Origin of the sequence: Leuconostoc sp. DB-1 (assembly GCF_013414845.1) — a bacterium.
Taxonomy (GTDB): Bacteria; Bacillota; Bacilli; order Lactobacillales; family Lactobacillaceae; genus Leuconostoc; species Leuconostoc mesenteroides.
This window is the reverse complement of the sequence record NZ_JABFNJ010000001.1, coordinates 1,937,501-1,993,729: the sequence shown is the minus strand read 5'-3', so window position 1 is coordinate 1,993,729 and position 56,229 is coordinate 1,937,501. Positions and strand designations below refer to the sequence as shown.

Genomic DNA, 56,229 nt, shown 5'->3' with positions numbered 1-56,229 from the left:
TAAGTTGCTAACTGTGTTGCTAAATCACTTGCATCTGTTTGCAAATCTTTAGCTGTATCTGTATCAATAGCATTCCCAACAGCTTGTAAATTGGCTTGCAAATCGGATGTTTTGTCCGCCAAACTATTGCTTTGCTTTGCTAAATTTTTCAAGGTAGAGTCGTTTGAGATACCCATGCTCAACTTTACATTGGCTTCATTAATCAAGTCTTCGAGTACACGACTCGTATATTGTGTAGCAAATTGATTATTACCAGTAGCTATGACTTGTTTAACATTCACGTTCTTGCCTGAACTTTTAAAGTTGGCCAACTGCTGCGTCATCTTATTTGGGAAAACAATAACACTACTAATCTGTCCCAACTTTAAGGCTTCTCGAGCTGACTTCTCTGAACTATACTTCTTGACCGCTAACTTTTTACTGGCCTTAAATTGATCAGTCAATTTAGCACCAACGCTTTGTTGTTCACCTTCAAACTGCGCTGGCTTATCTAAATTAACAACAGCGACCTTTAAACGGTTCGCATGCTGAGTTACATGACTAGTTGCTCCAAGGTACCCAGCAACTAAAATTACTGGAATCACCATTGCTAATAGCCACTTAACTAAACTGTGTTTATTTTTTAATATCGTTTGCCAACCAAACATAAAAGACCTCTTCAATTTAAACTCTGCTTAATATAGCATACGCAATTGAACTGGTCTTTTGGATAACTTTATAAACTTTTACGATTCTTAACTAAATTATGGAAAAATGTTCCCCACTTTGCAGTTGATAATACACAATGACGCATATCATTCAGCTGTTTCAAGCAAGCCATACTTTCCATCAGCCCGCTTATAGATTACTGAATCAGTATTTGACTCTGCATCTTTGAAGATAAAGAACACATGTCCTAGTAAATCCATTTGCAAGGCAGCTTCCTCAGGTGACATAGGTTTCAAATCAACCTGCTTAGTACGAACAATTTGTAGAGCAGAATCATCTACCTCTTCTTCAGGAATTTCACCCTTCGAATCAATACCTTTAAATCCAGTTTCTCTGGATTTACGATTGATCTTTGTCTTATACTTACGAATTTGTCGTTCTACTTTTTCAGAAACATTATCAACAGCTGCGTATAAATCTTGATTAGTATCTTCAGCTCGCAAAACTACGTAAGGCAACACAATAGTTACTTCAACCTTACCAGAATTGTCAGACTTGTATGTGCGCAAGTTAACGTTGGCCTTGGCATTTTCTTCGATATAACGATTTAATTTCGTCAAGCGTTTTTCCACATATTCACGAATTGCATCTGTGACTGTGATATTTTCACCACGTACATTGTAATCTAACATAAACTAATTCCTCCAAATTTCCTTCTTTAATGATAAAATTCTAAATATTATCATCAAGTCAGTTATTTTATATTGGTTCTATCATCATTATAACATAGCTGTAAGCGTTTACCGCGAAATTACAATTTCTTCATTTTCATCGTGCTAATGAAATGCTTTTCACAGAATCAGCCCCATGTGCTAATAATAAATCGGCAGCGTGGTGCAATGTACTACCAGTCGTATATACATCATCTACAAGTAAAATACTTTGTCCTTCAATAATTTTTTCGTCTATTATGGAAAATGGCTGTTCTCTTTTCATGCGAGCTCTGCGATTAGAATGTGATTGTTGCATTTTTTTCGTTACCTTAACTTGTAAGGCTTCTGTTAATTCAATGCCTTCTAGAAGGCTAGCTACTTGATTAAATCCACGTGTCATCATCGTATGCTGGCTAACAGGAACTGCTACTACCAAATCCATATCTGAAGTATGAACTAGGTTTATTAACTCACGATTAAAAATTTTACGTAGTTTGTAGTCACCATTAAATTTATATTGTTGCATAAATAATCGCATGGCATCATTGTATTGATACAATGCACGATGATGAAGGCTGGGCCTGTTATTCAATTGCCACCTTTGGCAATCGTAACATGCGTCATTATTTAGTTGCTGTCGCCCGCACGCTGGACAACTTTGATCATTGATTGCATCAAAATTGTGACGACAACTTTCACACAACACACTATTTTCATGTCTTATTAGGCCAAAAAACTGCAAAAATGAATTTACTTCAAATAATTGTGTTTGACACAATGCACAATGCATAGCTTCTCCTTTTTTAGTTGTCCATTCTACGCTTTAATTTTTCCCCACGACGATTCATCATGATAATCTGTTTTTGTGCTGCCCTAACCTTTAAATTGATATGTTGTACATATGCTTGTACTAAACCAGTGGGTCGATCGGCACTACGCCCTACACGACCTGCAATTTGGACTAGCGCATTTTCACTAAATGTTTTATCGTCTGCTCCTATAATTAATACGTCGATTCTTGGGAAAGTAACCCCTCTTTCTAATATTGTAGTCGTAATTAAATACTGTAACTTTTCGTCACGCATTTTTTTAACTTTTTCTTGTCGAAATGGATCAGCTGCATGTACGTAATCACTTTGTACACTTGGAAATAATTGATGTAATTTTTGATGTAGCGGTTTTAAATCAGAGACTTTTGGCACAAAAATTAAAAATCGTTGTTTAGATGTAATGAGCTGAATAATTTGTTTTTTGATGACGTTCGGTAGCCTTTTACGCCAGTTGCTAACTAATCTTACTTTTATTTCAGGTAAGACATGCTGGTGAAATCTTAATGGCAAATAAGAGGTCGGTAATTTTTTACCTGCTTTTTTTCGCATTGCTAGTGTTGGTGTCGCCGTTAAATAAATTAAAGCACTGTTCTCCTTTCGGGCTTTATTCACCGCATAAGCCAGCATGGCATCCCCTGCAAACGGAAAACTATCAACTTCATCGACAATAACAAGATCGAAAGCATGATAAAACCGCAACATCTGATGTGTGGTCGCTAAAACTAACTGTGTATATCGATAGTTTTCTTTTTGGTTGCCATGTAATATCATTAGCTCAGTTTCTTCAAATGCCGACTGAATTCGTGGTGCTAACTCCACAATGACATCTACGCGTGGTGAAACAATCGCTACACGTAGTCTTTGACACAATGCTTTGTGGATAACCGGGAATAACATTTCAGTTTTACCCGCACCAGTAACCGCCCACACTAAATGTTCCCCTTTTTGAAACAAAGTCACCAATAGTTCATTGCTAACTTTTTCCTGTTGTTGCGTCAATTCACCTTGCCATGTCATTTTAGCAGTACCAGAAAATTGATTTGGTTCCGGTAACGAAACTAAATTATCAAGAGAACTAACTCGCCCTAATATCAAACAAGCGTTACAGTAATAATGTTGGTTAGGCAATTCCTCGGTATTCTTCTGTCCGCACCGTTGGCACTTCTTCCCAATAAAAGGTTCAATAATATGTTTAGTCGTTGTTTCCACTTTTGGTTGGACAATTTGACGACCATAGAAATATTCATCATTCATGCTGTATAATACGTTATATGGTAAAATATTTCACAATTAAGCCCACAGCATTCACATGGGAAAAAGAAATTAAAAAATCACGTTTCATTTTAAACATGGCACGTATTACTTCCGAAAATGACGCTCGAGATTTTATAGAAAAAATAAATAAAATCCACTATAAAGCCAGCCATAATGTTTTTGCTTATGTCTTAGGTGACAATGATAGCATTAAGCGCTATAGTGATAATGGTGAACCGAGTGGTACGGCTGGCATACCAATGCTAGAGGTCTTACAAAAAAATGATCTACATGATGTTATTGCAGTAGTAACTCGCTATTTTGGTGGTATTAAATTAGGGGCAGGCGGACTGATCCGTGCTTACGCTGGCACGATTGCTGAAGGACTTGAGTCAATTGACTTTGTGGAACGACTAACACGTCTACAAGTTACTATCAGCATTGATTATAAGCATGGCGAAACATTAAATTATTGGCTAAACAGCCATAATTATCAAATAATAGACACACAGTATGATACAAATGTTCACGTCGTAGTCCCAGTATCTGAAGAAGACTTGACCAAGTTTCAATCAGATTTGATGAACCAGTTTTCTGGGCATATATTATTTGACATTGGTGACGAAACTTACTTTGAAATTCCAGTAAAATAGGCTATAATTGAATAGTTATGATCCGCTAGTGTAATGGATCGCACGCAAGATTCCGGTTCTTGAAATCCGGGTTCGACTCCCGGGTGGATCATTAAATAAATAAAAAACAGCCAATAATCATATTGGCTGTTTTTTATTAGTCTATCGTCATTGAAGCGGGTTCTGGCGCAATAACATGTTGCCCTGTCTCTTGCCTAATCGTTTCAAATAAAATACCTTCCCGCAGACCAGCTTGTGAGAATATGACCTGCTGTCCGCCTAGAAAAAGCAGCAGTTCTACCAACGGCAATAAGCCACCGACAATAATGTCACCACGATCCTTGGCTAAGCCAGCCATTTTCTGTCGTTCAACTAGATTTTTACTTAATATCTTTTGATATATATCTGTTGCATCTTGCTTACTCAGATGGTATCCATGAATTGGCATATCAGTGATTTTTCGCTGACGTCGAGAAATTTTAGCTAAAGTACGATTGCTACCACCCAATGCCACCAACGGCAAATGCATGGCATCACTGAGCCAAGAAACATCTCCAAACATTTGCCTTAAGGCTACAGTTGCTTGAAACAAAGAATCCGCATTAATAACATCCTTCTCAAGAAACATTTCGCTAATCGTCACTGCGCCAATAGGCAGACTTATTTCGTGAACTGATTCTTTGTTTCGAACTAAAATCAATTCTGCAGAGGCACCACCAGTATCCAAAATTAAGGCATCGTTTATGTTTAGTGTATTAACAATACCAACGTAATCATAGTGTGCCTCTTCTTCACCTGTTAGTACTTGCAGCGTGAAACCCATTGTTTCTTCAAATTCCGTCAAAAATGCCATTTGGTTTGTTGCTTGTCGGACAGCTGCAGTGGCCACTGCTCTTATTTTCGCTTTTGGATACTTGTCCAGCGTTTCCTTGAAATTCTTCAAGGCGTTCATCGTACGTTTAATAGCCTCAGGTTGTAAAACTTTATTTTCACCCATTCCTTCAGAGAGGCGTACCATCTCTTGTAATCTATTCAATACTTCATAATGACCATCTTGATGATATCTACTAATTGTCATCCGTACTGAGTTCGATCCTAAATCTATTACTGCTATAACAGTCATGATTCACCTCCTATAAACGGGTTGTTGATTGGCTCAAATTCTTTTTGCGTATTTTCTCGGTCCTGTTGTTGCTTTAACTCAATTTGTTTGACCATAGATTCAGCTATAAACATTTCTTGTGCGTTAACAGAGGATAAGCCTCTACGATCAATTTTATCAAACGATCCATCTGGTTGTAAGACACGTGTTTTAACATTATCTGCCCACATGATTTCAAAAATATTAATCACCTGTTGAGACAAACCAGCATTGCGAATTGGGAATAACAATTCAACACGTCGATCTAAGTTTCTTGTCATTAAATCTGCAGAAGATAAATAAACTTGTGGACTATCATCATTATGAAAGATGAACACCCGACTATGTTCCAAAAAACGGCCAACAATTGAATGCACAGCTATCGTTTCACTGACTTTTGGAATACCAACCTTGAGCATTGTAATTCCTCGAACTATCAATTCTACTGGTACACCAGCTTCACTTGCTTCGTACAAATGACGAATCATTCGTTCATCAGATAACGAATTGAATTTCATCTTAATACCGGATGGTTTTCCTGCCTTAGCATTCTTAATTTCGACGTTTATTTTTTCATAAATAAACTCACGAATGCCATTAGGTGACATATGCAGTTGATGAAAAAAACTCGGATCAGAGTAACCCGTTAGAATATTAAAAATCGAAGCCACATCTGCACCTAATTCGCTATCCACTGTTAGCAATCCAAGATCCGTATAAAAATTCGCTGTAACATCATTATAGTTTCCAGTAGCGAGATGGACATATCGACGAATAGTATCACTTTCCCGTCGCACTACCATGGCCATTTTAGCATGCACTTTTAGTCCACGAAGTCCATAGACCACATGGACGCCCTTTTGCTCTAATTCACGCCCCCAATGGACATTATTTTCCTCGTCAAAGCGTGCCTTGATTTCAAGCAATACCGTTACCTGCTTGCCACGTTGAGCAGCATCAGAGAGTGCCTTAATAATTGGTGAATTGCCGGATACACGGTATAGAGTCATTTTAATGGCTAGCACATCATCATCTATAGCAGCTGTTTGAATAAACTGAACTACTGGCTTAAATGAATCATAGGGGTGATGCAACAGATAATCGCGTTTTCGTATACTTTCAAATATTTTATCAGCGGTCAAGTCGGGATTTTCGTACCCATGAAATGATGTATATTCTAGTGTAGGTGCATCAATTACTTTCAACCATGAACTGATGAATGTTAAATCAATCGGACCACTCACTTCATAAATTCTATCATCAGGGACCTGTAAGGCTTTGATGAGTTGGGTCATCAACATTTTACCCGTGTTCGCACTTACAATCACACGGATAACTCGTCCACGCTCCCGTTCTTGCAATTTACTTTGTACTTCTTGCAAAATATTGGGCGTATCTTCATCATCAGCAACATCTAATTCCATATCACGTAAAATATGAAAAACATTTGATTCTTTAATGGTATAACCTGGAAAAAGCGCATCTAAAAATAGTTGCACAACATCTTCTACTAAAATCACTTGATTTTCTTCTGGTAGTGCGATTACTCGTCCAGAGGTTTCTGGAACCTGTAATACTGCAATATATTTTTCAGATTGTTCGTCGTTTTTTTTCAGACGGACACCAATATTTAACGTATCATTTGCCAAAAAAGGAAATGGTCGTGTACTATCAATCGCCATCGGCGTTAAGACTGGACGTAACTCCTTCTCAAAAAATTTCTTCAAAAAGTTAACTTGTGCATTCGTCAAATCATTTTTATGGACCAATGAAAAACCTAACTTTTTCATGGTCGGAATAATACTACGATTTAATACTTGGTACTGGTTTTTAATTTGTTCTCCTGCAGCGGCAGAAATTTTAATTAGCTGTTGTTTGGGCGATAAACCAGATGCATCCACCTTATCGTGACCTACAAACATTTGTTGTTGTAAGCTTGCCACACGAACCATGAACCATTCATCCATGTTTTTTTGTGTAATCGCCAAAAAATTAGCGCGCTCTAGGATAGGATTTTGTGTATCGCGCCCTTCTTCAAGCACACGTTTATTAAAAGCTAACCAACTCATTTCACGATTAACATAATATTTGTGTTGTTTCAGATCTGTCATAGTGCTTTTCAGCTCCTTTTCCCCTGACGTTTCAATACAATGGGCAATCCAAACACAGCCTCAAAAAAATGTGCTTTTTGTGCAAATATATACATTTCCAATTGCAAATCCGCGGCAGATTGTCCGATTACTGTAATTTTTTCTGTACCGATAGACACAGTTAATTTACTAATTTTTTGTAATCGGCTATCATCAAGGGCATCCGCCAAGCGTAATAATGCGGCCATTTTAGCAATGCGCATACGTTGTCTTGGGGAAAACTCTTGCGTTGATCGCAGTGCATTATCAGGAGTTTCAGCGCTATGATACCGTGCAATTGACGCAATCATTCGTTGCTCAGAGGTTGATAATCCATGAAAATCAATTCCTTCTAGAATTTCTTCAGAATATTGATAATGCTTCTGAGAATTAATAAAACTACCAACGTCGTGCGTCAAAGCAGCGACACCTAATAAGAGACGGTCACGCGCACTCAATCGATGAATTCTTTTTAAACGATCAAATAGTCGCCAAGCATATCTCAGAACCAACTCTCGATGCTTCTCTTCAACCATATATCTATCTGCAATACCACGTGCGGCAGTAATGATATCATTTTGTGCATTGTTGTCTTTAACGACCAGCCCATCTAAGACTGTCAAGCTACTCATATGTAAATTACTAGCACCAACAGCTGACATCACTTCGACAACCAACACAGCTTCCATGAAGACCATCCAAATATCATTCAAATCAATGCTATATTGCTCAGCAATAGCTTGTTTGTTCCTCTGATTAAAACTACGAATTAATGATTGCAGCTCTGATTTATGAATTGTAGTTTTGGGCTTTTTATTTAAAAACAGCTGATTTAATACATCGGCACCAAGCAAAATAATTGTATCAGTTGCTTGAAAAGGCGGTAACATATGCCAAAAATCTGCTAATTTACTATCAATAAATTCTGGTATTAAATCTGGTATTTCAGTAATTTCTGCAGCCATATCTCTGATGGACTGTGTTAATCGCACTGGTCCAATGGCTGAATGCTGCGAGAATTTAAACTGATTATTTTCAAAATAGGATAAGTCTATTCTTGTAGAGCTAACACCTAGTACAAATGCGTACCGTTCATTTAAAATTTTTTCATCATGAACGCGCAAGGCCAACTGCCGATAATAATTTTCTTGATTGGCATTTAGCCAAAGTAATTCAAGGCCCGTTACATTTTCTACTTGATCGACAAAATAAATAGCATTCAGCATCTTGGACAAGTTTTCACTACCGTACAAACGCACATCTTCTACACCATAATCACGAAGAAGTTGTTGGAATCGTTGTAGCTGTGATAATGCACGCTGCATCACTTCAGCAGAAAAACTAGCTAATGGTAAATTTTTTTCGCTATATTCGCGCTTAACATGCTCAATTTGACGCCCACGACTGTCAACAATTTGCAATGCAGCAGCATCAGTGTTTAAAAGAATAACACCCTGTAATTTTGCCATAGATTGAGCCCTCTAAGGGTAGTTTATCACATTTAATATTAGGATTGTATTAGAAAAAATATGACTACATTATTACTTATAATCTTGCATTGTCTGGATTAAAACTACAACACTGTTCATGATCATTGATGATGCCTATTGCTTGCAGGTAAGAATACACAATTACCGGTCCGATAAATTTAAACCCTTGTTTCTTCATGTCCTTCGTTATCTGTTGCGATAATTCATTTTGACTGGGAATTTCATCCCCACTGGTAATATGGTGATTGATAATCTGACCATCAGTGAACGACCACATATAGTCAAAAAAACTCCCCCTCTGCTGACGAATCTGTCTAATGACTCGTGCATTGTGAATAGTTGATGTAATTTTTAGTTTATTGCTAATAATATTAGGATTGTTTTTTAATCGTTCAATGTCCTCGTTTGTCATTTTAGACACTAAATCAATATCAAAGGAGAGGAATGCAGTGTTCATCCCTGAACGTCTTTTTAACGAGGTCTCCCAGCTTAACCCAGCTTGAAACACTTCTAAAGTCAACAGTTCAAATAACTTTTCGTCACTATATTGGTTAGGTTGTCCCCACTCTGCATCATGATAAGTTGTCATAATATTGGAATCTGGATAATTATCTACCCAGGAGCAACGTTTCAAATCATCCATTGTGCTTGCTCCTTTTTCACTTATATTTGCAAGACAAAATAGTTTTTAATCATTTCATATAAAAAAAAACGACCAAACGGCCGATTTAGTTTTTTTTACTTGTTTTCAATAACTTCGCGGGCAGCAGCTGACAAGTTATAGAATGAATGGATACCCTTATACTTAGCAGTTGTGTCCAACAATTCTTCGATACGGATCAATTGGTTGTACTTAGCGATACGGTCAGTACGTGACAATGAGCCTGTCTTGATTTGGCCAGCGTTTGTAGCAACAACCAAGTCAGAAATTGTTGTGTCTTCTGTTTCACCTGAACGGTGAGAAACGATAGCCGTGTAACCAGCTTCCTTAGCCATTTCAATAGCTTCGAAAGTTTCTGTCAAAGTACCAATTTGGTTAACTTTGATCAAGATTGAGTTAGCAGCACCCATGTTGATACCCTTTTCAAGGTATTGTGTGTTAGTAACGAAGAAGTCATCACCAACTAATTGAACCTTCTTGCCCAATTCGGCTGTAATTGCAGCCCAGTCTTCCCATTCGTTTTCGTCGATAGGATCTTCGATTGAAATGATTGGGTAACGATCTGCCAAATCTTCAAGATACTTGATAAATTCAGGTGTTGTGAATTCTTCTCCAGTTGACCAACGCAACTTGTATGTCTTTGTTTCTGCATCATACAATTCTGATGAAGCAACATCAACAGCGATTGCGATATCCTTACCAGGCTTATAACCAGCGGCTTCAATCGCACGGATCAAATATTTCAAAGGTTCCTCGTTATCAGCGAAGTCAGGAGCAAATCCACCTTCATCACCAACTGAAGTTGCCTTACCATCAGCTTCTAATAACTTCTTCAAAGCGTGGAAAGTTTCTGAACCATAACGAATTGCTTCCTTAACTGTTGGTGCGCCAACAGGCATAATCATGAATTCTTGGAAGTCAACCTTGTTTGCTGAGTGAGCGCCACCATTGATAACGTTCATCATAGGTGTTGGCAATACGTATGAATTTGCACCACCCAAGTATGAGAACAAAGGTACACCTAATTCGTCAGCAGCAGCACGGGCAGCAGCGATTGAAACAGCCAAAATAGCGTTTGCACCCAAGTTACCCTTGTTTTCTGTACCGTCGAGTTCGATCATAGCTTGATCGATTGCACGTTGGTCAGTTACGTCGAACTTACCAACCAAAGCCTTAGCGATAGCATCGTTAACATTGGCAACAGCCTTTGTTGTTCCCTTACCACCAAAACGTGACTTGTCTCCATCACGCAATTCAACAGCTTCGTGTTCACCTGTTGATGCACCTGAAGGGACCATTCCACGACCAAAGCCACCCAATTCTGTGATAACTTCAGCTTCAAGTGTAGGGTTTCCACGTGAGTCAAGGACTTCGCGTGCGATAATATCAGTGATTAAAGACATGTTTTAATTCTCCTTTGGTTTTCGGTTATATACCATGTATATTATATCACAGGGTAAGAGTCATAGCCAAAAATTTCCTCAATACATAAAGCAAAGTAATGTGCAACAACTATTGAGTTCACCCTTTTAGGGCACTGCTTTTTAAGTATTCTCAATATTAAATTCTGGGACTTCTGGATCTTGCGCAATGGCAACAAGTTGTAGAAACTTTTCTGGATCAAGAGCGGATGTGCCAACCAACACACCATCTATATCTTTTTGCAACATTATTTCGCGAGCGTTGTCTGGTGTCACCGATCCGCCATATAAAACGCGAACTTGTTCAGCAATAACAGGTGAATATAACTTGGCCAGCGTCTGACGTATCAGATGAGCTGCTTTTTGCGCTTGGACCGCACTTGCGGCCTCACCTGATCCAATTGCCCATGTGGGCTCATACGCAAGTGTAACGTTGCGGATTTGGTCAACAGAGACGCCTGCCAACGCGGCAGCCACTTGAGCCACTGAGGGTTCCGCGTCCATAAACTGGGCATAGGTACTCATATCCTCATCGACATCGATAATTGGGCGTAAGCCATTTCTAAGTGCAGCAGTGACTTTCAAATTAACTGTTGAATCAGTCTCATTAAAAAACTTTCGACGTTCAAAATGCCCAATTAAAACATATTTGGCGCCAATATCTTTCAATGCTTTTGGTGATGTTTCGCCTGTGTAAGCTCCACTGTCTTCCCAATGAACATTTTCTGCGACAATATGTATGGGTGACTGTGCTGTAGCTCGAACCATGTCTGACAAGAATAAATCTTGTGCCGCAATACCTGTTTCCACAACATTTTCAGCAGGCACCTTACCGTTCACCTTGTCCAAAAATTCTGCAACATCAGCGTGCAACTTATTAATTTTCCAATTTGCAACTACAAAAGGTATACGTGAAGCATTATGTTGACTCATTTTTCGTCTCCTCTAAGCATCATAAAAATAAAAACCGCCTCAATTAATAATAACCAAATCATATAACGAGAAGGTTCACCCAGCAAGGATAGCAACATGTAGCTAATAAACAAAACGGCCAGTCCGCCACCTGTTTTAGTTAACTTTTGCTGGTACTTACTACGTGAAAGGCGTTCGGTCAAATGTTGGTTTTCCGATTTCAGTTCTGAAACATCTAATTTCAAAGCTTCAATCTGATCTAATAAATCATCATTTTCATTTTGTAAAGCTTCATTATGGGCCTGTATTTCTGGTGTGATTACTTCTGTTTTTTTTCGATTAAAAAATCTCATGTGTTTTCTCCATTACTTCTATTCTATCAAAATTACACGCTCGCTGTCATTGAATATCTATTGACGAGATTAGATTTAATGGGTATAATTATATAGTTGTCAATTCATATTTGCAGCTGTGGCGGAATTGGCAGACGCGCAGGATTAAGGATCCTGTGCCCGTTTAGGGCGTGCGGGTTCGACTCCCGCTAGCTGCACTATAACAAAAGCTATACTTAATTGTATAGCTTTTTCTTTGTGTTGAAAATTTATTTTATACAAAAAAAGGAATCCCGAAGGATTCCTTTAATAGTTGCCCCTGCTGGATTCGAACCAGCGCATGTCGGTACCAAAAACCGATGCCTTACCACTTGGCGAAGGGGCAATAGCTAATTTATTTTGCCGTTAGCTTTTATCGGCAATGGGAGCGGTAGGATTCGAACCTACGAACCCGAAGGAACGGAGTTACAGTCCGTCGCGTTTAGCCAGACTTCGCTACACTCCCATATCTCAAACAACTATAATAGTATACCAAATACTGAGAGACATGGCAAGCATTTTTGTGATAATTACATGTTGTGATTACATTTAAAAGTGAAGTAGATTGCTCATCAATATTGCGAGGCCTCTAATGAAAATTAATAACAATGTTCAACCCGTTAGAAAATCGCTTCATTTGACGCAAGAATCTCTAGCAAAATAAATTGGTGTTTCAAGGCGAACTATTGTTTCTATAGAAAAGGAAACTATACACCTTCTTTGATATTGGCCTTCCAGTTAGCACAAGCACTGAAAACACCACTGACTGATCTATTCACTATTAATGAGGAAAATCAAACATGAAAAAAATTATTTTTGAGCAAACAGGCAATATTATTACTACCCCGCTGATAGCATTTGCAATGATACAATCCATATTCCTTTCACCGCAGTCTATCAATAAGTACAAACATCACAAGTATAAGCATTTTTATTATTGTAATGTTAACAAATATGCTGACTCTTGTGTTTTTAACATACTTAATCGCTTGGATTATTTATGAACGAATGACATAATCCATCGAATGAAGCATAATTATTTTAAAATTGAAAAAGCTTTATTTTCATATGGTGAAGCCATTTTTTTAATGTAGAATAATATAAAATGAATATATTATTAGGCATCACATCACGTTCAAATTCTGTTGTGTTCAATAAAAGTTGACGATCCATTCATTTTTCAGAAATTCCGAAAAGTTTGTGAAATGTTATACTTTGTTTATGAAACGGAGGCTCTTATAATGAAAAACTTAATAGACAAGGTAACTTTTCGGCATGGCGCAACAATAGATACTAGGACTGCTCAGTCACCTATGCTGACAAATAGTGGCTTAAATGAAAAAGTAACACAAGACACAATCAATTACTATAATGCCCGTTCACAATCAGCTGGTATGGTAATTGTTGAGTACACGAGCGTCAGTCCTAATGGCGGTCCATCACGTTCTTGGGCACCCGACCGTGAACAATTAGCAATTTATGACGATAGTTTTGTCCCAGGATTTAAAAAAATTACTGAGAAATTAAAAAAAGATGGTAATAAAGCTATCCTTCAACTAGTCCATTCTGGACGTGAGGCACAGTATCGCTATGCGCTCGGCGGACAAGTAGAGGTACCTTCAAACATTGATTTTCCATGGATTAGTTATCCTTTACACGAGTTGTCCGAAGATGAAGTCTGGCAAATTGTAAAAGATTTCGGTACCGCAACAAAACGTGCAATTGCTAGTGGCTTTGATGGCATCGAAATTCACGGAGCAAATCACTATTTGCATCAAGAATTTTTTTCTGCTTATTCTAATGTTCGCACTGACTTTTGGGGCGGTAGTCTTGAAAAACGGATGAATTTTGCCCTCGAAGTCGCACGAGAAGTATTCAAGGTAGCCAAGGAAAATGCCCCAAAAGACTTTATTATCGGTTATCGAATTAGCCCCGAAGAGGTTCACGAAGATAATATCGGCTATACATGGCACGAAGCTCAATTACTAGTTAACCAATTGACCGAAAATTTTGAATTTGACTATGTCCACCTTTCGACAAATGATTATACTGCGACGCCAACCGATTCTGATAAAAACTATGCACAACTACTCGGAGAACGAGTAAAAAAGCCAGCTCTTCTGATGATTGCTGGCGGTATCCACACAGTTGAGAAAATGAAGGATGCTCTGCAATATGTTGATATTGTAAGTTTAGGACGCCCCACTTTAATTGACAACCAAATTGGTTATAAAATCAAAAACGGTCAAGCTGACCATATTTTCTTAGAATTCAACGAAGAATCAGTGAAAGAATCACATCTAACACCAGGATTGATTGATCTACTTGCAAACACAGCATATTTCGATATGCCTGGCATAGACTATCTTAAAACGCTCACAGATGTTAAACTAGGCGACGCTGTAACTCACGACGGAACAAAATAAATTTAACTTAAAAAGATGCTCTTTATTGAGCATCTTTTTTTACTTCTGCAGTAATATCTCTCAGTAATTCTTGGGCTTTCTCGGATATCATATAATTTGGATTAGTTAACCAACCGAGCTTGAAATCATCATCAAAAACATGACCAATATCAATGATCTTAAGCTTCGAAAAATCTGTATTACTAGATAAATTCCCTTGAACAATTCTACCAAAACAGACGGTGTTTAAATTAATTATTGCTTGGTTCATTGCCCAAGCATCATCGACTCTTAACACAAGTGATAACGGTCCACATTGAAATTGTAATCTTTCGAAAATTTCATCGTGGAATTTATCATTGAAAAGACTAAATTTTTGTTTTTTTAAATCTGTTAAAGATATCGGCCGATTCAAAGCATTTAGCGGATTATTCGGTGCGCAAAATAAAACTAACTTACTGTCACAAACTGGTGTGAAATCTAAATTTTTAATGCTTTCATCATTGATATTATTTATTGCGATAAAGCCGGCATCAATTTCTTGACTACGTACACGACGAACAATTGATTCAAATTCGTGACAACTAATATTTACCTGAACATTTTCAAATTTAGCGACATAATTATCAATAAAGGTGCTGATAAAAGGTTTTAACATTGTGTTCATATAATGAATTGAAACTTTTTGATGCTTTTGAGGATTAGCAACAATCGTAGCAGTTTTCTCAAGATTATTTTTAAAACGTAAAATATCGGAAATTGAAGACAATAATTGTCTTCCTTCTGAGGTTAGCTTAGTTCCAGATGATGATTTATCAAAAAGAGTTACTTCTAATTCATTTTCAAGTTGATGTATGGCTATGCTTAGTCCAGACTTACTGATGTGTAGTACATCAGCAGCTTTCTGCATAGAATTATGCTGAGCCAAAACTTCCGCGTAAAGTAGTTGGTCAAAATTCATGGATGTACTCCTCAAATGATTTATCTGTATCTAAACAAAAACTAAAAAACAGAGTTTTAAGTGCTTCAAAATGAAGATTAAATTCATGAACAGTATATCACATTTAAATTACTAGCAACGTGATATCAAATCAAAAAAACACTTTTCAATAAAAGAAAAGTGTTTTTAAACGCCGATATAATAAAAATATTAACGCTTTGAGAATTGTGATGCTTTACGGGCTTTCTTCAAACCTGGCTTCTTACGTTCCTTCATACGTGAGTCACGAGTCAACAAACCTGCTGCCTTCAATGCTGCACGGAAATCAGGATCTACTGTCAACAAAGCACGGGCGATACCGTGACGTGTTGCACCAGCTTGACCAGAATAACCACCACCAATAACGTTAACTAATACGTCATAGTTACCTAATGTTTCAGTAACGTTAAATGGTTGCAAAACAACTTCACGCAAGTTAGCAAAAGGAATATATTCTTCGATTGACTTGCCGTTCATTGTGATTTGGCCATTACCTGGAACCAAACGTACACGAGCAACTGAGTTCTTACGACGACCTGTGCCGGCATATTGTACTGCTGTAGTCATAATTGAGATTCTCCTTTCTTAAACTAACTTGTTGATGTCAAGTGCTTCGGGCTTTTGTGCGGCGTGATCATGTTCTGATCCTGCATACACGTGCAAGTTCAAGCCTTGCTTACGTCCCAAAGTGTTCTTTGGCAACATACCGTGGATTGATAATTCAAGCAACTTTTCAGGGTTGAATTCACGATAGTTTCCAGCTGTGCGAGCCTTCAAACCACCTGGGTGGTTTGAGTGGTGGTAATAAACCTTATCAGTGGCCTTCTTACCAGTCAACTTAACTTCGCTTGCATTGATGATGATGACATTGTCACCCATGTCAACGTTTGGTGTGAACGTTGGCTTGTTCTTACCACGCAAAATTGAAGCTACTACTGTTGACAAACGTCCCAAAACGACGTCTTTTGCATCAATAATATACCACTTCTTTTCGATTTCACCTGGTTTTGCTAAAAATGTTGTACGCATGTTTGCGCTCCTTTGATTAGTTGTTTACTGACTCAGCCGTTCCTTGCCAAGCATTTACAATAAGTTTCCGGGGCTTATCGTGAGGTAAACAATACCGTCTTCTATCTTAACCAAAAAAGCGTCTCATGTCAATTATTTTACTCAAAATTAACATCTTTTTTATACCCATATGACGCAAGACTAGCAGAATGAATGTGGAGTTCCAGTACAATCTCATTTTCGATATCTGGGTGCCCCTGCATATAAGATTTGTTGTCAATAAATAATGGTTTAACATCTGCCCATGTTTTATCAGAACGTCTCATAGTTGCATTATTTGATTCAATACGTGCGCCATTTTCATTAAATGGCGTAATGATAGCTACCTTGTCATTATTATCGATATCATGAACTTTATATGATGTCGGATCAACGTTAAAGTACCACAGATTTTCACGTTCTGGACTGACCGCAAATCCCATGATTCGAATACTTGGTTGATTATCTCTAGTTGTTGCCACGAAAACAAGCCCTCGTGAAGCCTGAATATACTCTTCAAAAAACGTCATAATTACTCCCCCTTAAAGTAGTACTGGTTTCATTATAACAAATATTGTTCAATTGTAATCAATCTCGTCCAAGTATAGGCCACTTGCTGGTGCAGTATACCTAGCTTGTTCCCGATCCTTAACTTCTATCAGTCGAACAATATCATGTACTGGTCGTTTTCCGGTACCAATTTCTAATAGTACACCAACCATGATACGGATTTGATTGTATAAGAAAGCATTCCCTTCAAAGGTGAATACTATCTCATGTTCTTCTGGTTTCTCATCAACGTCAGCCCGAGTAATCAAACGAATAGTTGTAGCCGTTTCATTTCCTGAGGCAGCAAAGCTAGCAAAATCATGCTCACCTAAGAGGTCAGGTAAAGCAGCTTTAATTCTGTTTATATCCAGTTTCCAATGGAAATGTCCCGTGTATTTGCGTTTAAAAGGATCCTTGTAGTCAGTCGTAGATACACGATAAATATACCGCTTAGAATGTGTATTAAATCGTGCATGAAAGTCATCAGAAACATGTTCTACATGATTTACAACCACATCAAATGGCAACAACGTATTCATCCCCTTGCGCACGCCTTCTGGATCAATATTGAATGGCAAATCAAAATGAACTACTTGACCAAAAGCATGAACACCCGTATCAGTGCGCGATGCACCTACTACTTTAATCTGCGGTGATGGGTTCTTTGCCATTTTATTGATGACTTTATTAAGCTCCCCTTGGACTGTACGTACAGACTCAACACCGTTTTTTGTTTGCAATTGAAACCCAAAAAATTCAGCACCATCGTAAGCTATAACTGCTTTATATCGTGGCATAAATTTCTCCTCTTATTGCCTCATTTTATAAAAAATTTAATACCAATAAATATAATCGTAAACCCGATTAATCCTATAAACGCGCTGCGATCATTGCTGCCATAAGATAGTACACGATACTTTGTTCGTTGTGTGGCGTCTTGAAATCCACGAACCTCCATCGCATTGGCTAAATCTAGTGCTCGTTGTAATGCACCCACGAACAGCGGAATAAGTAATGGCACAATAGCTTTGGCTCTTTTAATTGGTCCCCCTGTTGAAAAGCTCATACCACGTGACTTTTGTGCATTCATGATTTTTTGCGTTTCATCCATTAACAGTGGTACAAAACGCAGCGCGATTGATAGCATCAATGAAAGTTCAGCTACTGGTACGTGGATCTTTTTCAAAGGCTTCAATAAAGATTCTAACGCGTTTGCAATACTTGTCGGTGGCGTTGTTAACGTCAAAATTGTTGACATCAAAATGATTAAAACAAAACGAATCATAACATAAATAGCATTAATAATGCCCGGAATCGTCACTTTTAGTGGTCCAGCATGTAATAATACTGGTGTTCCCGGCGTAAAAAAAAGCTGCAAGACCACTGTAAATAGAATTAGCCAAAAAATTGGTTTTAATCCATCCCAATAAAGTCTAAATGGCTGCTTTGTTAAGCGTATTGCTAAAACAACGAAAGCCGCTGACCATGCATAGGTCGCCCACGATGTTGACCACAACATCACAAAAATAAAAATAAAGGTTCCAATCATTTTAGTTCTTGGATCTAAACGGTGAATCCAAGAATCCCCTGGCACAAAACGGCCAATCATAATATTATTCATGCCGTTTTTCCTCATTTAACATAGTCGCTAATTCCGTCAATAATAATGGACGATGCCGCAATATATGTCCCTTTTGACGCAACTGCTCCGCAAACTGTCCTGCCTTAGGCAAATCCAAAGCAACCGTTTTAAACCAAACCAGATCTTTATTGAATATTTCAACTGGCGTTCCTTCTGCCACAACACCACCATCATGCATCACAATTACATGGTCAGCTACAGCAATTACATGATCCATTTGATGAGAAATGAAAACTACCAGTTTACCTGCTTCTTTCAGTCCTCTCACAATTGCAAGCAATTCTTTTTGCCCTTTTGGATCTAAGCCAGCAGCTGGCTCATCTAAAACAATAATATCTGGATTACTTGCCAACGTCCCTGCCATAGCAACACGACGCATCTGTCCACCCGAAAGTTCAAAAGGTGATTTATCCCATAATTCCTCAGAGACATTCACCTGTTTCAGGGCAGTTTTTGCCGCAAACTCAGCATCTGCTTTAGCATAACCAAAATTTATTGGGGCATACATGACGTCTTCTAAGACTGTATTTGCGAACAACTGATTTTCTGGAAATTGAAAAACCATACCCACTCTGGCCCGCAAAGAGGTTAAGTTTTTTTCCTTCAAGTCGCTCGTCAAAACAAAATCATCAATAACTACTCGTCCTGTTGTAGGTTTCAATAAGCCATTTAAATGTTGTATGAAAGTTGACTTGCCCGAACCAGTCTGACCAATAATTGCCGTTACTTGTCCATCCGGTATCGTTACATTAATATCATGCAGAATTGGCTGCGCTAAAGTTGTACCAGCACCATAACTAAAATTCACTTGTTCAAAGTTGATAGCCACTGTATCAGTTCTCTTTCGTCCATATATTTATTAGGTTTCTCGTTTAAATGAAATGCTAACTCATTAGCAAAAGGTAGCTCTAATCCATTTTCATGTAGCGCTTTTCGTTGTGAAAAAACTTCAGCTGGTGTACCATCTAGGATTTTTTGCCCGTCATTAATAACCACTACTCGGTCAGCGAGTGTCGCTTCATCCATATCGTGCGTAATAGTCACTAATGTTAACTCTTTCCCAAACTGCTTTTTTAATTTCTGTAATGTCTCCATGACCGTAGCGCGGCCATCAGGATCTAACATTGCAGTCGCTTCATCTAAAATAATAATCTTGGGTTGTAGTGCTAACACACTTGCTAAGGCAACGCGTTGCTTTTGTCCACCTGACAGTGTATGTGGCTCCCGATTTTTAAACTCTTGCATGCCAACAATAGTCAGTGCATTATCTATTTTTTGAGGCATTTCCGAGCTCTCAACCTGGATATTTTCTAGACCAAAAGCAACATCGTCAGCAACAGTTGCACCAACAAATTGGTTATCTGGATTTTGAAAAACCATGCCAATTTTTGATCGGACATGGTGCACAGTTTCGACAGTCAGACGTTCATCAAAAACATCAATATCACCTTGTTCTGCCACTAAAAGCCCTAAAATCAGTTTTGCCAAAGTTGATTTACCAGATCCATTGTGTCCCACCAAAGCAACCCATTGTCCAGCATCAATATCTAAATTAAAATCGCTGAATAAGGAGCGTTCGTCATAACTATACTTTAAATTGTCTATCTTTATCGCTTTAACCATTACTACTTATTTTAGCATATTTTTCTCTAAAAAATAGGTGGAACCATTTCACAATACAAATTCCATATTTTCACAAAGAACTACTCTCATAAACCTAGTAAATTAGCATAAACTAGTCTATACTAGAAGAGGTAAAACGCTAATAAACAATAAATTTCACAAAGGAAGCATCCCATGAACGAGAAAAATATCGTCATTGTCGGCGCCGGTTTTGGTGGCGTCTTCGCAGCAAAAACATTGTCTAAAAAGCTAAGAAGTCATAAAGAATATAATATCATCTTAGTTGATAAGCATTCATACTTTACATACATGACAGAGTTACATGAAGTTGCTTCTCAACGTGTTAAACCAAAACATGTGCAAGAAGATTTAGAACATCTCTTCTACCAAGATAAGAATGTTAAATTATTAACGACTGAAGTAACAAATATCAATAAAGATAAAAAGACAATCTCAACAACCCAGGGTGATATTCCATACGAAAAACTTGTTTTAGCAGTTGGTGGTCAGTCAAACGATTTTGGTACGCCAGGCGTTAAAGAACATGGATTTGAATTGTGGTCAATGGAAGAATCACTGAAAATTCGAAATCACGTTGAAAACATTATTGGTCAAGGAGCCGCTGAGCTTGATCCCGACAAGCGTGAACAAATGTTAACTATTGCCGTTGTAGGATCTGGTTTCACGGGCGCCGAACTAATGGGCGAATTTATCGAACAACGTAAAGTATTGGCTCAAACTTACAAATTAGATGAAAGCGAAATTAAGCTTGTCCTACTTGAGGCATCTCCTTCTATCCTAAACATGTTAAAAGACCGCAAATTAGCTGACAAGGCTTTCAAATATATGGAGGACAATGGTGTTGATATACGATTGAACTCAAGAGTCACTGGGGTCGATGAGAATGGTGTATTCTTCCAAGACGGATCGACATTACCAACAAAATCATTAATATGGACTGCTGGTGTCAAAGCCAAATCATTCATATCAAACTGGGGATTCAAATATGGCCGTGGTGGTCGTATTGAGGCTGATGATTATATGCGCGCCACTAAAGAAGATGGCACTCCAGAAAAGGACATTTATGTGGCTGGAGATACACTTTCTTACGTTGATGAAAAAACCGGGCCAATCCCACAAACCGTTGAAGGTGCTGAAAGTGCTGCTCGTGCAGCGTCTGCTAATATCCTTGCTGATTTTGGCCTAGGCAAAGCCAAAACATTTTCTGAAGCTGTAAAGTATCACGGTTTCGCGGTTTCAATTGGATCCCATTACACTGTCGCTAGCTTAATGGGCCTTAACTTTTCAGGATTTATCGCCAGCATTGCAAAGCACGGTATCAACCTCTTCTTCTACTCTCAAATCCGTTCAGCCTATTCCATCTTCCATTATATGTTGGATGAATTCTTCCGTACAGAAGACGGCCGTAACCCGTTCAAGGGAAGCATATCACGTCTTGGCAATGTCCTATGGTCAACACCACTACGTTTGTTTTTAGGTATATTCTGGATTTTAGTTGCACTAGGAAATGCCGGTGATTTAAACAATTTCTTCTGGCAAAGTGGTCTTGCTAGCTTTATTGAAATTGTTACTGGCGCAGGTATCTTACTTGGACTATTTACGTGGCCTTTGGGCTTATTATCAATCCTCCTTACGATTGTTTCCGGAGCAACACATTCGTTTGAACTCACGCACTGGTTTGTCATGTTGAGTGGTTTGGCAATTATGAACGGTTCTGGTCGTGGATTTGGTTTAGATTTTTATGTCGTGCCGCTACTCCAAAAGATTTTTGGTGGTCTCTGGTATGGTAAAGCAAAATCAACATATAATGAATTAGAAAAATAAGTTATAATAATAAAGTGTGAGGATCATTACTCTCGCACTTTGTACATAATCAATGAAAAGAGACTCCCATGGCAATGCCGTCGTTACCAAAAATTTGGGACACTTTCCCAGAATTAAACCCACCGCTTCAAAATGTATTAATAGAAATGTCTGAAAGTTGGCGTATTGGTTTTTCAGAAATTGATAATGCTATTCGTTCACAAGCTAGTGCTGGAAAATTAGTTCGTCCTGCACTGACATTACTTTTTTCCGAATTAACTGATGCGCCGTACAATCAGAAAGCTATCGTGTTAGGAGCAAGTATTGAGCTTTTGCACCTTGCTACACTAATACACGATGATATCATTGACGAATCCAAACTGAGACGCGGACAAGATAGTATTCAAGCACATTTTGGTAAGGATACAGCTGTTTATGCCGGCGATTACTTGCTTACTGGAATGTTATCACTATTAAATGATGCTGATAATATTCAAGCAAATAAGCTAGCATTAGAAGCTTTAAGAAATATCTTGTTTGGTGAATTAACACAAAAACACAATCGATATTCAACTGACACTTCTTTTGATAACTATCTCACCCAAATCACCGGTAAGACAGCTGCTTTATTTAAACTCAGTGTCCTATTTGGAGCCACAAGCTCAGATGGTGTAAGTTCTCAATTACTTGATGTTGTAGGTAAACTGGGTGAGAATCTTGGCATTGCTTTTCAGTTATTAGATGACTATCTTGATTTTGAGTCAATTACTGAACAGCTTTCACTCGGTAAACCTGCTGGTCAAGATATTCGAAATGGCATATACACAGCACCTATCTTATTTGCTTTAGAAAATCCAGATATCAATGCAGAATTGAAGGAACTACTGGCTTTGAGAGATGGAATTACCGATGATCAACTCGTACACATTCACAATGTTGTTCTTGAAAGTGATGCCATGTCGCGTCTAAATTCTCTTTTAGCTGAATATAGTCAGGAACTTGATGATCTCCTGAATAAATTGCCAAATAATGCATTACGACAAAAATTAATCCATCTTGCCACATTATTATTAAATCGTAAAAATTAGCAAAAAAAAAAACTTGAGAAATAAATTCTCAAGTTTTTTTGTTAATCAACGAGCTCCAAGATAACCAGTTGCGCAGCATCGCCACGACGTTGGACTGTCTTGAGAATTCGTGTATAACCACCATTACGTTCTGCAAAGCGAGGTGCAACATCATCAAACAACTTTTGCAAAGCTGATTGTACTTTAACATCGTCGCCATCTTCTATAACGTCCGCAACTTCGTTACGAACAAAAGTAGCTGCTTGACGGCGAGCGTTTAAGTCGCCACGCTTACCTAATGTAATCATTTTATCAGTTGTCTTACGAACTTCTTTAGCGCGTGCTTCAGTAGTAGTAATACGACCATTGATCAAAAGATCAGTTGTCAAATCACGCAACATAGCTTTACGTTGTGAAGATGTACGACCCAATTTACGATATGCCATTGGTGAATCCTCCTTTTTTTAATTTAAAGACATGTGTTAATCTTCCTTGCGAAATCCTAAGTTCATATCAGTGAGCTTTTCTTGGATTTCGTCAAGTGATTTCCGACCGAGGTTACGCACTTTCATCATGTCAGCTTCAGTGCGATCCGTCAACTCTACAATAGTGTTGATACCGGCCCGTTTGAGACAATTATATGAGCGAACAGATAAATCTAGATCTTCAATTGGTGCAGAATCTGATGCACTAGCAGCAACAGGCTCTGCTTCAACCATAACACTAGCTTCAGCAGCTACAGGAGAAATATCCATGAACAAACCAAGATGCTCAGCTAAGATCTTAGCACCCAAACTTAAGGCATCACTTGGTTTGATAGAACCATTTGTCCAAATATCAAAAGTAAGCTTATCATAGTCGTCACGCGCACCGATACGTGTGTTTTCTACTTGGTAGTTTACACGTTCGATAGGTGTATAAATAGAATCAACGGCTAAAACACCAATGGGCATTTCATCACGTAACTTCTTATTTTCATCAGCTGATGTATATCCACGACCTTTGACCGCCGTGACTGTCATATGTAATGACTTACCTGCTGCCACAGTAGCGATATGCAAATCAGGATTCAAAACTTCAACATCAGCACCACCCTGCAAATCTGCAGCTGTTACATCTGCCGGCCCTTGAATATCAATTTCAAGTGAACGTTCATCATCTGAGTCAATCGCCAACACAACCTTCTTGAGGTTCAAGATAATTTGTGTGACATCTTCAACAACGCCATCCACGGTTGAAAACTCGTGAACCACGCCGTCAATTTGCACCGTATTAACGGCTGCGCCAGGAAGCGAAGACAATAAGATACGACGCAACGAGTTACCAAGTGTCGTACCATATCCACGCTCAAGAGGCTCTACAACAAATTTGCCGTAGCGGGCATCCTCTTCGATGTTATGAATATTTGGCTTTTCAAATTCAATCATCTGTAAATTCTTACCCCTTCTTTCACAGCAAGAGCAATGAAATTCAATTAAACACGACGACGCTTTGGTGGGCGTGATCCGTTATGGGGAACTGGTGTAACATCCTTAATTGATGTTACTTCCAAGCCAGCTGCTGCCAAAGCACGGATAGCTGATTCACGACCTGAACCAGGACCCTTAACAGTTACTGCAACTGTACGCATGTTAATTTCCATGGCACTTTTTGCTGCAGCTTCCGCCGCCATTTGAGCAGCGAATGGTGTTGACTTACGACTTCCTTTGAAGCCAAGTGCACCAGCTGATGACCAAGCAACTGCGTTACCTTGTGCATCAGTAATCATTACAATAGTGTTGTTGAATGTTGAATGGATGTGAGCCACACCAGATTCAATATTCTTCTTCACACGACGCTTACGCGTTGTACGACCTGCCATTTATTTGCCTCCTTTTCAATACTTTCTTATAATTTCTCGGGTTAAAATAAATTAACCAACATTACACAACTTTGGTTGCGATAATCATGTGTCGCATCGATGAGGATACAACAAGAAAAAGTAAATTACTTTTTCTTTCCAGCAATTGCTTTAGCTGGGCCTTTACGTGTACGAGCGTTGTTCTTCGTGTTTTGTCCACGAACGGGCAAGCCCTTACGATGACGAATGCCACGGTATGATGCAATTTCTTGCAATGATTTAATATCAAGTGATACCTTACGACGTAAGTCACCTTCTAATTGCAAGTTTAACTTGTCAACTGTTGCACGAATGGCATCTTCTTGGTCAGACGTTAAATCGCGTACGCGAACGTCTTCAGAAACGCCAGCTTCAGCCAAGACCTTTTGTGCAGTAGTATTACCGATTCCGTAGATGTAAGTTAAGCCAATGACAATTCGCTTGTCACGTGGCAAATCTATACCTGCTATACGAGCCATAACAATTTACCTCCTTTAGTATTTTTGAAAATGACAGTTATGTCTTTATTCAATCAATATTTATAACACGCAGAAATTACTTTCCAGCGCGTTGCTTATGCTTGGGGTTAGCAGAACAAATGATCATTGTTCGACCATTACGCTTGATAACACGGCAAGCATCACACATCTTTTTAACTGATGGGCGTACTTTCATAATCTATTCCTCCTATTCGGTTAACTGATTATTATATCTTTTACTTATCGGAAACGATAAGTAATACGACCCTTCGTTAAGTCGTATGGTGACATTTCAACGGTAACACGATCACCTGGCAAGATACGGATAAAATTCTTTCGAATTTTACCAGATACATGCGCTAAGATCACAGCACCATTTTCGAGTTCCACTTGGAACATCGCATTTGGCAAAGTTTCTTTCACTTTACCTTCGATTTCAATGACATCGTTGGCCACGCACTTAACCTCCTGTGCTTATAATGTTCAACATTGTTGATAAGTGCTTAACCTATCAAATTATACCAGAAAAACTGATATCTCTCAACAATGGCGTTTTGAATAATTAATTTAAATTGTCCAAAACTTCCTTAACATCATGATACACATCAGCAAGTTCACGACCGCCATCGATTGTGTGCAACACACCTGCTTTTTGATAATAATCTACCAAAGGCAAGTTAGCCGCTTTATTAACTGCCAAACGGTTGTCAATAACTTCGGGTGTATCATCTGCTCGACCACGTCCCAAAAGACGTTCGCGCAACAATGTATCAGCAACTTCAAAATATAATGTTGCTGACACAGATTTACCGTTATCTGATAAATACTTATCTAGGAATACTGCTTGTGCTTCATTACGAGGGTACCCATCAAGCATAAAACCAGTTTCAATGTCTTGTTGGTTTAAACGATCAGCAACCATAGCATTTGTGATTTCGTCAGGAACTAAGTCGCCCGCATCCATGAATTGACGCGCCTTTTGTCCTAATTCAGTATTCTCTGCCAAATTAGCACGGAAAATATCTCCAGTACTAATATGAACAATAGAATAATCCTTCACAATAAAGTCTGCTTGTGTGCCTTTACCAGCACCTGGCAAACCCAACAAAATCAAATTTTTAGCCATTGATTGCCTCCCGAGCTGCTAACTGATCTTTTGTAATAAATCCAACGTAATTCTTTTTCTGCATCAAACCATCAATTTGGCGAATTAGATCCAAAGCGACACCTATTGAAATTAACAGGCTTGTACCACCAAGACCAATCTTTTCATTGAGTCCCCAGACATCCGATGCAATCAACGGAACCAATGCAACAACACCCAAGAAAATTGATCCCACAAAGCTCAAATTTAGCAAGAGTTTTGAAACGAAAGCTTTTGTTTCTGCACCGGGACGAACACCAACAATATATGCACCTTGCTTTTGTAGATTTTCTGATAACTTATCAGGATTAACTTGAACAAAGGCATAAAAATATGTGAAAACAACAATCAATGCAGTATATAAAATTGCACCAGGCAACGTTGTCATACTGAATATCTGTTGCATAATTTGGTACCACTGGGCTGATGAATATTTGTCTTGAAAAGCTAACATAACCGTTTGTGGTGTACTAATAAATGATGAGGCAAATATGACCGGTATAACGCCAGAAACATTTACTTTTAGTGGCAGATATGCTTCGCTACCATATGATGTGGCAGATCGCGTATACTGCATTTGTAATCGACGAGTTCCTTCATAAGACCATGTCGTAAATGCAACCACTAAAATCATCGCTATAACTAATACAACAACAAATATCCAACCATTAAGCATGTCACTACTGTCTGCTTGCAGAATATTTTCTTTGAAAATTTCATAGAAACCTTCTGGTGCTTGGGCGATTATACCCGCAAAAATAATCATTGAAACGCCGTTTCCTAAGCCTTTTTCAGTAATCATTTCACCAAGCCACATTGCAAAAAATGTTCCAATAGTCATAACAGAACCGATTACAACAAATGACATTACGCTATTGGTTTGACTCACTAATCCATAGGATGACAATGAATTAAATCCAGCTGTGATACCAACAGATTGAACAAACGCAAGAACAAGCGTTAACCACCGTGTAGCGTTATTCAATTTTCGGCGACCAACTTCACCTTGCTTACTCCATTCAACAAAGCGAGGCACGATATCTAATTGCAAAAGTTGTACAATAATTTGTGCTGTCACGTATGGTGACACGCCCATTGCGAACAACGAGTAGTTTGTCAGGCCACCACCAGAAAAGATGTTCAAAATGTTCATTAATCCGGAACTAGCCATCTCAGACATAGCAGAAGGGTTAACACCAGGCACAGTTATGTGCGTTCCAACTCTGTAAATAAACAGAATAAAAAACGTCCACCCTAATTTTTTACGAATGTCCTTTTCACGTACTGCATTAAATAACGTGCTAAGCATTAAAGTACCTCAGTTGACCCACCGGCTTGTTCGATTGCAGCAACTGCTGCTGCAGAGAACTTATGTGCCTTAACAGTCAACTTCTTTTCAAGTTGACCAACAGCCAAAATCTTAATACCAGACTTTTGATTTTTAACAATACCGTTTTCAATCAAAAGTGTTGGTGTAATTTCTGTACCATCATCAAAGCTGTTTAACTTGTTCAAGTTAACAACTGCGAATTCCTTACGTGAAATGTTAGTAAATCCACGCTTTGGAATACGACGGTACAAAGGCATTTGACCACCTTCAAACCCCAAACGCACTTTGCCACGAGCCTTTTGACCCTTTTGACCACGTCCGGATGTCTTACCGTTTCCAGATGATGTACCACGACCAACACGGTTACGTACATGACGTGAACCGGCAGCTGGTTGTAATTCGTTCAAATTCATCTTTCGGTACCTCCTATTTTAATTGTGTAATTACTTAACTTCTTCAACGTTAACTAGGTGAGCGATATGAAAAATCGCACCACGTGTAGCTTCGTTGTTAGGCTTCACCACTGAACTAGATACGCGTCCAAGTCCAAGAGACTTAACGATCGCGCGTTGCTTAGGTAAGCGATGAACCGCACTCTTAATCAAAGTGATTTTCAAATCAGCCATTTTATCGCTCCTTATTCAGCTAAGTGTTCTAAAGAAACACCACGCAACTTAGCAACTTCTTCGGCATCTTTCAAGCTTGTAAGAGCGTCGAAAGTAGCACGAATAACGTTAATTGGTGTTGCTGAACCAAGTGACTTAGCAGTCACATCGGCAATACCAGCAAGTTCCATAACAGAACGTGCTGCACCACCAGCGGCAACACCAGATCCTTCTTCGGCGGGCTTAACTAAAATCTTACCGCCGCCCCATTCACCAAGGACATCATGAGGAATAGTTGTAGAAACTGTTGGCACAGTAATCAACTTACGCTTAGCATCTTCAATAGCCTTGCGGATAGCTTCAGGAACTTCTTGTGCTTTACCAGTACCAAAACCAACGTGTCCTTGCTTATCACCAACAACGACCAAAGCTGCGAAACGCAAGCGACGACCACCTTTGACAACCTTTGTGACACGGTTAATAGCAACAACGTTCTCTTCTAATTCACCAAGTGACTTAGGATTAACGAATTCAACCATTTTTATATTCCTCCTTTCCTTAGAACTTCAAGCCGTTTTCACGGGCTGAATCTGCTAGTGCTTGAACACGTCCATGATAAACGTAACCACCACGATCGAAAATAACGTCTTCGATCTTTGCGGCCTTACCACGTGAAGCGATCAACTCACCAACTTTAACTGCTTGTTCTGTCTTTGATCCCGTTACTTCGGCATCATGACTTGAGGCACTTGCTAGCGTTACACCCGCTACGTCATCAATTAATTGAGCGTAGATGTTTGCATTAGAACGAAAAACGTTCAAACGTGGGCGAGCAGCAGTACCAGAGATTTTTCCACGAACGCGCTTATGACGCTTTACGCGGAGCTTATTCTTATCTGGTTTTGAAATCATAGCTGTGCTTTCCTTTTCTTATGGCAAATGCCATTTTAAGTTTATTATTAATAAAGTTTTGGCAGACAAAAAGTAATAAATTACTTTCCTGTCTTACCTTCCTTACGACGTACAACTTCGCCTTCGTAACGAATACCTTTACCTTTATAAGGTTCTGGTGAACGTACGGCACGAATTTCAGCTGCTAAATCGCCAACCTTTTGCTTTGAAATTCCTGAAACTTTGATTGTCAAAGCATCTGGTACTTCAACACTCAATTCTTCACGATCTTCAAAGTCAACAGGGTGAGAGTATCCAACACTCAAAGTCAATTTTGATCCTGACTTTGCTGCACGATATCCAACACCGACAAGCTTCAATGTCTTAGTGAAACCTTCAGATACACCCTCGACCATATTTGCAACGTTAGCACGAGTTGTGCCATGTAATGCTCGAGTCTTGCTGTCATCGCTATCACGGCTGAAAGAAACTTCGTTCCCTTCAACAGTCATTGTGATAGCTGAAACAATTTCACGTGACAATTCACCCTTTGGTCCTTTAACTGTCACAACTGCACCTTCTTGAGATACAGTTACATCAGCTGGTAAAGTGATTGTTTTGTTTCCAATACGGCTCATGGTAAGTCTCCTTTCTTAGATATATTACCAAACGTAAGCGATAACTTCGCCACCGACTTGCTTAGAACGTGCTTCTTTGTCAGTAATAACACCGGCAGAAGTTGAGATAATAGCAATTCCCAAACCGTTCAAAACTTTTGGTAACTCTTCAGCCTTAGCATACTTACGCAAGCCTGGCTTAGAGATACGTTGAATTCCTGTAATCACACGATTACGATCTTCCCCATACTTGAGAAATACACGGATAACACCTTGCTTGTTGTCATCGATGTATTCAAAGTCACGGATAAAACCTTCTGCTTTCAAGATTTCAGCGATGCTCTTCTTAATTTTTGATGCTGGAGCTTCAACTACTTCGTGACGTGCCAAATTGGCATTACGAACGCGAGTCAAAAAATCAGCAATTGGATCAGTCATAGACATCTATCGATATCCTCCTTTTTATTTTGAACGTAATCATGCAAAATGACACGCTCTTAACTATTATAGACTATTTCTGTCAATAACAGTTAAAAACGCGTCACTCATTTAGAGCAACAACATTTTTATTTACCAATTACTTAGCAAATGGCATTCCCATTTGTGTTAACAACTCACGACCTTCTTCGTCGTTTTGCGCTGTCGTAACAATAACAATGTCCAAACCACGTACGCGGTTAACTTTGTCAAAGTCAATTTCAGGGAAAATTAATTGTTCACGAATACCCAGTGTATAGTTACCACGGCCATCAAAGGCCTTTGATGATACACCACGGAAATCACGAACACGAGGTAATGAAATGTTGATCAACTTGTCTAAAAAGTCATACATACGTTCTCCACGTAGTGTAACCTTTGTTCCGATTGACATACCTTCACGCAAACGGAACCCAGCGATTGACTTCTTTGCCTTTGTGATAACTGGTTGTTGACCAGCAATCAACTTCAATTCTTCAACCGCTTCATCCAAGTTCTTTGAGTTTGAAACCGCATCACCAACACCCATATTCAAGACGATCTTATCAATCTTTGGGGCTTGCATTGATGACTTAAAGTTAAACTTTTCGATCAAAGCAGGTTGAACTTCATTAACATATTTTTCTTTTAAAGCATTAGCCATGAAAATGATTTCACCTTTCGATATTAGCCTAGTACATTACCAGACTTTTTAGATACGCGAATTTTCTTGCCGTCTTCCACTTTGAATCCAACACGCGTTGGTTCGTTAGTTGAAGGGTCAAGCAATTGCACGTTAGAAACATGGATTGGTGCTTCGATATCGATAACACCACCTTGTGGATATTCGTTAGAAGGCTTTTGATGCTTCTTAACGATGTTCACGCCTTCGACAACGACGCGATCTTTTCCAGCAACAGTCTTAGTGATTGTGCCTTCTTTTCCCTTATCTTTGCCGGCAATGACGCGAACCTTATCACCTGTTTTTACAAACATGATTTGGCTCCTCCTTGTCAGTATTAGAGCACTTCTGGTGCCAATGAAACGATACGCATATAGTCGTTGTCACGCAATTCACGTGCAACCGGACCAAAAATACGTGTACCTACTGGTGACTTGTCGTCCTTCACGATAACAGCGGCGTTTTCATCAAAATTGATGTATGAGCCATCTGCACGACGAACGTCAGAAACAGTACGAACGATAACAGCCTTAATGACGTCACCCTTCTTTACGTTACCACCAGGGATAGCTTGCTTAACTGTAGCAACAATCATGTCACCTACACCAGCAAACTTACGGCCTGAACCACCGAGCACTTTAATCGTCAAGATTTCACGTGCGCCAGAGTTGTCAGCCACTTTTAAACGACTCTCTTGTTGAATCATGGTTCTTCCTCCTTGTTAGCAATTAATTACGACGTTTTGGGTAGAGCATTAAAGAATAACAGCCTCTTCAACGATCTTAACCAAACGGAAGTGCTTAGTTGCAGACAAAGGACGTGTTTCCATGATTTGAACAATATCGCCTTGTTTGGCAGCATTGTTTTCATCGTGGGCCTTGAACTTCTTTGTGTACTTGACACGCTTACCGTAGACATCATGTGTCAAATAAGTATCAACAGCAACAGTAATTGTCTTGTTCATCTTATCTGAAACAACTCGTCCTTGGTAAACCTTACGAGTATTACGTTCTTCACTCATTTTTCAGCTTCTTCCTTTCGTCTTATTTGTTGGCGTTTGCCAATTCTTGTGCACGAATAACTGTCTTAACTCGTGCAATGTCCTTACGAACTTGTGCGATACGCGCCGTGTTTTCTAGTTGACCAGTAGCCAATTGAAAACGTAGGTTGAATAATTCTTCCTTGAATTCGGCTTCGCGCTTTTGCAAATCCGCAAGTGACAATTCTTTCAATTCACTTGCTTTAGCCATTATTCAGCCTCCCGAGCAATAATCTTTGTACGTACAGGCAACTTGTGTTGTGCCAAACGTAATGCTTCACGAGCAGTTGCTTCAGGAACACCTGCAACTTCAAACATTACCTTGCCACGCTTAACTGGTTCAACCCAACCTTCGGGTGCACCTTTACCGTTACCCATTCGAACACCGACACCTTTAGATGTATATGACTTATGAGGGAAGATTTTAATCCAAACCTTACCACCACGCTTCATATAACGTGTCATTGCAATACGAGCAGCTTCAATTTGACGGTTAGTAATCCAACTTGAAGTTGTTGCTTGCAAGCCAAAATCACCGAATGTTACCGTCTTGCCACCTTTTGCTTCGCCACGCATGTGACCACGGTGTACACGACGGAACTTAACACGCTTTGGTACTAACATGTTTGCTTCCCTCCTTACTTACTGTTCTTTTTTTGTGGCAATACATCACCACGGTAAATCCAAGTCTTGATACCCAAGTTTCCATAAGCAGTCATTGCTTCATCCCATGAGTAATCGATATCGGCACGTAAAGTATGCAAAGGCACTGTACCTTCAGTATATTGTTCAATACGTGCAATATCAGCACCATTCAAACGACCTGAAACCATAACCTTGATACCCTTAGCACCTGAACGAGTGGCACGTTGGATAGCACCACGCATGGCGCGACGGAAAGCCACACGGCGTTCCAAATCACCAGCGATTTGTTGTCCAACCAAATGTGCACTCAAATCCGGCTTTTTGATTTCTACGATGTTAATAAAGACGCGCTTTGAGCGACCTTTTTCATCTGTGTCTGTCAACTTTGCCAATTGTGTACGAAGCTTTTCAACTTCTGAACCACCCTTACCAATAACCATTCCTGGCTTGGCAGTTTGGATAGAAACGTCAACACGTGACTTGGTTGTACGTTCAATTTCAATGCGATCAACTGAGGCATCTGCTAAGTTTTTCTCGATATACTTACGAATACGCAAGTCTTCGTGAAGTTGGTTAGCATAGTCAGCCTTGTCAGCAAACCACTTTGCATCCCAGTCGCGAATAACGCCGACACGGAATCCAGTAGGGTTAATCTTTTGACCCATTACTTTGCCTCCTTCTCAGCAACCACAATTGTTAGGTGGCTTGTACGCTTGTTAATAGGTGAAGCAGAACCTTTAGCACGAGGGCGGAAACGCTTAAGCGTTGGTCCTTCGTTAGCAAAGGCTTCCTTCACAATAAGATCTTCTCGGTCTAATGAGAAGTTATTTTCAGCATTAGCAACTGCTGAGTTCAAAACCTTGTAAATATCTTCAGTAGAAGTATTAGGTAGGAACTTCAAAATTGCGTATGCTTCGTTAACGCTCTTACGGCGAATAGTGTCAAGAACTAAGCGTGCCTTACGTGGGGCAACGCGAACGATCTTAGCAGTCGCACGAGCTGATGTAACTTGTTCAGCCATTTTTCACTTCCTCCTTATTTACCAGTCTTTTTATCGTCGTTCTTGTGTCCCTTGAACGTACGAGTTGGTACGAATTCACCTAACTTGTGTCCGACCATATCTTCTTGCACATAAACTGGAACGTGCTTGCGACCATCATAAACGGCAATTGTAAAGCCGATGAAGCTTGGGAAGATTGTTGAACGACGTGACCAAGTCTTGATCACTGATTTCTTTTCAGAATCAACTTGCGCTTCAATCTTCTTAAGCAAGTGTGGGTCCGCAAATGGTCCCTTTTTTAAACTACGAGCCATTAGTTGTCTCCTTTCCCTTACTTACTCTTACGACCGCGAACGATAAACTTTGTTGAAGCCTTCTTCTTATCGCGAGTCTTCTTACCGGCAGTCTTCTTACCCCATGGTGACATAGGACTTGGACGACCAACTGGTGCTTTACCTTCACCACCACCGTGTGGATGGTCGTTAGGGTTCATAACTGATCCACGAACGTGTGGACGCTTTCCACGCCAACGGTTACGACCAGCTTTACCCCAGTTAATCAATGAATGCTCAGCATTACCAACTTCACCGATTGTTGCACGGTTTGTAGCTAATACCAAACGAACTTCACCTGAAGTCAAACGAACGATGATATATTTACCATCACGTCCCAAAATTTGTGCTGATGCACCAGCTGAACGAGCCAATTGTCCACCCTTACCAGGCTTCAATTCGATATTGTGAATCAAAGTACCTTCAGGAATAGCACTCAATGGCAAGGCATTGCCGGGCTTAATGTCGGCATCAGGACCAGATTGAACTTTGTCGCCAACCTTCAATCCCTTTGGCGCCAAGATATATGACTTGATACCATCTTCGTATACTAACAAAGCAATGTTAGCAGTACGATTTGGATCATATTCGATAGCTTTTACAGTAGCTGTCTTGTCATCTTTAGTACGCTTGAAGTCTACGATACGGTAGGCTTGCTTATGTCCACCAGCATGGTGGCGAACTGTCATACGACCAGATGCATTACGTGCACCAGTCTTTGACTTTTTGGCCAACAAACTCTTTTCGGGCGTTGTCTTCGTGATTTCAGCGAAATCTGAAGTCGTCATATTACGACGTCCGGCAGAAGTTGGCTTATAACTCTTGATAGCCAATGTCTTATCCTCCTATTTAGATTAACCTTCGTTAAAGATTTGAATATCTTTTGAATCTTTTGACAACGTAACGGTTGCCTTCTTTAATTTACGTGTGTAACCAACATAACGGCCTTGGCGCTTTTTCTTGCCACGAACGTTCGCTGTGTTTAAACCAGAAACTTTAACTTCAAAGATTTCTTCGATAGCTTTTTTAATTTCAGGCTTTGTTGCGCGCGTATCAACTTCGAAGACATAACGCTTACGTTCTGTTTGCGCCATTGAAGCTTCGGTGATGATAGGGCGACGGATAATATCGCGTGCATCCATTAGGCAAGACCTCCTTGGATTTCTTCGATTGATGATTGAACAATCACCAGCTTATCTGCATTAACAACATCAAGCACGTTGATACCCTTTGTTGTCATAACTTGAACATTAGCCAAGTTACGTGCTGACAAGATTGCGTTTTCGTTGTCTTCATCAACAACTACTAATGTCTTTTTATCAGCTGACAAGTTTGCCAAAACTTTCTTAAAGTCTTGTGTTTTTGGTGCTTCAAATGACAAAGCATCAACAACTACCAACTTGTTATCAGCGACTTTTTGTGACAAAACTGACTTTAATGCCAATTGATATGCCTTACGGTTAATACGGTAAGCATATGAACGTGGTGAAGGTCCGAAAACAATTCCACCACCACGGAACTGAGGTTCACGAATTGAACCGGCACGTGCACGACCAGTACCCTTTTGCTTCCAAGGCTTACGTCCACCACCAGAAACCGCAGAACGATTCTTAACAGCATGTGTACCTTGACGCAATGATGCGCGTTGCATCAATACTGCATCAGTAATAACGGCGTTGTTAGGTTCGATGGCGAATACTGCGTCATTTAATTCAATTTCTGCAGCTTGACTACCATCTTGCTTTAATACAGCAACTTTAGTCATGATTGATTGTTCTCCTTTCTATATAATTTATATTAAGCTTCTTCTGAGTTAGTAGCAGATGCAGATGCATTAGCCATCTTAACTTCAGGATGCTTTGCGTTTACTTTTACAGTTGATTTGACTGTCAAAAGTGATTTGTTAGCACCAGGTACGTTACCCTTCAAAAGCAACAAATTGTTTTCAACATCAACATGAACAATGGCAATATTTTGCATTGTTCGCTTATTATTACCCATACGTCCTGGCAAAAGCTTACCCTTGAAAACGCGGTTAATAATAGCACCCATTGAACCTGGGCGACGGTGGTAACGAGAACCGTGAGTCATAGGACCACGAGACTGTCCCAAACGCTTGATAGCACCTTGGAAACCATGTCCCTTCGTGATTCCTGTTACGTCGACGTATTCGCCCGCTTGGAATGTGTCAACCTTAATCTCATCCCCAACGTTAAATTCGTCTCCCGCATTGCGGATTTCACGAACGTAGCGCTTAGGGGCCGTATTTGCTTTTGAAGCATGGCCTTGTTCAGGTTTGTTTGACAAAACTGTGCGCTTGTCTTGGTAACCAAGTTGAATAGCACTGTATCCGTCTGTTTCTGCATTTTTTACTTGCAAAACGACGTTTGGTGTTGCTTCAACAGCAGTCACGGCGATCAATTCACCAGATTCTGTAAAAACCTGAGTCATACCGACTTTGCGGCCTAAGATACCTTTAGTCATGACTAATCTCCTTAAATATTTTTCTTATTTTAATTTTGCCTCAATGAGGCATGAAAGTTATATCCGTTATGGATTACAACTTGATTTCAATTGCAACACCTGATGGCAATTCAAGCTTACGCAATGCGTCAACTGTCTTGTCAGTAGGGTTCACAATGTCGATCAAACGCTTGTGCGTACGCATTTCAAATTGCTCACGGCTATCCTTATGCTTATGTGGTGAACGTAAAATTGTATATAATGTACGTTCAGTTGGTAGCGGAATAGGACCAGCAATTTCTGCGCCCGTACGCTTGGCCGTTTCAACAATCTTTTCTGCTGATTGGTCCAAGATACGGTGTTCGTATGCCTTCAAACGGATACGGATCTTCTTTTGTGCCATTATTTCATGCCTCCTCGTTGATTTTGTAAATCAGCTAACTTCGATTAAAAACCGACAACACTGCTTGTGTTTTGCGCGCCCATGGCAACGCGGCCGCGCGTGTCGCAACCTTAATCATCATCGCTAAACATTGATACACTAGGCTTTCGGTAGGGTTTTACTACTACTGTTCCAAAAGCGTACTTAAATATAATAACAGAAAAACCCTTGCAAGGCAAGGGTTTTGTTCTTTTAATTTAAAAATGTTTATTACCCTCTTTCAATAAATTTCCACAACTAAATCTACTAACTTTATTTCATCGCTGCGTCATCTTAAACTCTAAGAATGCATCATTATACTTCTCTGTCCATTTTTGTCCTAAATCATCATATGTTTGTAAATTTCGGACTGTTTTTTCATCTGGATAAAACTGTTTATCTTCCCGAATTGATTTTGGTAATAACGACAACGCCTTCTTATTTGGTGTAGCATAACCAATATACTCTGCATTTTGAGCAGCGTTTTTCGGTTCACTCATGAAATTCAAAAATGCATATGCTGCTGCTTTATGTTTAGCATTTTTTGGCATCACAATGTTGTCAAACCACAAATTCGATCCCTCATTAGGTACAACATAATGCAAATGAGAATTTTTGTCCATTGCTTCTGCAGCTTCACCAGAATAGGTGACGGCTATTGCAGCTTCATCCTGAGCCATATACATTTTAATCTCGTCAGCAATAATCGCTTTGACATTCGGCATCAAGGTTGTTAGTTTTCCTTGTGCTGCAGCTAAATCAGCTACCGATTTATTATTCACGGACTTCCCTTGTGTAATTAAAGTGATACCCAAAACATCTCTTGCTGAATCAATTAACATGATTTGATTTTTAAACTTTGATGACCAAAGATCATCCCAATGTTGAATGTCTTTGGCTTTGACATATTTATCATTGTAAATAATGCCAAGTGTACCCCAAAAGTAGGGAACCGAATATTTATTGCCTTTATCAAAAGATTGATTTAGAAAACGACTATCGTAATTATTCAAACCAGTTAATTTACTATGGTCAAGTGGTAATAGTAAATTATCTGCTTTCATTTTTTCAATCATATATTCTGAAGGCACTGCTAAGTCGTACGATGTACTGCCTTGCTTAACTTTCATATACATCGCTTCGTTTGAATCAAAAGTTTCATAACTAACTTTATAGCCAGTTTCTTTGGTAAATTTTTTTAATAAGGCAGGATCAATATAATCTCCCCAGTTATATAAATTCAAAACTTTGCCGCTCTTGTCCCCCGTGCCTGTCTGTGCCGAAAAATAATGCTGCGCACTAATGAGTAAAGCAACAACAATTAATATCCCCACTACACTGGATAATAATTTTTTCATCTTACAGTCCCTCCGTAGCTGGCATTACAAGGTTTGTTCCGCCGCGCTTTTTGCCTTTAGAAGATCTGTTGGAAATAAAATAATAGATTAATACTAATAGTAATGAAACCAAAAACATCATGGCCGATAACGCATTGATTTCTAAACTAACCCCTTGGCGCGCACGGGAATATATTTCAACTGACAAAGTTGAAAAACCATTTCCTGTTACAAAGAACGTCACTGCAAAGTCGTCCAGTGAGTAAGTAAACGCCATAAAAAATCCCGCTAAAATTCCCGGTGATATAACTGGTAATACTACCCTAGACAACATCTGTAAATTATTGGCACCAAGATCCTTGGCTGCGGTGACTAAATAAGGATTCATCTCCTGTAAACGAGGTAATACCATCAAAACAACAATCGGTATACTAAAAGCAATATGCGAAAGTAGAACGGAAGTAAAACCGAGTGTAAAACCAACAACGGTAAATAGAATTAAAAATGAGGCGCCAATAATAACATCCGGAGAAACAAGTAAAATATTATTAAGTGACAAGAAAATATTTTTCGCCAATTGATGACGTTGATTATAGATATATAGGGCCCCTGCTGTGCCAATTATACTAGCCAGTAGTGAAGATAATAACGCAACCAGAAATGTGTTAACCACAATCTCTAAAATTCTTGTGTCGACAAAGAGCTCGGTGTAATGCTTCAACGAAAAGCCATCCCATCCTTGCATAACATCTCCTGCATTAAAGGAGTAAATAATCAAAAAGAAAATAGGTAAGTACAACAAAACAAATACAAACACTAAATACAAATTAGACCATCTAAATTTTTTATGCATGATTAGCCATACCTCACTTTCTTAGATTTTTACGTGCACGATCACGTGTCAGCAGCATTGTAGCAATCATTGCAGCAATCAAAACTACGCCAATCGTTGAACCAATTTGCCAATTTTGTGTGACCAAGAAGTGCTCTTCAATTGCGGTTCCTAGGGTAATCACTCGATTACCTCCAATCAAGCGTGTAATCATAAATAATGACAAACTAGGAATAAACACTGCCTGAATACCGGCCTTAACACCTGGCATCGACAATGGGAAGATAACGTAGCGGAGTGTCTGCCACTTATTAGCACCCAAATCGTGGCTAGCCTGAGAAAGTCTTGAATCAATCTCCGCTAACGAATTAAAAATGGGTAAAATCATAAAAGGAATTTCGATATACACCGCTACCAGCAAAAAACTCCAGTCCGAAAATAAGAGCTGTTGGGGCGCAATGCCCCAAAGTGAAATGAAATTATTCACAGTCCCAGTCTTGGACAATAGTCCAATAAAAGCATACGTTTTTAACAGTAAATTAATCCATGTAGGCAATATGACTAACAATAGCCAGAACTGTTTTTGTTTCAGTTGATTCAATAAATAGGCAGTTGGGTAACTAATCACTAAAGTAATCACTGTTATCAAAAATGCGTACCATACTGAGTTGAAGGTCATTCGCAAATATGTTCCACTGCCAAAATAGGCCGCATAATTGCTAAATGTGAAATGTCCACTAGCAGTAGTAAATGACTGAAATAACATTAGTATCAATGGCGCAATAACAAATAGTAATAGCCAGATGCCATAAGGAATAATATAAAATATTTGACGTTGTTGTTTAGATTTCATCATCGTCCTCATAACTTTCCAGACGCGCATCAAAATCGTCCTCAGACTCATTAAATCGCATAATGTGGATATCCTCAGGATCAAATGTCAAACCTACTCTAGCACCAATTATTGCCGAATTTGTTGCCTGAACTTGCCATTCATTGCCATCATCATCTCTAGCCGTAATTTCATAGTAGTCTCCTCTAAATGACTGGTCTTCAATAGTAACGACTAATTTACCATTTTCAATGGACGTCAAATCTAAGTCCTCAGGTCGTAACACTACTTCAACTCTCTCGTTGGGGCGCATTCCTGCATCAACATTTTCAAAATCTTTACCCACAAAATGGACCACATAATCTTCCTTCATGATGCCATCAACAATATTGCTCTCACCAATAAAATCAGCAACAAAGTGATTGATTGGTTCATCATAAATATCTTCTGGTGAACCATTTTGTTGAATTACACCATCATTCATAACAAATATCCAATCAGACATAGCCAATGCTTCTTCTTGGTCATGTGTCACGAAAACAAAAGTAATCCCTAAGCGCTGTTGAATTTCTCGAAGTTCATATTGCATACTTTTACGTAGCTTGTAGTCTAAAGCTGACAAAGGCTCATCAAGTAATAAAACCTCTGGGTCATTAGCCAAAGCACGCGCAATCGCAACGCGTTGCTGTTGCCCTCCTGATAACTCATCAATCTCGCGATCAACAAAATCACTTAACTTGACCAAATTAAGCATTTCTTTCACTTTGTTCTTAATTTCCGTCTTATTCATTCCTTTTAAAGTTGGACCGAAAGCAACGTTATCAAAAACATTCATATTTGGAAATAATGCATAGTTTTGGAATACGGTATTCACTTTTCTCTTTTCCGCAGGTACATCATTAACACGTTGACCTTCAAAAGATATATCTCCTGAGTCAGCCGTTAGCTGTCCAGAAATCAGTTTCAAGATAGTTGATTTTCCTGAACCAGATGGTCCAAGTAAAGTATAAAATTTACCAGCTTCTATCTCTAAATCAACATTATTTAAAACATGTGTATCTCCAAAAGACAAATCTACTTGATTAAAAGCAATAATTGGTACTTGTTTCTCACTCACTTGCTCACCCTCGAATCTTTTCAATAGAATACATTTTACACTAATTATAAAAACAAAAAAAGCGCGATGACTTGCGCTTTTTAATCCAAAATTTTATCTTGATTTTCCACAATTAATATTGCAACTGTCATCAGAATAAATAAGATAATTAACATAATAATTTGCGGAATCCAAGAATGAAACCAACCATATGCATAACCAAATAACAGTGGCCCAGTTGCAGCTAATAAATAGCCACCGCTTTGTGCCATGCCAGACAGCCGTGCTGTTTGTTCTGCATTACTAGTTTTTAGACTAAACGTTGTCATTAAGTATGGGAATAATGCTGATGTGCCAACCCCGATTAATAGATTAACGATCAGCCAATAGGTAAACGTTCCTTGCGGGAAAAGTAACAACATATATCCTAAAGTGCCCAATATTGAGAACATCCCCACTAGCCACTGCCGTTGCCCACTATCAAGTCTGGCAACAATTGATGGAATAAACAAAGCAAATGGCAGACCAATCAATGAATTCAAGCCAGCAAACAGGCTGGCCGTAGAAGCCGACAAACCGGTCTGCACTGCCATCGTTGGTCCCCAGGCTAATAGAATATAAAACATAATTGACTGTACACCACTAAAAAACAACAATAGCCAAGCATACTTATTTCGCCAAATACTGGGTTTCAAAACATTCTCAGATTTTGTTTTAACAGTTGTTTGATTATTATGAACAAAATTTTGATTAGGTAACCAAACAAGTAATGCGATTATTAGTAAAACTGTTAACAAAATTATAAATGTATGCCAACCAGTTACAGCAGTAATAGGTGCCGATAACGCAGCCCCTATAGCAGTCGCTAGCATCATACTAAATGTAAATATCGAAGTCATAAAACCAACTTTTTGTGGGAAATACGTTCGAATCACACTAGGCAATAAAACGTTCATATGTGCAATTGCAACTCCTATGCATGCCGTACCAATGTAGAGAAGCGGTGTATTTAAGATTCGAATGAACGAACCAATAATAAGCAATCCAAGCATGAGTGTGAAAGCACGTTCTAACCCCAACTTTTGTGCTACCTTTGGCGCAAAAACTGAAAAAATGGCGAACGCCAATAAAGGTATCGTTGTTAAGATTCCTAGACTAGAAACCGGTACATGCAATGAACGCGCAATATTCCCCAATATCGGTGGAATAGACGTGAAGGGTAAGCGTAAAACCATTCCCACAACAATTATCCCGGGTACTAAAAATTTACTATGATTTTTATTATTTTTCAGCATTTTACTTTTTCCTATTAAAACGGCGTCACTCAATATGAGTGACGCCGTTTATACTGAACCATCTGTCAGTTAAATATTTAAATATTAGAATTAATCTTCTTGACCGTTTGTCTTGATGATTTCTTCTTGAATGTTCTTAGGAACAGCTTCATAGTGGTCAAATACCATCTGGAATGTACCACGACCTTGCGTAGCTGAACGCAAAGTAGTTGCATAACCAAACATTTCTGACAAAGGAACCTTAGCCTTAACAGCCAATACAGGTCCACGTGATTCTTGACCTTCGATCATACCACGGCGAGCTGAGACGTGTCCCATAACATCACCAAGGTTGTCTTCAGGTGCAACAATATCAACAGCCATGATAGGTTCAAGAATAACCGCACCAGCCGTCTTTGCAGCTTCCTTCAAAGCCAATGATGCAGCAATCTTAAAGGCAGCTTCACTAGAATCGACATCGTGATATGAACCATCATACAACTTAGCCTTCAAGTCAACTAATGGGAATCCAGCCAAAGGACCAGCATTTAATGCATCCTTCAAACCAGCTTCAACTGAAGGGATGTATTCACGTGGCACAACACCACCAACAATAGCATCTTCGAATTCAAAGCCAGCGCCTTCTTCGTTTGGTGCGAATTCAATATAAACATCACCATATTGACCCTTACCACCAGATTGACGTTTGAAGAATCCACGAGCTTGAACTGTCTTGGTAAACGCTTCACGATAAGCAACTTGAGGCGCACCAACGGTTGCTTCAACGTTAAACTCACGGCGCATACGATCAACCATGATATCCAATTGCAATTCACCCATTCCAGCGATCAAAGTTTGACCAGTTTCTTGGTTTGTTGTTGCACGGAATGATGGATCTTCTTCAGCTAACTTTTGAATAGCATTTGACAACTTGTCTTGGTCAGCCTTTGTCTTTGGCTCAATAGCCAATTCAATAACAGGTTCTGGGAATTCCATTGATTCAAGAATCAATTGATGACTAACATCTGTCAATGAATCACCAGTTGTTGTATTCTTCAAGCCAATCGCAGCAGCGATATCACCTGAGAATACCTCTTCGATTTCAGTACGTGAAGTAGCGTGCATTTGTAGCAAACGACCAACACGTTCACGAGTATCAGAAGATGTGTTTTGTACGTATGAACCAGACTTCAAAGTACCAGTATACACACGCATAAATGTCAAACGACCAACGAATGGATCAGTCATGATTTTAAATGCCAAAGCAGCAAATGGCTTTGAATCATCAGCAATCAAGTCAATTTCTTCATCAGTCTTTGGGTCGTTAGCGATATATGGCTTAACATCCAAAGGACCTGGCAAATAATCAACAACCGCATCCAACATCATTTGGACACCCTTATCCTTGTAGGCAGAGCCTGCAAGAACTGGGTAGAATTGCAATGCCAAAGTAGCACGACGAATTGCAGCTTTTAATTCTTCGATTGAAATATCTTCACCTTCAAGATACTTTTCCATCAAATCATCATCAACATCAGCTACAGCTTCAATCAATGTGTTGCGCTTTTCTTCTGCTAATTCCTTCAATTCTTCAGGAATTTCACGAGGTGCCCACTTTTCGCCCAAATCATCTTCAGGATAGTATGCTTCTTGTGTGATTAAGTCAATAACCGCTTCGAAGTCATCTTCAGCACCAATTGGCCATTGAATAGCTTCTGCATTAACTTGCAAACGTTCGTGAATTGAATCCACTGACATTTGGAAGTCAGCACCCAACTTATCCATTTTGTTAACAAATACGATACGTGGTACATCATATGTTGTTGCCTGACGCCAAACTGTTTCAGTTTGTGGTTCAACACCGGCAGCGCCATCCAAAACCGCTACGGCACCATCCAAAACACGCAATGCACGTTCAACTTCAATTGTGAAATCAACGTGCCCTGGTGTATCAATGATATTGACACGGTAAGGTGTTTTAGCGAATTGGTCAAAGAAACCATGCCATACAGCTGTTGTAGCAGCTGATTGGATAGTGATTCCACGTTCCTTTTCTTGTTCCATGAAATCCATTTGTGAAGCACCATCATGTGTTTCACCAATTTTGTGAATTTTACCTGTATAGTACAAGATACGTTCAGTAGTCGTTGTCTTACCCGCATCAATATGGGCCATGATTCCGATATTACGTGTACGTTCTAGTGGGTATTCACGTTTTGCCATTGTGAGTTATCTCCTGGTTTAGTTCTATATGCAACAAAAAGCGACACATAGTTGTGTTCGCTTTTTGACGGTGCTTGTGTGTGACAAACACCATCTATGACAATTGTACACTATCTGCATACCAAGGGTTGTATTATCTACTAGCCTCAGTATCAAATTTTTACCAACGGTAGTGTGCAAATGCACGGTTCGCTTCAGCCATCTTGTGTGTGTCTTCACGCTTCTTTACAGATGCGCCAGTATCATTAGCGGCATCCATGATTTCTTTAGCTAAACGTTCATCCATTGTATGTTCGTTACGCAAACGTGAGTAGTTAACTAACCAGCGAAGTCCCAAAGTTGAACGACGATCTGGACGAACTTCGATTGGCACTTGGTAGTTAGAACCACCAACACGGCGAGCCTTAACTTCCAATACTGGCATAATGTTTTCCATAGCTTGTTCGAAAACTTCTAATGGATCGTTACCAGTTGCTTCCTTGATACGATCAAAAGCATCGTACAAAATTGTTGAAGCTGTACCACGCTTACCATCAAGCATCAACTTGTTGATCAAACGTGAAACGAGCTTTGAGTTGTAAATTGGGTCAGGCAAAATTTCCTGACGCTTAGTATAACCTTTACGTGGCATTAGTCAGTCTCCTTCTTACTTCTTTGGTGCCTTTGTGCCATACTTTGAACGTGAAGTCATACGACCATCAACGCCCGCAGTATCCAAAGCCCCACGGATAATGTGGTAACGTACACCAGGCAAATCCTTAACACGGCCACCACGAATCAAAACAACAGAGTGTTCTTGCAAGTTGTGTCCAATACCTGGAATATATGCAGTTACTTCATATAAGTTTGAAAGACGCACACGGGCGTACTTACGCAAAGCTGAGTTAGGCTTCTTAGGTGTCATTGTTCCAACACGAGTAGCAACACCACGCTTTTGTGGTGCAGCATTATTAGTTGCCTTCTTCTTCATTGAGTTGTAGCCAAAGTTCAAAGCAGGTGATTTTGACTTAGAAACCTTTGACTTACGTGGCTTACGAACCAGTTGGTTAATTGTAGGCATGCTACAGTCTCCTTTAAATTTTCATTAATTTCACAGTTCCAGGTGTATCATTTTTATATTTCCAAAAATCATATCACTGAAAATCTGCTGACAATTGCCTTTACAGCGCCGTTCAGCACAGTGTGACGATGTCACAGAACAGATTACTCAAAAGCACGTTCAATATAATACCATTTTGAGCCGTGTTGTCAATAGGTTTTAACAACTTTCCATGCTAAATGAAAAAATGATTACCACAACGTATGATAAGTTATGGAAAATATATTTGTCTTTTTGTTTAATAGTATTATCGTCTCAACTATTATATGTGCTGCGGCTCGGTTGTCCAACAGTGTCTCTTTGAAAATACAACGCTCTTTTTGTTTTTATTGCGATCATAATTTAGCTTGGTTTGATATTATACCAGTTATTTCGGCATGTGTTCTACGCAACAAATGTCGCTATTGTCATGCTCATTTTGGTCACTACTATGCTATTTTTGAATTGTCTTACATATTAATTGGCACACTCTTATGGGCTACACCTGTAACTTGGATTACAGGAGTCTTATTATTATTTTTATCGTTAGAAGACTGTTCGAAACAAAGCATACACGCGAATATTTTATTTCCCTGGATAGGCTATCTACTTATACTTCATCATGATGCTGCACATCTGTGTTTAACAGTCCTCATTTTAATTTTATCTATAATTCTCGTAAAACATCGGCACACATTAGGCAGTGGTGATATACCGGTACTACTAAGTTTAGTACTATCAAACACGCCTGTTATTTTTTCTTGTACTTTACTCATCAGTTGTTGCCTGGCTTTACTCTATCTATTATACTCACAACAAAAAAGATTACCCTTTGTACCGTTTTTAAGCGGTGGTTGGGTAATCACTAATCTTTACATATTATTTTTACTTTAAAAACTTACGCTTTTGTCGTATCTTTCTTTAATGGCTTTGTGCTAATTCTGATTTCACCATTTTTGGCACCAATCGTTACCGCATCATCAGTTGTGATATTACCTCGCAGTAATTCTTCACTTAATGCATCTTCAACTTTAGTTTGGAGTGCACGTCTAATTGGACGCGCACCATATTCGGGATCAAATCCCGCTGAAGCTACTACGTCAATTGCTGCTGGTGTTATCTTAACACTGATACCTTGCTCAGCAACACGCTGTAGAACTGAACGACTCATTAGCTTGACAATTTCATGCAATTCAGGCTTCGTCAAACTTTCAAACACGATAGCTTCATCTAGTCGGTTAATAAATTCTGGTCGGAATGTTTCTTTTAAGGTTTCACGTATTTTTGCAGCTACTGCTTCGTGATCGTCCTTCAAATCAACTGCACCAAACCCAACTGATTTTTCATCACGCAATCGTGTTGCACCAAGATTGGAAGTCATAATGATGATTGTGTTTTTGAAATCAACCTTTCGTCCTTTTGAATCCGTTAAATAACCATCATCAAACACCTGTAACATTAAATTAAAGATGTCTTGATGCGCTTTTTCCGCTTCATCCAATAGGACAACAGAATAGGGATGATTACGAACCTGCTCCGTTAATTGGCCACCTTCGTCGTAACCAACATATCCGGGTGCCGAACCAATCAAACGACTAGATGACCAACGTTCCTGATACTCTGACATGTCAATTCGAATCAAGTTATCTTCGCTGCCAAATATTGCTTCAGCTAACGCTTTAGCTAGTTCTGTTTTTCCAACACCAGTTGGTCCCAAAAACATAAATGTACCAATCGGGCGACTAGGGTCTTTTAATCCAGAACGAGCACGACGAATTGCTCTAGCCACTGCGGATATAGCTGTCTTTTGTCCAATAACACGGCGCCCCAGAACTGACTCCAAATTGACCAAACGTTGTTGCTCGTTCTTTTCCATTTGCATAACAGGCACACCGGTTTGTTGCGAAATAACCTCAGCAATATCTTCTTCTGTAACATGAAGCGAATATCGTTCAGCATTTTCTTTTTGGTTATTTTGAGTATCTTTAGCTTCTGACTTTGCCAGTTTCTGCTTCAATTTCATCTCTTCAGTGCGCAACTGGGCTGCCTTTTCAAAGTCCAATGACGTAATAGCAGCTTCTTTTTCCGCTTGAACTTCTGCAAAACGAACCTTGGCTTTCGATATTGGTGTTGCTTTCCCAGTGGCATCAATACGTACTTTTGCTCCAGCTTCATCCATCAAATCAATGGCTTTATCGGGCAAAAATCTATCCGAAATATAGCGAGCCGAAAGTTTCACAGCCGCTTCAATAGCTGCATCATCAATCTGAACTTGATGATGTTTCTCAAAATGAGAACGAATTCCTTTCAAAATAGCAATAGCATCATCTTGAGTTGGTTCATCAACTGTTACTGATGCAAAGCGGCGCTCTAAAGCTGCATCGGATTCGACATATTTTTGATACTCATCAAATGTCGTAGCACCCAAAGTTTGCAATTCACCACGTGCTAATGCTGGCTTTAAAATATTCGATGCATCAATGGCGCCTTCGGCGCCACCTGCACCAATCAATGTATGCAACTCATCGATAAATAGAATAACCTCGCCATCATTATAAATTTCTTCAATGATTTTTTTTAATCGGTCTTCAAATTCTCCACGATATTTTGTTCCTGCAACCAGTGACCCCATGTCCAATGCCATCAACCGTTTCTTGGCTAAGTTTTCAGGTACTTCACCGTCTACGATTTTTTGTGCCAGTCCTTCAGCAATGGCAGTTTTTCCAACACCAGGTTCTCCAATCAATACAGGATTATTTTTTGTTCGTCTGGATAGTATTTGTATAACACGACGAACCTCCTTTGGGCGACCGATTACTGGATCAATTTTGTTGTCTCGCGCCATTTGAGTCAAATCACGTGCCAATCCATCTAAAGTAGGCGTTCCCGCTGATGCTTGCTGCTTCTCCTGTTGCTTCATTTGCTTCCGCACATCAGTAATGCCTAATTTTCGAAGAATTGCACGACGCATATCTTGTAAATTAACGTCTAATGCTAGTAAAATTCGTGAAGATAGTATGCTTTCATCCTGTAATAAAGCTAACAAAATGTGCTCTGTTCCAACTTTTGATTGTGCTAAAGCACGCAACTCTTCATTCGCTTGATGTAAAATATCTGCCGCTTTTGGTGAATAAGGTAAATAGATGTTTTTATCATACCGACTAGTGATACCATATCCTGTAAAGTGTTCAATTTCCTCACGAATATCATCGTCCATAACATTAAACTGACCTAATATCTTACTGGCGATGCCTTCTTTTTCTATTGCTAGGGCGAGTAAAAGATGTTCTGTACCCACAGCTTGGTGCTTAAAATACTTTGCTTGTTCCTGTGCCAAAACCAATACATTTTGCGCACTTGGTGTATAATTATTATCCATGTTTGCCTCCTTAAAATTAGGCTGCCTACGTCTTATATTGACTTATATTATAACCTATTAAACATTTATTAGGAAATCTTTTTGTTTAGTCTATTTTATACTTATAAAATTTAAAAAGTCGAAACAGTAATGTTTCGACTAATTATTAATTAGGATTTTTAAGTGATAACTGCCACTGCAAGTACGCATTGATGAAAGGATCTAAATCACCATCCAGTACTGCTTGTGGTTGGTTAGTTTCATAATTTGTTCGATGATCCTTAACCATTTGATAGGGGTGCAAAACGTAAGAGCGAATCTGTGATCCCCAACCATTTTCCATTTTTTCGCCTGTCAACGCCGCACGCTCAGCTTCTTTTTTCTCTAATTCCAACTGGTATAGCTTACTTTTCAACAGACGCATGGCATAATCACGGTTACCATACTGAGTACGCTCTACAGTTGATGAAACAACAATTCCTGTCGGTTCATGCGTTAGACGAACACCTGTTGAAACTTTGTTGACGTTTTGTCCACCGGCGCCACCAGAACGGAACACATCCATTTTAACATCATCATCACGTACCTCAACCTCAATTGAATCGTCTAGCTCAGGCATTACATCAACTGATACGAAACTCGTATGACGTCGACCAGCGCTATCAAAAGGAGAAATTCTTACGAAACGGTGCACACCTTTTTCGCTTCGTAAAAAGCCATAGGCATTATGTCCAGTTACTTTAATCGTTGCACTATCAATACCCGCTTCATCTCCTGCATGATAATCTAAGGTTTCAACTTGAAAATCATGTTGCTGTGCCCAACGCGTGTACATACGATATAGGTTAGCACCCCAGTCTGTCGACTCAGTACCACCAGAACCTGGATGAATTTCTAAAATGGCATTATTTGCATCATACGGCTCAGTTAATAGTTGCTCTAAATTATAAGCATCAATATCTTTTTGCGCCTTCGCAACCCCTGCTTCAAGTTCACCTAGCGTGTCCTCATCCTCAGGATCTTCCACAGCCATTTCTATTAATAGTTCTAATTCTTCAACTTGATTTGTTAAATTCAAAAATGAATCACGACGATTTTTTAAAACATTATTTTCTTCAATAACCTTTTGCGCTTTTTCATTGTCGTTCCAAAAATCAGGTTCCGTCATACGATTTTCATAATCAGCAATTTCTTCCGTAAGTGCTTCCATATCGAGCGTTCCGCGAAAACGTTCGATATTCTCCTGCATATCACTGACGGCATGCTTTGCATCAATAATTTCCATATTAATTCCTTTCAAAATAAAAACGAACAAAGTTCGCTTTTATTTGTATATTAAGAACGTAAATTCTGACGAATTTCAGCTTTCATAAATGTGCGTGTTGTGTCATATTCAACATCTGCAATCATTTTTTGAAAGTTCGCAAATGCTTCGCTTTGATATTCGATGAGTGGATTTAATTGTCCATATCCACGTAAACCAACACCTTGACGCAACCGATCAAGAGAATCTATATGATCTGTCCAGTGTTGATCAACTGCTCTCAAAATAACAACTTTCTCGAACTCCAACATTTGTTCTGGATCATAAAGCTGGCTTTGCTTTTCTTTATAATTTAACTTCGCTAGCTCTAATAATTTTGCTTTGATTTCATCACGAGTCAATCCCTGCAGTTGTTGCACTGTAACGGCATCATCATGTGCTAGGGCATTGCCAACAAAAGCAACAATTTGCGGCAGATTCCAATCGGATGACTTCTTCTCTTTCGTTTGAGCATCCACGACACGGTTAATAGTACGTTCAACCATTGGCATCAAAACCCATTCCAATGACTCTGATTCATCAATGACAACATCACGTTCATGATAAATCAATTCACGTTGTTCACGTACAACATCATCGTACTGCAAAACATTTTTACGTGTATCATAGTTGTTTCCTTCAACACGTTTTTGGGCTGATTCGACAGAACGAGTAATAAACCGATTGGTAATCACTGTATCTTCATCCAAATTCATTCTCTGCATCATCAAGCGGACACGTTCAGCACCAAAACGAATCATCAAATCATCTTCCAATGAAAGAAAGAATTGTGAAAAGCCTTCATCTCCCTGACGTCCTGCACGACCACGTAACTGATTATCAATACGTCGTGATTCATGACGTTCTGTGGCAATAACAACTAACCCACCGAGTTCCGCAACACCAGGACCAAGTTTAATATCAGTCCCTCTACCAGCCATGTTGGTTGCAACAGTTATTGCACCACGCTGTCCGGCATTAGCAATAATCTCAGCTTCTTTGGCATTGTTTTTGGCATTTAAAACATTGTGAGGCAAATTTTTCGTCATCAATATTTTTGATAATAATTCTGAATCTTCGACAGATCCCGTACCAATTAAGATAGGTTGTCCCTTTTCATGCAATTCAACAATCAATTTAACAACCGCATTATACTTGGCACGAATAGACGTATAAAGCAAATCAGGTTTATCCACACGTCTAACAGGACGGTTCGTAGGAATACTGATTACTTCCATATTGTAAATTTCACGTAATTCTTCTTCCTCAGTTTTAGCGGTTCCAGTCATACCTGAAAGTTTCTTATACATACGGAACAAATTTTGATAAGTAATTTGCGCCATTGATTTATTTTCTTCTTGAATCTCGACGTTTTCTTTAGCTTCAATAGCTTGGTGCAAACCGTCTGATAAACGTGTTCCTTCAGAAATACGGCCCGTTGACTGATCAATCAACTTAACCTCGCCATCTTGAACGACATAATCCTTATCTTTAATGTAATTAAAATTAGCCCGCAAGGCTTGGTCAATATGATGCGTTAAGGCTGTATCGTCAGCATCATATAAGTTATTCAAGTTAAAGAATATCTCGCCTTTGTGAATTCCTTCAGGTGTTAACAAAGTCGCCTTGGCTTCTTCATCAACCTTAAAGTCCTCATCACGTTGCAAAGTTTTCACGAAACGGTCAGCGCGAGCATAAAGTTGGGAGACTCCTGAACCTGGTCCAGAAATAATCAAAGGTGTACGTGCCGTATCAATCAAAATTGAATCTGCTTCATCGATAAGTGCAAAGTTCAATCCTCGTTGCATAACACGCTCGTCTGCGCGTCGTACCATGTTATCACGTAGGTAATCAAACCCGATGTTAAAGTTGGTAGAATAAGTGATATCAGCGTTGTAAGCAGCACGCTTTTCTTCTGCTGGCGCATCACCAACATTGACACCGACTGTCAATCCAAGCCAATTGTATAATTGACCCATTTGTTCCGCATCTCGAGCGGATAAATAATCGTTCACTGTAACAACATGCACACCGCGACCTGATAACGCATTTAAATAAACAGCCATTGTTGCTGTCAAGGTTTTACCTTCACCTGTGCGCATTTCAGCTAAATTTCCACCGTGTAATACGATGGATCCCATGATTTGAACATGGAAAGGATACAAACCAAGAACTCGTTTAGCTCCCTCCCGCGCCACAGCAAAAGCTTCTGGTAACAGCTCGTCTAAAACTTTTGCCAAAGCCTTATTTTGCTTATCCTTGTCCTCAATACCATCAATTGCATCAGCAATTTTTGACTTGAATTCTCCAGTTTTAGCCTGTAACTCACTATCTGACATGCTAGCCATAGTGTCTGCATAACTTTCGACTTGATCGGCAATTTTATTTAATTTCTTTAGTTGTTGCTTTGAATTATCAACTAATTTACGTATTGGATTGGCCATTACTTTTAACGTGCGAGTAGTAAGTTCGCTCGTTTCTCCTCTAAAATCTATTTTTTGTATATTACTGCAAAATATGTGTATTATATGACTAATTATACCAAAAAAAGAGTCCAAAATATAGACCCTTCCTTTGAATTAATGGTGTGTTGTTGGTTCAAGCTTCTCTTGTCCGGCTAAATAAGGTCGCAAAACTTCTGGAATAGTTACTGAACCATCCTCATTTTGATAGTTTTCTAAAATAGCCGCTACTGTTCGCCCTACTGCTAGACCAGAACCATTTAATGTATGCACAAGCTGTAACTTATTATCTGCATCACGATAGGTAATGTGCATTCGACGGGCTTGGAAATCTTCAGTGTTTGATACTGAAGAAATTTCTCGATAAACGTTCTGCTGTGGCATCCAGACCTCAATATCATATGTTTTTGCTGCTGAGAATCCCATGTCGCCTGTTGACAATACAATCACATGATAAGGCAAATTCAATTTTTGTAAAATGTTTTCCGCATCTAGTGTCATCTTTTCTAATTCTTCGTAAGAATCTTCTGGTTTGGTAAATTTAACCATTTCAACCTTATTAAATTGATGCAAACGGATTAATCCACGCGTATCTTTACCTGCCGATCCCGCTTCTTTACGGAAAGAAGGTGACAGCGCAGTGAACTTGATTGGTAAGTCCTCACTTGGCAATTCTTCACCTGAATAATAGTTAGTCAAAGGGACTTCCGCTGTTGGAATATATGTTTGATTCAATCCTTCTACACGATAAGCATCATCTTGAAACTTTGGATATTGTCCTGTTCCAAACATTGCTGAATCATTCACCACAATCGGCGTGATCATTTCAGTGTAACCTTCTTGCCTATGCTCATCTAACATAAAGTTATAGACAGCACGTTCAAGCCTTGCCCCATCACCAACGTAGTATAAGAAGCGGGCACCAGAAACTTTTGCGCCTCTCTCAAAGTCAAGTATCCCCAGATTCTCTCCAATTTCATAATGAGCTTTAACCCACGATGCTTCTTCTAAGGCATGCGGACGTGATCCATATTCCTCTGGGGCCCACTTTCGTTGTTCTACGTTAGCAGATTCATCTGGCCCAACTGGTACATCAAAAGCAGCCATGTTTGGCAAATGAGCAGCGATTTCTCGAACCTGTTCATCCAGCAATGTTTGCTCATTATCAAGACTCTTAATATCTGCCCCGACTTGCTTCATTTGCAAAATTGCTTCACTAGCATCTTCTTTTTGACGCTTAGCAAAAGCAATTTTATCTGATACATCATTACGTTGTGCTTTAAGAGACTCAACTTTTTGGATCAAATCCCGTCGTTTTTGGTCAAGTTCCAATAACTCGTCAATTGTTTCTGGGTTAACGCCACGGTATTCTAAACGTTGCTTGACTTCTGCGCTGTTTTTACGCATATAACGTATATCTAACATTTAATATGTCCTCTTTTTCATAAAATAAAAAACGCGTTCTTCTCTTGTCGCTAAACAAGGGACGAAAAACGCATTTCCGTGGTACCACCCAATTTTTATGATCATATAAATAAACCATAACACTTCATTATCAATAACGGTGATCCCGAGCAGCATTACCTGCTAAACTATTTGTTACTGGAGTTTCACGCGTACCATTTTTCATCAACCAATGATTTTCTAAAATGCGCTACTTATGGTAACTGATGTTCTCATTTTAACCCATTATCTACCAAAAGGCAACAAAAAAGGAGAGGTAATCCTCTCCTACTTCTTAATGGGCCATCCAGGACTCGAACCTGGGACCTCTGCGTTATCAACACAGCGCTCTAACCAACTGAGCTAATGGCCCGTATTCCCCTTGCCTACTCTTACATAGACAAAAGCGAATGACGGGAATCGAACCCGCATAGCCAGCTTGGAAGGCTGGAATTCTACCATTGAACTACATTCGCAAGCTTTTCTTCGGGATCCTCTCCCTATGGCGCTGGACGGAATCGAACCGCCGACACATGCAGCTTCAATGCATTGCTCTACCAACTGAGCTACAGAGCCATCTCATTGTTCCCAATGAACGGTCACAGCGGGGCTCGAACCCGCGATCTCCTGCGTGACAGGCAGGCGTCCTAACCAGCTAGACCATGCGACCAATTGCGGGAGCAGGATTTGAACCTACGACCTTCGGGTTATGGGCCCGACGAGCTACCAGACTGCTCCATCCCGCGATTATATTATGACACCTTCTTCAAATGCCTAAGGAGAATGTGGGATTCGAACCCACGCGCCGGTTTCCCGACCTGACGGTTTTCAAGACCGTTCCCTTCAGCCAGACTTGGGTAATTCTCCATTATCTTTCTTACTTGTCCTGCATGGACCATGTTGGACTCGAACCAACGACCGGACGGTTATGAGCCGTCTGCTCTAACCAACTGAGCTAATGGTCCTAAATCGAGCCTATCGCGGCAGGGGGGATCGAACCCTCGACCTCTCGGGTATGAACCGAACGCTCTAGCCAGCTGAGCTACACCGCGGTCTGTCTTGATTAGCTTCCCTAATCAATCGGGATGACAGGATTCGAACCTGCGACCCCCTGGTCCCAAACCAGGTGCTCTACCAAGCTGAGCTACATCCCGAATTAGTCTATCGAGAGCTTATCGCCCCACTAAACTTAAAAAAAGAGTTTGAATTCCTTCAACCTCTATGCACCTAGCAGGAGTCGAACCTGCAACCTCCTGATTCGTAGTCAGACGCTCTATCCAATTGCGCTATAGGTGCATATATGCCGGCGACCGGGATCGAACCGGTACGATATTTCTATCGCAGGATTTTAAGTCCTGTGCGTCTGCCTATTCCGCCACGCCGGCATAGAAGCGGAAGACGGGATTCGAACCCGCGACCCCCACCATGGCAAGGTGATGTTCTACCACTGAACTACTTCCGCATAAATTATGCCGACTAAAGGACTCGAACCTTCGACCCCCGCTTTACAAGAGCGGTGCTCTACCAACTGAGCTAAGTCGGCATCGCTTATCCCGACGTGGCAAGTTTGACATGAATGTCAATGGACGCTACAGGGATCGAACCTGTGACCCCCTGCTTGTAAGGCAGGTGCTCTCCCAGCTGAGCTAAGCGTCCATGATGGAGAGGAA

The 56,229-nt window shown here is 39.6% G+C and carries 64 protein-coding genes and 18 tRNA genes (2 of these 82 only partly in view); 6 read left to right on the top strand and 76 right to left on the bottom strand.

Annotation, left to right across the window (positions count from 1 at the left end; all coding sequences use genetic code 11):
- The 4 genes from HFP47_RS09990 to HFP47_RS09975 all read right to left on the bottom strand — a co-directional run.
- Positions 1-647, bottom strand: the beginning of a protein-coding gene (locus tag HFP47_RS09990; RefSeq protein WP_042251306.1) for a YhgE/Pip domain-containing protein. The gene continues 892 nt to the left of window position 1, outside the view; 647 of the gene's 1,539 nt are visible here — the first part of the coding sequence; its start codon is at positions 645-647; its stop codon lies beyond the left edge, outside the window.
- A gap of 147 nt (positions 648-794) precedes the next feature.
- A complete protein-coding gene (gene hpf / locus HFP47_RS09985) occupies positions 795-1,340 on the bottom strand; it encodes a ribosome hibernation-promoting factor, HPF/YfiA family (protein ID WP_010291116.1) in 546 nt (181 codons plus the stop codon).
- Between the two features lie 136 nt (positions 1,341-1,476).
- Entirely contained in the window at positions 1,477-1,887 is a 411-nt protein-coding gene (locus tag HFP47_RS09980) for a ComF family protein (protein WP_223316273.1), read from the bottom strand.
- Positions 1,888-2,164: 277 nt separating this feature from the next.
- A complete protein-coding gene (locus HFP47_RS09975) occupies positions 2,165-3,445 on the bottom strand; it encodes a DEAD/DEAH box helicase (protein WP_011679154.1) in 1,281 nt (426 codons plus the stop codon).
- 17 nt (positions 3,446-3,462) lie between these two features.
- Here HFP47_RS09975 and HFP47_RS09970 point away from each other — a divergent pair, with 17 nt between their 5' ends.
- Positions 3,463-4,098 carry a YigZ family protein gene (locus tag HFP47_RS09970; RefSeq protein WP_002815968.1) on the top strand — a complete coding sequence of 212 codons (636 nt, stop codon included), beginning with the start codon at positions 3,463-3,465 and terminating at the stop codon, positions 4,096-4,098.
- Between the two features lie 136 nt (positions 4,099-4,234).
- Here the strand turns inward: HFP47_RS09970 and ppx are convergent, their stop codons facing one another.
- The 7 genes from ppx to HFP47_RS09935 form a co-directional block, all read right to left on the bottom strand.
- On the bottom strand, positions 4,235-5,200 hold the full coding sequence (gene ppx, locus HFP47_RS09965) for an exopolyphosphatase (protein ID WP_140682886.1): 966 nt from the start codon (positions 5,198-5,200) through the stop codon (positions 4,235-4,237).
- Positions 5,197-7,329, bottom strand: a complete 2,133-nt coding sequence (locus tag HFP47_RS09960) for an RNA degradosome polyphosphate kinase (protein WP_179876383.1) — start codon at positions 7,327-7,329, stop codon at positions 5,197-5,199. Before HFP47_RS09960 ends, ppx begins: the two co-directional genes overlap by 4 nt.
- A gap of 8 nt (positions 7,330-7,337) precedes the next feature.
- Positions 7,338-8,816: an HD domain-containing protein gene (locus tag HFP47_RS09955; RefSeq protein WP_042251313.1), complete on the bottom strand. Its 1,479-nt coding sequence runs from the start codon at positions 8,814-8,816 to the stop codon at positions 7,338-7,340.
- 76 nt (positions 8,817-8,892) lie between these two features.
- Positions 8,893-9,480: a DNA-3-methyladenine glycosylase I gene (locus HFP47_RS09950; RefSeq protein WP_011679149.1), complete on the bottom strand. Its 588-nt coding sequence runs from the start codon at positions 9,478-9,480 to the stop codon at positions 8,893-8,895.
- A 95-nt stretch (positions 9,481-9,575) separates the two neighbouring features.
- Complete coding sequence (gene eno, locus HFP47_RS09945; RefSeq protein ID WP_011679148.1) at positions 9,576-10,901, bottom strand: phosphopyruvate hydratase; 1,326 nt, start codon at positions 10,899-10,901, stop codon at positions 9,576-9,578.
- A gap of 141 nt (positions 10,902-11,042) precedes the next feature.
- Entirely contained in the window at positions 11,043-11,852 is an 810-nt protein-coding gene (gene tpiA, locus HFP47_RS09940; protein WP_002815975.1) for a triose-phosphate isomerase, read from the bottom strand.
- A complete protein-coding gene (locus tag HFP47_RS09935; protein WP_011679147.1) occupies positions 11,849-12,184 on the bottom strand; it encodes a hypothetical protein in 336 nt (111 codons plus the stop codon). The genes tpiA and HFP47_RS09935 overlap by 4 nt, the downstream gene beginning before the upstream one ends.
- Before the next feature lie 112 nt (positions 12,185-12,296).
- Here HFP47_RS09935 and HFP47_RS09930 point away from each other — a divergent pair.
- Positions 12,297-12,381 (top strand) — tRNA-Leu (locus HFP47_RS09930).
- A gap of 95 nt (positions 12,382-12,476) precedes the next feature.
- Here HFP47_RS09930 and HFP47_RS09925 read toward each other — a convergent pair.
- Together HFP47_RS09925 and HFP47_RS09920 are read right to left on the bottom strand one after the other, a co-directional pair.
- Positions 12,477-12,548, bottom strand: a tRNA-Gln gene (locus tag HFP47_RS09925).
- 37 nt (positions 12,549-12,585) lie between these two features.
- A tRNA-Tyr gene (locus HFP47_RS09920) sits at positions 12,586-12,668 on the bottom strand.
- 775 nt (positions 12,669-13,443) lie between these two features.
- On the opposite strand from HFP47_RS09920, the gene HFP47_RS09915 reads away from it, so the two are divergent.
- Positions 13,444-14,628 (top strand): NADH-dependent oxidoreductase, encoded by a 1,185-nt coding sequence (locus tag HFP47_RS09915; RefSeq protein ID WP_115230905.1) that lies wholly within the window; start codon positions 13,444-13,446, stop codon positions 14,626-14,628.
- A gap of 22 nt (positions 14,629-14,650) precedes the next feature.
- On the opposite strand, the gene HFP47_RS09910 is transcribed toward HFP47_RS09915, so the two are convergent.
- The 8 genes from HFP47_RS09910 to HFP47_RS09875 form a co-directional block, all read right to left on the bottom strand.
- The gene (locus HFP47_RS09910; protein ID WP_050884513.1) at positions 14,651-15,568 is read right to left on the bottom strand and encodes a LysR family transcriptional regulator; all 918 of its coding nucleotides are present in this window, start codon (positions 15,566-15,568) and stop codon (positions 14,651-14,653) included.
- Between the two features lie 189 nt (positions 15,569-15,757).
- The gene (gene rpsI / locus HFP47_RS09905; RefSeq protein ID WP_002815996.1) at positions 15,758-16,153 is read right to left on the bottom strand and encodes a 30S ribosomal protein S9; all 396 of its coding nucleotides are present in this window, start codon (positions 16,151-16,153) and stop codon (positions 15,758-15,760) included.
- A gap of 18 nt (positions 16,154-16,171) precedes the next feature.
- Positions 16,172-16,615 (bottom strand): 50S ribosomal protein L13, encoded by a 444-nt coding sequence (gene rplM, locus HFP47_RS09900; RefSeq protein WP_002815997.1) that lies wholly within the window; start codon positions 16,613-16,615, stop codon positions 16,172-16,174.
- 137 nt (positions 16,616-16,752) lie between these two features.
- The gene (locus HFP47_RS09895) at positions 16,753-17,163 is read right to left on the bottom strand and encodes a pyridoxamine 5'-phosphate oxidase family protein (protein WP_011679143.1); all 411 of its coding nucleotides are present in this window, start codon (positions 17,161-17,163) and stop codon (positions 16,753-16,755) included.
- Positions 17,164-17,211: 48 nt separating this feature from the next.
- On the bottom strand, positions 17,212-17,979 hold the full coding sequence (truA, locus tag HFP47_RS09890; RefSeq protein ID WP_010281220.1) for a tRNA pseudouridine(38-40) synthase TruA: 768 nt from the start codon (positions 17,977-17,979) through the stop codon (positions 17,212-17,214).
- Positions 17,980-17,999: 20 nt separating this feature from the next.
- Positions 18,000-18,803, bottom strand: a complete 804-nt coding sequence (locus HFP47_RS09885) for an energy-coupling factor transporter transmembrane protein EcfT (protein WP_002816000.1) — start codon at positions 18,801-18,803, stop codon at positions 18,000-18,002.
- Entirely contained in the window at positions 18,796-19,653 is an 858-nt protein-coding gene (locus tag HFP47_RS09880) for an energy-coupling factor transporter ATPase (RefSeq protein ID WP_011679141.1), read from the bottom strand. Before HFP47_RS09880 ends, HFP47_RS09885 begins: the two co-directional genes overlap by 8 nt.
- Positions 19,629-20,447, bottom strand: coding sequence for an energy-coupling factor transporter ATPase (locus HFP47_RS09875; protein WP_010282672.1), 819 nt, complete (start codon positions 20,445-20,447; stop codon positions 19,629-19,631). Before HFP47_RS09875 ends, HFP47_RS09880 begins: the two co-directional genes overlap by 25 nt.
- Before the next feature lie 174 nt (positions 20,448-20,621).
- On the opposite strand from HFP47_RS09875, the gene HFP47_RS09870 reads away from it, so the two are divergent.
- Both HFP47_RS09870 and HFP47_RS09865 read left to right on the top strand, forming a co-directional pair.
- Positions 20,622-22,292, top strand: coding sequence for an NAD(P)/FAD-dependent oxidoreductase (locus HFP47_RS09870; protein WP_179876382.1), 1,671 nt, complete (start codon positions 20,622-20,624; stop codon positions 22,290-22,292).
- Positions 22,293-22,360: 68 nt separating this feature from the next.
- On the top strand, positions 22,361-23,359 hold the full coding sequence (locus HFP47_RS09865) for a polyprenyl synthetase family protein (protein WP_179876381.1): 999 nt from the start codon (positions 22,361-22,363) through the stop codon (positions 23,357-23,359).
- A gap of 41 nt (positions 23,360-23,400) precedes the next feature.
- Here HFP47_RS09865 and rplQ read toward each other — a convergent pair whose 3' ends face one another.
- The 36 genes from rplQ to rpsL form a co-directional block, all read right to left on the bottom strand.
- Positions 23,401-23,784 (bottom strand): 50S ribosomal protein L17, encoded by a 384-nt coding sequence (rplQ, locus tag HFP47_RS09860; protein WP_002816006.1) that lies wholly within the window; start codon positions 23,782-23,784, stop codon positions 23,401-23,403.
- Between the two features lie 36 nt (positions 23,785-23,820).
- Positions 23,821-24,765 carry a DNA-directed RNA polymerase subunit alpha gene (locus HFP47_RS09855; RefSeq protein ID WP_011679138.1) on the bottom strand — a complete coding sequence of 315 codons (945 nt, stop codon included), beginning with the start codon at positions 24,763-24,765 and terminating at the stop codon, positions 23,821-23,823.
- Positions 24,766-24,812: 47 nt separating this feature from the next.
- Positions 24,813-25,199, bottom strand: a complete 387-nt coding sequence (gene rpsK, locus HFP47_RS09850) for a 30S ribosomal protein S11 (RefSeq protein WP_011679137.1) — start codon at positions 25,197-25,199, stop codon at positions 24,813-24,815.
- Between the two features lie 125 nt (positions 25,200-25,324).
- Entirely contained in the window at positions 25,325-25,696 is a 372-nt protein-coding gene (rpsM, locus tag HFP47_RS09845) for a 30S ribosomal protein S13 (protein ID WP_002816010.1), read from the bottom strand.
- Between the two features lie 76 nt (positions 25,697-25,772).
- Entirely contained in the window at positions 25,773-25,892 is a 120-nt protein-coding gene (gene rpmJ, locus HFP47_RS09840; protein ID WP_002816013.1) for a 50S ribosomal protein L36, read from the bottom strand.
- 44 nt (positions 25,893-25,936) lie between these two features.
- Positions 25,937-26,152, bottom strand: coding sequence for a translation initiation factor IF-1 (gene infA / locus HFP47_RS09835; RefSeq protein WP_002816015.1), 216 nt, complete (start codon positions 26,150-26,152; stop codon positions 25,937-25,939).
- A gap of 106 nt (positions 26,153-26,258) precedes the next feature.
- Entirely contained in the window at positions 26,259-26,822 is a 564-nt protein-coding gene (locus HFP47_RS09830) for an adenylate kinase (protein ID WP_179876380.1), read from the bottom strand.
- Positions 26,815-28,149 (bottom strand): preprotein translocase subunit SecY, encoded by a 1,335-nt coding sequence (gene secY / locus HFP47_RS09825; RefSeq protein ID WP_011679136.1) that lies wholly within the window; start codon positions 28,147-28,149, stop codon positions 26,815-26,817. Before secY ends, HFP47_RS09830 begins: the two co-directional genes overlap by 8 nt.
- On the bottom strand, positions 28,149-28,583 hold the full coding sequence (gene rplO / locus HFP47_RS09820) for a 50S ribosomal protein L15 (protein ID WP_010292117.1): 435 nt from the start codon (positions 28,581-28,583) through the stop codon (positions 28,149-28,151). The genes secY and rplO overlap by 1 nt, the downstream gene beginning before the upstream one ends.
- A gap of 30 nt (positions 28,584-28,613) precedes the next feature.
- Entirely contained in the window at positions 28,614-28,796 is a 183-nt protein-coding gene (gene rpmD, locus HFP47_RS09815; RefSeq protein ID WP_002816019.1) for a 50S ribosomal protein L30, read from the bottom strand.
- An 11-nt stretch (positions 28,797-28,807) separates the two neighbouring features.
- On the bottom strand, positions 28,808-29,314 hold the full coding sequence (gene rpsE / locus HFP47_RS09810) for a 30S ribosomal protein S5 (RefSeq protein WP_002816020.1): 507 nt from the start codon (positions 29,312-29,314) through the stop codon (positions 28,808-28,810).
- 19 nt (positions 29,315-29,333) lie between these two features.
- The gene (rplR, locus tag HFP47_RS09805) at positions 29,334-29,687 is read right to left on the bottom strand and encodes a 50S ribosomal protein L18 (protein ID WP_002816021.1); all 354 of its coding nucleotides are present in this window, start codon (positions 29,685-29,687) and stop codon (positions 29,334-29,336) included.
- Between the two features lie 80 nt (positions 29,688-29,767).
- A complete protein-coding gene (gene rplF, locus HFP47_RS09800) occupies positions 29,768-30,304 on the bottom strand; it encodes a 50S ribosomal protein L6 (protein WP_002816022.1) in 537 nt (178 codons plus the stop codon).
- Positions 30,305-30,328: 24 nt separating this feature from the next.
- On the bottom strand, positions 30,329-30,727 hold the full coding sequence (gene rpsH, locus HFP47_RS09795; RefSeq protein WP_002816023.1) for a 30S ribosomal protein S8: 399 nt from the start codon (positions 30,725-30,727) through the stop codon (positions 30,329-30,331).
- A gap of 133 nt (positions 30,728-30,860) precedes the next feature.
- On the bottom strand, positions 30,861-31,403 hold the full coding sequence (gene rplE, locus HFP47_RS09790; RefSeq protein ID WP_002816024.1) for a 50S ribosomal protein L5: 543 nt from the start codon (positions 31,401-31,403) through the stop codon (positions 30,861-30,863).
- Between the two features lie 23 nt (positions 31,404-31,426).
- Positions 31,427-31,735 carry a 50S ribosomal protein L24 gene (gene rplX, locus HFP47_RS09785; RefSeq protein WP_011679135.1) on the bottom strand — a complete coding sequence of 103 codons (309 nt, stop codon included), beginning with the start codon at positions 31,733-31,735 and terminating at the stop codon, positions 31,427-31,429.
- Positions 31,736-31,758: 23 nt separating this feature from the next.
- Positions 31,759-32,127 carry a 50S ribosomal protein L14 gene (gene rplN / locus HFP47_RS09780; RefSeq protein ID WP_002816026.1) on the bottom strand — a complete coding sequence of 123 codons (369 nt, stop codon included), beginning with the start codon at positions 32,125-32,127 and terminating at the stop codon, positions 31,759-31,761.
- A gap of 48 nt (positions 32,128-32,175) precedes the next feature.
- On the bottom strand, positions 32,176-32,442 hold the full coding sequence (rpsQ, locus tag HFP47_RS09775) for a 30S ribosomal protein S17 (RefSeq protein ID WP_002816027.1): 267 nt from the start codon (positions 32,440-32,442) through the stop codon (positions 32,176-32,178).
- 22 nt (positions 32,443-32,464) lie between these two features.
- Entirely contained in the window at positions 32,465-32,671 is a 207-nt protein-coding gene (gene rpmC, locus HFP47_RS09770; protein ID WP_002816028.1) for a 50S ribosomal protein L29, read from the bottom strand.
- On the bottom strand, positions 32,671-33,084 hold the full coding sequence (gene rplP, locus HFP47_RS09765; protein ID WP_002816029.1) for a 50S ribosomal protein L16: 414 nt from the start codon (positions 33,082-33,084) through the stop codon (positions 32,671-32,673). The genes rpmC and rplP overlap by 1 nt, the downstream gene beginning before the upstream one ends.
- 14 nt (positions 33,085-33,098) lie before the next feature.
- A complete protein-coding gene (gene rpsC / locus HFP47_RS09760) occupies positions 33,099-33,770 on the bottom strand; it encodes a 30S ribosomal protein S3 (RefSeq protein WP_002816031.1) in 672 nt (223 codons plus the stop codon).
- Complete coding sequence (gene rplV / locus HFP47_RS09755; protein WP_002816032.1) at positions 33,770-34,126, bottom strand: 50S ribosomal protein L22; 357 nt, start codon at positions 34,124-34,126, stop codon at positions 33,770-33,772. The genes rpsC and rplV overlap by 1 nt, the downstream gene beginning before the upstream one ends.
- 14 nt (positions 34,127-34,140) lie before the next feature.
- Positions 34,141-34,419, bottom strand: a complete 279-nt coding sequence (rpsS, locus tag HFP47_RS09750; protein WP_002816034.1) for a 30S ribosomal protein S19 — start codon at positions 34,417-34,419, stop codon at positions 34,141-34,143.
- Positions 34,420-34,436: 17 nt separating this feature from the next.
- Positions 34,437-35,270 carry a 50S ribosomal protein L2 gene (gene rplB / locus HFP47_RS09745; protein WP_002816035.1) on the bottom strand — a complete coding sequence of 278 codons (834 nt, stop codon included), beginning with the start codon at positions 35,268-35,270 and terminating at the stop codon, positions 34,437-34,439.
- A 21-nt stretch (positions 35,271-35,291) separates the two neighbouring features.
- Positions 35,292-35,579, bottom strand: a complete 288-nt coding sequence (rplW, locus tag HFP47_RS09740; protein WP_002816036.1) for a 50S ribosomal protein L23 — start codon at positions 35,577-35,579, stop codon at positions 35,292-35,294.
- Positions 35,579-36,202: a 50S ribosomal protein L4 gene (gene rplD / locus HFP47_RS09735; protein ID WP_011679134.1), complete on the bottom strand. Its 624-nt coding sequence runs from the start codon at positions 36,200-36,202 to the stop codon at positions 35,579-35,581. Before rplD ends, rplW begins: the two co-directional genes overlap by 1 nt.
- A 32-nt stretch (positions 36,203-36,234) precedes the next feature.
- Positions 36,235-36,921 (bottom strand): 50S ribosomal protein L3, encoded by a 687-nt coding sequence (gene rplC, locus HFP47_RS09730; RefSeq protein ID WP_011679133.1) that lies wholly within the window; start codon positions 36,919-36,921, stop codon positions 36,235-36,237.
- A 73-nt stretch (positions 36,922-36,994) separates the two neighbouring features.
- Entirely contained in the window at positions 36,995-37,303 is a 309-nt protein-coding gene (gene rpsJ, locus HFP47_RS09725) for a 30S ribosomal protein S10 (protein WP_002816040.1), read from the bottom strand.
- Positions 37,304-37,599: 296 nt separating this feature from the next.
- The gene (locus HFP47_RS09720; protein ID WP_011679132.1) at positions 37,600-38,679 is read right to left on the bottom strand and encodes an ABC transporter substrate-binding protein; all 1,080 of its coding nucleotides are present in this window, start codon (positions 38,677-38,679) and stop codon (positions 37,600-37,602) included.
- A 1-nt stretch (position 38,680) separates the two neighbouring features.
- Positions 38,681-39,511 (bottom strand): ABC transporter permease, encoded by an 831-nt coding sequence (locus tag HFP47_RS09715; protein ID WP_011679131.1) that lies wholly within the window; start codon positions 39,509-39,511, stop codon positions 38,681-38,683.
- 13 nt (positions 39,512-39,524) lie between these two features.
- A complete protein-coding gene (locus tag HFP47_RS09710; protein WP_179876379.1) occupies positions 39,525-40,346 on the bottom strand; it encodes an ABC transporter permease in 822 nt (273 codons plus the stop codon).
- On the bottom strand, positions 40,333-41,439 hold the full coding sequence (locus tag HFP47_RS10975; protein WP_011679129.1) for an ABC transporter ATP-binding protein: 1,107 nt from the start codon (positions 41,437-41,439) through the stop codon (positions 40,333-40,335). The genes HFP47_RS09710 and HFP47_RS10975 overlap by 14 nt, the downstream gene beginning before the upstream one ends.
- An 80-nt stretch (positions 41,440-41,519) precedes the next feature.
- Entirely contained in the window at positions 41,520-42,713 is a 1,194-nt protein-coding gene (locus HFP47_RS09700; protein WP_011679128.1) for an MFS transporter, read from the bottom strand.
- Between the two features lie 90 nt (positions 42,714-42,803).
- Positions 42,804-44,915 (bottom strand): elongation factor G, encoded by a 2,112-nt coding sequence (gene fusA, locus HFP47_RS09695; RefSeq protein WP_011679127.1) that lies wholly within the window; start codon positions 44,913-44,915, stop codon positions 42,804-42,806.
- A 160-nt stretch (positions 44,916-45,075) separates the two neighbouring features.
- A complete protein-coding gene (gene rpsG, locus HFP47_RS09690; RefSeq protein ID WP_011679126.1) occupies positions 45,076-45,546 on the bottom strand; it encodes a 30S ribosomal protein S7 in 471 nt (156 codons plus the stop codon).
- 15 nt (positions 45,547-45,561) lie between these two features.
- Positions 45,562-45,975 carry a 30S ribosomal protein S12 gene (gene rpsL / locus HFP47_RS09685; RefSeq protein WP_004911305.1) on the bottom strand — a complete coding sequence of 138 codons (414 nt, stop codon included), beginning with the start codon at positions 45,973-45,975 and terminating at the stop codon, positions 45,562-45,564.
- A 252-nt stretch (positions 45,976-46,227) separates the two neighbouring features.
- Here rpsL and HFP47_RS09680 point away from each other — a divergent pair, with 252 nt between their 5' ends.
- Positions 46,228-46,887 carry a prepilin peptidase gene (locus HFP47_RS09680; RefSeq protein WP_011679125.1) on the top strand — a complete coding sequence of 220 codons (660 nt, stop codon included), beginning with the start codon at positions 46,228-46,230 and terminating at the stop codon, positions 46,885-46,887.
- Positions 46,888-46,891: 4 nt separating this feature from the next.
- Here HFP47_RS09680 and HFP47_RS09675 read toward each other — a convergent pair whose 3' ends face one another.
- The 19 genes from HFP47_RS09675 to HFP47_RS09585 form a co-directional block, all read right to left on the bottom strand.
- Entirely contained in the window at positions 46,892-49,372 is a 2,481-nt protein-coding gene (locus HFP47_RS09675; RefSeq protein ID WP_011679124.1) for an ATP-dependent Clp protease ATP-binding subunit, read from the bottom strand.
- Between the two features lie 145 nt (positions 49,373-49,517).
- On the bottom strand, positions 49,518-50,636 hold the full coding sequence (gene prfB / locus HFP47_RS09670; protein ID WP_011679123.1) for a peptide chain release factor 2: 1,119 nt from the start codon (positions 50,634-50,636) through the stop codon (positions 49,518-49,520).
- 50 nt (positions 50,637-50,686) lie between these two features.
- The gene (gene secA, locus HFP47_RS09665) at positions 50,687-53,098 is read right to left on the bottom strand and encodes a preprotein translocase subunit SecA (RefSeq protein WP_011679122.1); all 2,412 of its coding nucleotides are present in this window, start codon (positions 53,096-53,098) and stop codon (positions 50,687-50,689) included.
- A gap of 135 nt (positions 53,099-53,233) precedes the next feature.
- A complete protein-coding gene (serS, locus tag HFP47_RS09660; protein ID WP_011679121.1) occupies positions 53,234-54,541 on the bottom strand; it encodes a serine--tRNA ligase in 1,308 nt (435 codons plus the stop codon).
- 317 nt (positions 54,542-54,858) lie between these two features.
- Positions 54,859-54,932, bottom strand: a tRNA-Ile gene (locus HFP47_RS09655).
- A gap of 32 nt (positions 54,933-54,964) precedes the next feature.
- Positions 54,965-55,035, bottom strand: a tRNA-Gly gene (locus tag HFP47_RS09650).
- Between the two features lie 27 nt (positions 55,036-55,062).
- Positions 55,063-55,135, bottom strand: a tRNA-Phe gene (locus HFP47_RS09645).
- A gap of 20 nt (positions 55,136-55,155) precedes the next feature.
- Positions 55,156-55,229: transfer RNA gene (locus HFP47_RS09640), tRNA-Asp, on the bottom strand.
- Between the two features lie 2 nt (positions 55,230-55,231).
- A tRNA-Met gene (locus tag HFP47_RS09635) sits at positions 55,232-55,305 on the bottom strand.
- A 31-nt stretch (positions 55,306-55,336) separates the two neighbouring features.
- Positions 55,337-55,426: transfer RNA gene (locus HFP47_RS09630), tRNA-Ser, on the bottom strand.
- Positions 55,427-55,450: 24 nt separating this feature from the next.
- A tRNA-Ile gene (locus tag HFP47_RS09625) sits at positions 55,451-55,524 on the bottom strand.
- A gap of 13 nt (positions 55,525-55,537) precedes the next feature.
- Positions 55,538-55,611 (bottom strand) — tRNA-Met (locus HFP47_RS09620).
- 28 nt (positions 55,612-55,639) lie between these two features.
- A tRNA-Pro gene (locus tag HFP47_RS09615) sits at positions 55,640-55,713 on the bottom strand.
- A 68-nt stretch (positions 55,714-55,781) separates the two neighbouring features.
- Positions 55,782-55,855, bottom strand: a tRNA-Arg gene (locus tag HFP47_RS09610).
- A gap of 5 nt (positions 55,856-55,860) precedes the next feature.
- A tRNA-Leu gene (locus HFP47_RS09605) sits at positions 55,861-55,944 on the bottom strand.
- 5 nt (positions 55,945-55,949) lie between these two features.
- Positions 55,950-56,021, bottom strand: a tRNA-Gly gene (locus HFP47_RS09600).
- Between the two features lie 8 nt (positions 56,022-56,029).
- Positions 56,030-56,102: transfer RNA gene (locus HFP47_RS09595), tRNA-Thr, on the bottom strand.
- Positions 56,103-56,142: 40 nt separating this feature from the next.
- Positions 56,143-56,215 (bottom strand) — tRNA-Val (locus HFP47_RS09590).
- Between the two features lie 4 nt (positions 56,216-56,219).
- Positions 56,220-56,229, bottom strand: a tRNA-Ser gene (locus HFP47_RS09585); it runs 81 nt beyond the window's last position.

What these genes read in the sequence shown, in the direction of transcription:
- hpf (WP_010291116.1), bottom strand. Translation starts at nt 1,340, where the DNA reads ATGTTAGATTACAATGTACGTGGTGAAAATATCACAGTCACAGATGCA.
- HFP47_RS09980 (WP_223316273.1), bottom strand. Translation starts at nt 1,887, where the DNA reads ATGCAACAATATAAATTTAATGGTGACTACAAACTACGTAAAATTTTT.
- HFP47_RS09975 (WP_011679154.1), bottom strand. Translation starts at nt 3,445, where the DNA reads ATGAATGATGAATATTTCTATGGTCGTCAAATTGTCCAACCAAAAGTG.
- HFP47_RS09970 (WP_002815968.1), top strand. Translation starts at nt 3,463, where the DNA reads ATGGTAAAATATTTCACAATTAAGCCCACAGCATTCACATGGGAAAAA.
- ppx (WP_140682886.1), bottom strand. Translation starts at nt 5,200, where the DNA reads ATGACTGTTATAGCAGTAATAGATTTAGGATCGAACTCAGTACGGATG.
- HFP47_RS09960 (WP_179876383.1), bottom strand. Translation starts at nt 7,329, where the DNA reads ATGACAGATCTGAAACAACACAAATATTATGTTAATCGTGAAATGAGT.
- HFP47_RS09955 (WP_042251313.1), bottom strand. Translation starts at nt 8,816, where the DNA reads ATGGCAAAATTACAGGGTGTTATTCTTTTAAACACTGATGCTGCTGCA.
- HFP47_RS09950 (WP_011679149.1), bottom strand. Translation starts at nt 9,480, where the DNA reads ATGGATGATTTGAAACGTTGCTCCTGGGTAGATAATTATCCAGATTCC.
- eno (WP_011679148.1), bottom strand. Translation starts at nt 10,901, where the DNA reads ATGTCTTTAATCACTGATATTATCGCACGCGAAGTCCTTGACTCACGT.
- tpiA (WP_002815975.1), bottom strand. Translation starts at nt 11,852, where the DNA reads ATGAGTCAACATAATGCTTCACGTATACCTTTTGTAGTTGCAAATTGG.
- HFP47_RS09935 (WP_011679147.1), bottom strand. Translation starts at nt 12,184, where the DNA reads ATGAGATTTTTTAATCGAAAAAAAACAGAAGTAATCACACCAGAAATA.
- HFP47_RS09915 (WP_115230905.1), top strand. Translation starts at nt 13,444, where the DNA reads ATGAAAAACTTAATAGACAAGGTAACTTTTCGGCATGGCGCAACAATA.
- HFP47_RS09910 (WP_050884513.1), bottom strand. Translation starts at nt 15,568, where the DNA reads ATGAATTTTGACCAACTACTTTACGCGGAAGTTTTGGCTCAGCATAAT.
- rpsI (WP_002815996.1), bottom strand. Translation starts at nt 16,153, where the DNA reads ATGACTACAGCAGTACAATATGCCGGCACAGGTCGTCGTAAGAACTCA.
- rplM (WP_002815997.1), bottom strand. Translation starts at nt 16,615, where the DNA reads ATGCGTACAACATTTTTAGCAAAACCAGGTGAAATCGAAAAGAAGTGG.
- HFP47_RS09895 (WP_011679143.1), bottom strand. Translation starts at nt 17,163, where the DNA reads ATGACGTTTTTTGAAGAGTATATTCAGGCTTCACGAGGGCTTGTTTTC.
- truA (WP_010281220.1), bottom strand. Translation starts at nt 17,979, where the DNA reads ATGCCACGATATAAAGCAGTTATAGCTTACGATGGTGCTGAATTTTTT.
- HFP47_RS09885 (WP_002816000.1), bottom strand. Translation starts at nt 18,803, where the DNA reads ATGAATAATATTATGATTGGCCGTTTTGTGCCAGGGGATTCTTGGATT.
- HFP47_RS09875 (WP_010282672.1), bottom strand. Translation starts at nt 20,447, where the DNA reads ATGGTTAAAGCGATAAAGATAGACAATTTAAAGTATAGTTATGACGAA.
- HFP47_RS09870 (WP_179876382.1), top strand. Translation starts at nt 20,622, where the DNA reads ATGAACGAGAAAAATATCGTCATTGTCGGCGCCGGTTTTGGTGGCGTC.
- HFP47_RS09865 (WP_179876381.1), top strand. Translation starts at nt 22,361, where the DNA reads ATGGCAATGCCGTCGTTACCAAAAATTTGGGACACTTTCCCAGAATTA.
- rplQ (WP_002816006.1), bottom strand. Translation starts at nt 23,784, where the DNA reads ATGGCATATCGTAAATTGGGTCGTACATCTTCACAACGTAAAGCTATG.
- HFP47_RS09855 (WP_011679138.1), bottom strand. Translation starts at nt 24,765, where the DNA reads ATGATTGAATTTGAAAAGCCAAATATTCATAACATCGAAGAGGATGCC.
- rpsK (WP_011679137.1), bottom strand. Translation starts at nt 25,199, where the DNA reads ATGGCAGGTCGTACAACGCGTAAGCGTCGTGTGAAGAAGAATATTGAA.
- rpsM (WP_002816010.1), bottom strand. Translation starts at nt 25,696, where the DNA reads ATGGCTCGTATAGCAGGTATAGATTTGCCACGTGACAAGCGAATTGTC.
- rpmJ (WP_002816013.1), bottom strand. Translation starts at nt 25,892, where the DNA reads ATGAAAGTACGCCCATCAGTTAAAAAGATGTGTGATGCTTGCCGTGTT.
- HFP47_RS09830 (WP_179876380.1), bottom strand. Translation starts at nt 26,822, where the DNA reads ATGGCTAAAAATTTGATTTTGTTGGGTTTGCCAGGTGCTGGTAAAGGC.
- secY (WP_011679136.1), bottom strand. Translation starts at nt 28,149, where the DNA reads ATGCTTAGCACGTTATTTAATGCAGTACGTGAAAAGGACATTCGTAAA.
- rplO (WP_010292117.1), bottom strand. Translation starts at nt 28,583, where the DNA reads ATGAATTTGAACGAATTACAACCAGCTGCCGGTTCACGTCATGTACGT.
- rpmD (WP_002816019.1), bottom strand. Translation starts at nt 28,796, where the DNA reads ATGGCTGATTTGAAAATCACTTTGATTAAGAGTGCGGTTCATCGCTTA.
- rpsE (WP_002816020.1), bottom strand. Translation starts at nt 29,314, where the DNA reads ATGGTTGAATTCGTTAATCCTAAGTCACTTGGTGAATTAGAAGAGAAC.
- rplR (WP_002816021.1), bottom strand. Translation starts at nt 29,687, where the DNA reads ATGATTTCAAAACCAGATAAGAATAAGCTCCGCGTAAAGCGTCATAAG.
- rplF (WP_002816022.1), bottom strand. Translation starts at nt 30,304, where the DNA reads ATGAGCCGTATTGGAAACAAAACAATCACTTTACCAGCTGATGTAACT.
- rpsH (WP_002816023.1), bottom strand. Translation starts at nt 30,727, where the DNA reads ATGTCTATGACTGATCCAATTGCTGATTTTTTGACTCGCGTTCGTAAT.
- rplE (WP_002816024.1), bottom strand. Translation starts at nt 31,403, where the DNA reads ATGGCTAATGCTTTAAAAGAAAAATATGTTAATGAAGTTCAACCTGCT.
- rplX (WP_011679135.1), bottom strand. Translation starts at nt 31,735, where the DNA reads ATGTTTGTAAAAACAGGTGATAAGGTTCGCGTCATTGCCGGCAAAGAT.
- rplN (WP_002816026.1), bottom strand. Translation starts at nt 32,127, where the DNA reads ATGATTCAACAAGAGAGTCGTTTAAAAGTGGCTGACAACTCTGGCGCA.
- rpsQ (WP_002816027.1), bottom strand. Translation starts at nt 32,442, where the DNA reads ATGAGTGAAGAACGTAATACTCGTAAGGTTTACCAAGGACGAGTTGTT.
- rpmC (WP_002816028.1), bottom strand. Translation starts at nt 32,671, where the DNA reads ATGGCTAAAGCAAGTGAATTGAAAGAATTGTCACTTGCGGATTTGCAA.
- rplP (WP_002816029.1), bottom strand. Translation starts at nt 33,084, where the DNA reads ATGTTAGTACCAAAGCGTGTTAAGTTCCGTCGTGTACACCGTGGTCAC.
- rpsC (WP_002816031.1), bottom strand. Translation starts at nt 33,770, where the DNA reads ATGGGTCAAAAGATTAACCCTACTGGATTCCGTGTCGGCGTTATTCGC.
- rplV (WP_002816032.1), bottom strand. Translation starts at nt 34,126, where the DNA reads ATGGCTGAACAAGTTACATCAGCTCGTGCGACTGCTAAGATCGTTCGC.
- rpsS (WP_002816034.1), bottom strand. Translation starts at nt 34,419, where the DNA reads ATGGCTCGTAGTTTAAAAAAGGGACCATTTGCGGACCCACACTTGCTT.
- rplW (WP_002816036.1), bottom strand. Translation starts at nt 35,579, where the DNA reads ATGGATGCACGCGATATTATCCGTCGCCCTATCATCACCGAAGCTTCA.
- rplD (WP_011679134.1), bottom strand. Translation starts at nt 36,202, where the DNA reads ATGACTAAAGTTGCTGTATTAAAGCAAGATGGTAGTCAAGCTGCAGAA.
- rplC (WP_011679133.1), bottom strand. Translation starts at nt 36,921, where the DNA reads ATGACTAAAGGTATCTTAGGCCGCAAAGTCGGTATGACTCAGGTTTTT.
- rpsJ (WP_002816040.1), bottom strand. Translation starts at nt 37,303, where the DNA reads ATGGCACAAAAGAAGATCCGTATCCGTTTGAAGGCATACGAACACCGT.
- HFP47_RS09720 (WP_011679132.1), bottom strand. Translation starts at nt 38,679, where the DNA reads ATGAAAAAATTATTATCCAGTGTAGTGGGGATATTAATTGTTGTTGCT.
- HFP47_RS09715 (WP_011679131.1), bottom strand. Translation starts at nt 39,511, where the DNA reads ATGCATAAAAAATTTAGATGGTCTAATTTGTATTTAGTGTTTGTATTT.
- HFP47_RS09710 (WP_179876379.1), bottom strand. Translation starts at nt 40,346, where the DNA reads ATGATGAAATCTAAACAACAACGTCAAATATTTTATATTATTCCTTAT.
- HFP47_RS09700 (WP_011679128.1), bottom strand. Translation starts at nt 42,713, where the DNA reads ATGCTGAAAAATAATAAAAATCATAGTAAATTTTTAGTACCCGGGATA.
- fusA (WP_011679127.1), bottom strand. Translation starts at nt 44,915, where the DNA reads ATGGCAAAACGTGAATACCCACTAGAACGTACACGTAATATCGGAATC.
- rpsG (WP_011679126.1), bottom strand. Translation starts at nt 45,546, where the DNA reads ATGCCACGTAAAGGTTATACTAAGCGTCAGGAAATTTTGCCTGACCCA.
- rpsL (WP_004911305.1), bottom strand. Translation starts at nt 45,975, where the DNA reads ATGCCTACAATTAACCAACTGGTTCGTAAGCCACGTAAGTCAAAGGTT.
- HFP47_RS09680 (WP_011679125.1), top strand. Translation starts at nt 46,228, where the DNA reads ATGGAAAATATATTTGTCTTTTTGTTTAATAGTATTATCGTCTCAACT.
- HFP47_RS09675 (WP_011679124.1), bottom strand. Translation starts at nt 49,372, where the DNA reads ATGGATAATAATTATACACCAAGTGCGCAAAATGTATTGGTTTTGGCA.
- prfB (WP_011679123.1), bottom strand. Translation starts at nt 50,636, where the DNA reads ATGGAAATTATTGATGCAAAGCATGCCGTCAGTGATATGCAGGAGAAT.
- secA (WP_011679122.1), bottom strand. Translation starts at nt 53,098, where the DNA reads ATGGCCAATCCAATACGTAAATTAGTTGATAATTCAAAGCAACAACTA.
- serS (WP_011679121.1), bottom strand. Translation starts at nt 54,541, where the DNA reads ATGTTAGATATACGTTATATGCGTAAAAACAGCGCAGAAGTCAAGCAA.